A 56,272-nucleotide genomic window follows, 5' to 3' on the forward strand; every position below is an offset into this window, starting at 1 on the left:
AGTTCAGCCCGAATGTCGAGACCATGAAGACCGTTGCCAACAGGACCCTCAGGTCGCCGCGCCCCCAGACATACCGAAAGCCCTCCCGCACCTGCCCTTTGGCGCGTGGGGCGGGTTCGACGCGGAAGAGCTGACCGACGTTCATCGCTACGAGAGCACCGAACACGGCCGCGAACGACACGGCATTGATGAGAAACACCCAGCCGGTGCCGACGAGGGTGATGAGCACTCCGGAGACGGCAGGCCCGACGATGCGGGCCATGTTGAAGGTCATGGAGTTCAACGCAATTGCGTTGGCGAGGGTCTCTTTGCCGACCATCTCGATGGTGAACGATTGCCGCACCGGCGCATCGATCGCCGACGAGCAGCCGAGGATGAAGGCGATGAGGTAGACGTGCCACAGCTCGACCATCCCCCCGACATCGAGCACACCCAGGACAAGGCCACAGACCGCGGCGAAGATCTGGGTGATCATGAGGAGCTTGCGCTTGTCGTACCGGTCCGCCAGTACCCCTCCCCAGACCGACAGGAACAGCGTCGGCCCGAATTGCAGGGCCATGACGATGCCGACGGCAAAGCCGTTGCCGCCGGACAGCGTCAGAACGAGCCAGTCCTGGGCGACCCGCTGCATCCAGGTGCCGACCAACGAGACGATCTGCCCCGAAGCCCACAATCGGTAGTTGCGAGTCTTCAGGGCGGCGAACATCGTCGAGCCGGAAGTACGGGAAGCAGGGGCCACCGTTCAAATAATAAACCTAGGTAACTACTCGGAGTCGCTGACCAATGCGCTGATGATTTTCACCGCGTCTCGAAGCGTGTCGAGCTGCTCGGGTCCGAGCCCTGCCAGCTGCGCGGTCATCCACGCCTCGCGGGCACTGGCCTCGTCGGCGATCAGCTCTCGGCCGGCCGGCGAGAGCGACACGATCACCTGACGTCCGTCGGTCGGATGCGGCGTGCGCACCACCAGACCGAGCTCGGCCAACGATGCGATCACCCGCGTCATCGACGGAGGCTGCACCCTCTCCCGCGCAGCCAACGCACCGGGAGTCATATCGCCCTCCCGGCTCAGCGTGGCCAGAGCCGACAGCTGAGTCAGTGATACTTGCGAGTCCACTCGCCTACCCCGAAGGTGGCGAGTCAGCCTCACCACCGCAAGCGACAGATCGCTTGCCAATTCCCGATTGTCTTTCACAATGTTTCCCGACGTCACAGCGCAGAGGATACGCCTTGGTACCGACCACGCATCATGTAACCGCCTCCGTGATGGGTCCGACGGCGAAATATGCGACGAACAGCAATGCGACGATCCACAGCAGGGGATGTACCGACTTCGCCCGGCCGGACCCGACGGCGAGTATCACCCAGGTGATGAAACCGACGCCGATCCCGTTGGCGATGGAGTACGTGAACGGCATGACCACGATGGTCAGAAAGGCAGGCAGCGCGTAGTCGAAGCGTCGGAAGTCGATGTCGAGTACCTGCCCGATCATCAGCGCACCCACCACGACCAGGGCCGGAGCCGCTGCTTCGATCGGAACGACGGCGGTGAGCGGAGTGAAGAACATGGCCAGCAGAAACAGCAATCCGGTGACGACGTTGGCCAGTCCGGTGCGGGCACCCTCGGCGATGCCGGACGCCGATTCCACGAACACGGTGTTCGACGACGCCGAGGCCCCACCTCCGGCGATCGCTCCCGCTCCCTCGACCACCAGCGCCTTGCCGATGTTCGGCAGTGTCCCGTCCTTGTCCAGCTCGGCTTCCTTACCCAAGCCGGTCATCGTGCCCATCGCGTCGAAGAAGTTCGCGAGCACGAGGGTGAACACCAGCAAGCTCGCGGCCAGCACGCCGATGCGCGTGAATGCTCCGAGGAGATCGACGTTGCCGACCAGCGACAGATCGGGCGACTGCACCAACTGACCCGGCAACTGCGGTACCGACAGATTCCAGCCCTTCGGGTCGACGCCGTTGGACGGACCCACATCGGTGACGGCTTCGACGATCGCCGCCAGCACCGTCGTGACCACGATGCCGATCAGCAGACCGCCGCGCACCTTGCGCACCACCAGCACACCCATCAGCAACAGCCCGAACACGAAGATCACCGTGGGCCACGACGCGATGGACCCGTCGATTCCGAGGCCGACGGGAACCGTCGTGCCTGCGGCATCGGGGATGCGGCGGACGAACCCGGAGTCGACCAGCCCGATGAAGGCGATGAACGCGCCGATGCCGGCCGCGATCGCCGCTTTGAGTTCGGCCGGGATCGCGTTGAACACCGCCGTGCGGAACCCGGTGACGGCCAGGAGCACGATGATGATGCCGTCGATGACGACGAGCCCCATGGCCTCGGGCCACGTCACCTGAGGAGCGATGGTGACGGCGAGCAGGGTGTTGATGCCCAGACCCGCGGCGATGCCGAAAGGGTAGTTCGCGATGATGCCGAAGGCGATGCTCATGAACCCGGCCACCAGCGCCGTGACGGCGGCGACCTGGGCAACCGGCAGGATGTTGCCGAGCACGTCGGTCTTGGCCGCTGCATCGTCGGCCGAGAAGCTGCCCAGAATCAGCGGATTGAGGACGACGATGTAGGCCATGGCCACGAACGTGACCACGCCTCCCCGTACCTCGGATCCGACGGTCGAGCCACGCTCGGTGATCTTGAAGTAGTTGTCGAGTAGCCGCGACGACAATTGCATGAGCGAACGATAAAGCACACCGCGAGACTTGGGGAAATATGGTGGCGTAGCGTGATTTTGTGGCCGACCTCCCCCAGATCCCGCGCAGCCTCACCGATCCCGTGCCGGTGTTGGCGATCGGCATCCTCGGGTGGATCGTGGCACTCGTGGTGTTCACGGCCACCGGAGACCGGGACGGCGACGTCCTCGCAACGTGCTGGTCCGGCATCGCGGTGGGTGCAGTAGGGTTCGGGATCTTCCTGCTGCAGAGAGCGGCGTCACGTCGCGGGAGCAGAACCGCCCAACGCGGGCTCGATTGAGACCAGCATCACGTAAGCGCCATCACCTTATGGCCTCTGACGTGGGCAAACTAACCCGTCAGCCGGTTGAGTAACACAAAGTTAACGTGGACCATGGGTTATGTCAGTTCAGATAACCTCTCGATCCACGAAAGCCAGGCAATGAAGTTCGTCGCTCAGTACCGCAATCGCCGTAACCACGTCCGCTCGCTCCGCGCCCTCTACGCACGCGCCAACGCTGTCTCCAGCCCGGCCATGCGCGACGAGTTGCTCGTCATTGCCCAGCGCTCGGATTTCTCGCGCTGATCAGCGTGACGGCATAGATCCACACCAGCCCCCACAGGGCACCGAACACCCAGCCGGCCAACACATCCGTGGTCCAGTGCGCACCCAGATAGATCCGAGAGAATCCGATCAGCAGGGACGCGACCACAGGTAGCGCAAGCAGTACCGGCCGATGCAGCCGCGGATCCGGCGATCGCAGCAGCACCGCGATCGCCACCGTGGCAAGCAGCATCGACATCGTCGCGTGGCCCGATGGAAACGAATGGCTCGCAATATCCACCAGCCGCTCCGGAACCGGCGGACGCTCCCGCGCGAACGCGAATTTGAGCGCATTCATCAGACCCCAGCCGGTGAGCATCGAACCCGCGACGATAACGGCATCCGATCTGCGTCCGACGCGAAGCAACGCAACGACGACCACCGCGGACAGCAGGAACATCGACACCGTGTTGCCCAGCGTGGTGATGATCCAGAACATCGTCGTGACCCACTCGACTCGATGCTCGACCATCCAGTCCAGGATCACCCCGTCAGGCCCCACGTGGTCGCTCCCAACTCTCCGTGCAGTGAACCGTTCCGTCGGCGGTCACCCACCACGGGACTCTGCGCTCGCCGCTGACTGCACCCGACAACCGCACCACGAGTTCGCGATGCACCACCACCCCACCGGACGGCAGCGGCAATCCCATGACCGCGCAGGCCAACAGAGCCCCGGGTTCGCGATCCCAGGAGCTGACCCGTCCGGTTCCGAGTACCTCGCCACCGATCGCCTCCGACGCCGTCCGGATGTCGAGAACGTCGGCCAGCGCGGCCCCGGAGGCCATGTCCGAGAGCACGGCGATCTCCTGTGGCACCACGCTCGCCAGCCACGGGGAGTCGATCACGAGCGCATCCGACGCGTCCACGACGTCGCCGACAAGGGTGCGGACACGATCCGGTGGATCGATGTCCGAGACCTCGATGCGGCGCTCCGCAACAGCGGTGGCGATCGACGTGTGGGTTCTGGCGATCACCGCAGGCGTCGGACGCCGCTTCGGGTCCGACAGCGCTGCCAACAGCACGCGAGCCGTTTCGGCGCTCTCGCAGACCGACGCGCTGAGCACCGCCTGCAGTTCGTCGGCACGCGGATGATCCAGCGGATCGAGCAACCCGGCGAACGTCTCGTCCGACGGTGCTCGAAACGCGATCGGACGCGAACCATGGACTCGCGCATGACGTCCGATCCACCACGCGGTGTAACCGTCACGGTCGGTCAGTGCCGCACGGGTACTCGGATCGTCCAGCAGGACGGTCAGCGCCTGGGACCAGACGTCCGATCGGACGAGGTCGAGATCCCGCACTGCAAGAAGCGTTTCCGGCTCCTCGGACAGACTCGACCACCACGCCGACTCGTCGTCGAGATCGTGATCCGGCCCGGTCGGCAGCTCGTCGCGCAGCACAGAGAAAGCCCACCCGACGCCCACTGCTCGCAGCGCCCGCTCACCGAACCTGTCCACCACCGCAGTCGAGAGGACGCCGAACGGCGAATCCTCGATCAGCAGATCCGCCAACGGCGCTCCGGGAAGCAACAATTCGTCGGCGCTGCGCAATTCGCCCTCGTCGTCTTCGAGGGGCAGACTGCCGAGCCAACTCGGCAGTTCACCCGCCTGCACCGCCCGCGCCAGCGCCAGCACGGCGGAGACCAGCCCGTCGATGTCCTCGCTCTCGTCCCAGTCGAGATCGTCCAGGGCCGCCTCGAGCGCCGGGTCGGTGAGCAGTTCGGTCGCAGTCGCCTCGCGAGCACCCAGCCGCGTCAACAGCGGGCTCACCGCATCCGGGTGCACCAGCCGGACCCAGGTGACAGGAGCAGCAGCGTCGGAGCCGATCACCGTCGTCCGCGGACCGGTCACCGTACGACCGTCCGCCAGCGGAACAGGCAGCGCGGCAAGCTCTTCCGCAGCCACACCGTCGACCACGAGTGGAGCCAACGCGTCGAACAGCCGCTGCCACCAACTCGGCTCGCGATCGAGCCCACCGACCATCTCCGCCAGCCTCGCCAACCCGATCCGGTGCACCCCCACCGCCGCGAGCGCCGACGCATGCCGCGCACCGGACAGCGATGCCGCGACCAGATCGGGCACGACGCCCGCCAGCACCGAGGTGAGTTCCTCGGTGGCGTCCGCGACGACGTTCGCCCGCTCGGGCACGAGGTCATGTCCGTCAGCGCCAGGAAGCCATGGTGCACAGGACAATCGGTGAAAGACGAGTTCCCGCAGTGCACCGTCGACCGCACTGCGGGCGAATCCGACCTCGGGTACGAATGAAACCCTGAATTCGGCAGGCAGCGAGGCCACGAAGTCCACGTAGCCGTGCGCGACCGCGTCGAGCGAGACACCCGGCAACACGCGTCGCCGATCGGGCTGCATCGGCACATCGGCAATGACCAACGCGGGCAACGACAACAGCTCGTCCGAGCGGGTCGGAGCGCGCAACACATCGGGCGACGCGGGAACGGGCAGACCGTCGACGACCGGAGCGAGCCATCGCGCGGCCGGTGTCGTGAACTGTCTCCAGGTTCGCGATCCGATCGCGATCTCGGCACTGTTTCCTTCGAGTTCCGTTCTTGCGCAATCGATCACGACGCCATCGATCTCGATGGAGTGCAACGCCTCCAGTTCGAGCAGCAGGTCGACCGCCTCGTCCGCAAAGCCTGCGGCGAAAGACTCCACAGCCACGTCGGCTCGCAATGTCAACACGATCTCGGTATCGAACCCATGGGCGGGCGGGGCGTCGACCGGCCACGCGAGCCGCAGCACCGGAACGCCGGTATCGGGCGCGAGCAGGTCTCGCTCACGCAACGCCTCGAGCGTGCGACGCGCACTGAACGCCACGCCGCCGCCGCGCGATCGCACCTCGATCTCGTCGGACACCGATCGCACCGCAGTGAACCCGACACCGAATTGCCCGACGCCCGAATCTGCGGCAGTCTTGCCCGACGCCCTCAACGCGGTCAACGCGTGCACACCGGAGATATCCAGCGCAGCACCGGTATTGGCGACATGTAGCGCACCGTTGCCATCGGTCCACACGGCCAGCCGGCCCGGGACGCCTGCCCGCTGCGCGGCATCGGCTGCGTTCTGTGCCAGCTCGGTCAGCAGACGATCGCGGTAGCCCCCGCGCACCAGATCGGACTCGGACGCGGAGTCCTCCCGAAGCCGGGTGGGCGATGATGCCCACGCCGCGAGAATCGACTCCCGCAGCGATTCGGTATCGAACGGATCGATCAGCTCGGAGATGCCGAATCTTCTTCCTGCGCAGCAGAATCGGTGGTGCTCGACGCGTCATCGGTGACAGGCGGGGCGTCGGCCGAGACAGCTTCGGTGGCCGACGACTCTGCCGACGCGAACGCGTCCGTGGCCGGGAGATCATCCGAGGCCGGGGCCTCGACCTCATCGGGGGCCTGATCCGGGACGGTCGTGTCGACGACATCGGTCGCCTCGGCCGCAGCAGCCGTCTCGACAGCGCTCGTCTCGACAGCGTTCGTCTCGACAGCGTTCGTCTCGACAGCGTCCGTCTCGACAACAGCGTCCGGCGCGGCTGATTCGGCTGATTCGACCGGGGCAACCGGCGAGGCCACCACGTCGAGTGCAGCGTCGTCGTAGGGCTCGAATTGCGGCGATCCGGCTCCGGTGGGGAGTTCGGTGTCGGAGTGCGCTCCGCAGCCGTACTCGGCGTGCACCACGTGTCCGTCGGCGGCGAATTCGTTGCCGCACACTCCGAATGCGGCGGACAGCGAACCGGCGAGAGGAAGGTAGAAGCCGCAGAGCCCACAGGTCGACGGCGCAGCCTTGGCCATCTCGGTATCGGGACCGAAGTCTCCGTCGTGCCAGCGCTGGGCGGCGTCGAGACGTCCTTCGAGGCTGGTGACCTTGGTTCGGCCGAGACCGATCTCGCCTGCCACCTCGTCGATGGCAGGGTCACCGGACGCGACGTACCCCGGCACGAGCCGCGGATCGTCCTGGCGCGGAGACAGCAGGTCACCGGGCCCCAGATCGCCGGGACGGATGCGCTCGTCCCACGGCACCCAGGACGGTGCCACGAGGGCGTCGGGGCCGGGCAGGAGAACGAGCTCACTGACGGTGGCGTGATCCGCGTCCTCCGGGGCGGCGACCACAACGGCCCACTGCCAACCGCGGTACCCCTCGAGATCGCTGGCGAACCGGTGAGTGGCCGCACTGGAGTCTTCGACGGTGACCCCGAGGTACTCGCCGATACCGCCCTCTCCCAGGTCGAGCAGTGCCTGCCGCGCAAGGTCCACGGCATCGGCCAAGACGGGGCGGATGGAATCGAGCTCTGGAGAAGATGTGAAACTCACACATTCAGTTTGCCGCATCGACTCGGTGACGCCCAGTTCGGGCTGCCATCATGGGTGCAATGACCGTCCGTGCTCGCACCTTCGCTGCCGTCGTGACCTCACTGCTGGCCGTGTCCGCATGCTCGTCGACGACGCAACCGGCTCCGGTGACGTCCGACTCGGTTCCGGCACTGACCACCGAGGTCGTCCGCGAATACGACCGCGGCGACGACGCTTTCACCCAGGGATTCGAGATCGACGGCGACGTCCTCTACGAAGGCACCGGACTGGAAGGCTCGTCGTTCGTCCGGCGTACCTCGCTCGAGAACATGACCGAACTGGGGCGGGAGGATCTGCCGTCCGACCTGTTCGGCGAGGGCATCACCGTCGACGGCGACACCCTCTGGCAGATCACCTGGCAGGACGGAGTCGCGATCGAACGGGACCCGGACAGCCTCGCCGAGCGACGCCGAGTGGACTACGACGGCGAAGGATGGGGACTGTGCTCGCAGGACGAGCGCCTCGTCATGAGCGACGGCTCGTCCACCCTCACCTTCCGCGACCCCACCTCGTTCGAGGCCGAATCCGCCGTGGACGTCACGCTCGACGGCAATCCGGTGGAGCGGCTCAACGAACTCGAGTGCGCCGACGACGGATCGGTGTACGCCAACGTGTGGCAGACCTTCGACATCATGCGCATCGACCCCGAGACCGGCGCGGTGACAGCCGTCATCGACGGCACCCCACTGTGGAATTCGATGTCGGCCTCCGAACGAGACGGCGCCGACGTGTTCAACGGCATCGCGCAGATTCCCGGCACCGACCGGTTCCTCGTGACCGGCAAATACTGGCCCAGGATCTTCGAGGTGCGATTCACCGAAACCGCGCCCGTAGGACAGAATTGACACCGTGACCGATCCACGTCTCCCCCACACCCCACCGGGTGCGGACGACCCCCACCAGGATCACTCCGCAGGCTCCGCTCACGACCAACACCAGGATCACTCCGCGGGCTCCGCTCACGACCAACACCAGGACCACTCCGCAGGCACTTCTCCCGACCCACTCGCGCATCCGGGTCTGGCGAACTACCCACCCGCGACTCCTGTCACGCCCACCCATGTCCCGAGCAGGCGTCAGCCCTTGCCGCCGTTGCACCCGCCGCGAACCGAGCAGATCACGGCGGCGCGCGGCAAGTCCGGTGCCCGCAAGCCGCCGCCGATGCCCAAGAAGCTGACCGTCACCCGCGTCGCCGCCATGCGCGGACGCGAACTGACCGGCAAGGGAATCGCGTCGTTCCAGCGAGCCGCGAAAGCCGACGGTGCCGACAAGTCCGGACTGACGGCGCTCACCTACGCGACCATGGCGAACTTCGCGTCGGACGCCGCGCTCGCGATCGCCTTGGCCAACACTCTGTTCTTCTCGGCGGCCACCGGGGAGGACAAGACCAAGGTCGCGCTGTATCTCGTCATCACGATCGCGCCGTTCGCGCTGATCGCGCCGCTCATCGGACCGTTGCTCGACCGGTTGCAACACGGCCGACGCATCGCGCTCGCCACCTCGTTCGGGCTGCGCACCGTGCTGGCGGTGGTGCTGGTGTTCAACTTCGACAGCTGGGTGTTGTATCCGGCCGCGCTCGGCATGCTCGTCCTCAGCAAGTCCTTTGCGGTACTCAAGAGTGCGGTGACGCCGCGAGTACTGCCACCGGACATCGACCTCGTGCGCGTCAACTCTCGACTCACCGTGTTCGGTCTGCTCGGCGGCACCATCGCCGCCGGCGCTGTCGCCGGCGGCATCGCGTTCGTTGCGGACTCCCCAGGGGCTCTGTGGTTCGTCGCCGCGATCACCGTTCTCGGTGCCTACCTGAGCATGCGCATCCCGTCCTGGGTGGAGATCACCGAGGGCGAGGTGCCCGCGACCCTGAGCTACCACGCGGATCAGCACCACGCCGATCGAGACCGCGGCAACGACTATCCCGGCAACGGGGCTCCGACGGAGAACCTCAGGCGCACGCCACGGGCCGACGGACCCGCCAAGAATCGCAGACAACCGTTGGGCCGGGCAGTGATCGTCGGCCTGTGGGGCAACGGCACCATCCGGATTCTCACCGGCTTCCTGACTCTCTACATCGCCTTCGTGGCCAAATCCCGCACCGAACACGAACCGCTGCAGCAGGCCGCCATGCTCGGACTCGTCGGAGCCGCAGCAGGCCTCGGCAACTTCTCGGGCAACGCCCTCGGTGCCAGGATCAAACTCGGCCGGCCATCCCTCGTGGTCCTTCGCTGCACCCTCGCCGTCACGGTGGTGGCCGTCGTCGCCGCAGTGACCGACAGCCTGCTCACCGCGGCGGTGGCCGCGCTCGTGGCGTCGAGCGCCAGCGCGCTGGCCAAGGTCTCGCTCGACGCGTCCTTGCAGGCCGATCTGCCGCCGGAGTCGATCGCGTCGGGATTCGGCCGATCGGAGACCGTCATGCAGCTGTGCTGGGTGCTCGGCGGCACGCTCGGCGTCCTGCTACCCACCGAGTATTGGCTCGGTTTCAGCGTGGTCTCGGTGTTGCTTACGATCGGGCTCGTGCAGACATTCCTCACCTACCGTGGCAGATCGCTTCTGCCCGGCTTCGGCGGCAACCGCCCCGACCACGTCGAACAAGAAGTGTCCGACGGTACCTTCGGCGAAAATGTGACCAAGTGAATCTCGCTCCCCGCACCAAGAAGATCGCGGCCCTGCTCTCCGCGGGTCTGCTCGTCGTCGCCGTCGCGTTCGTCGCGGTGCTCGCCCTGCTGATCGGAAACGCACCGGAGAAGGAACCCGTCATCTCCGCGTACTCCAACGGGCGGACCGTCGAGGTCGAGCCGTACCTGTACTGCGCCATCAGCGACCCGCTGTGCACCAACGTGGGAGAGACCACCGAGATTCGGGTGGGCACTGCACCGACGGTGCAACTCTCACTCCCCGAGGCCGTCTACTCGGCACCGTGGGTACTCGCCCTGGTCTACGGCGACGACAGCGGGAACATCGTCGAGGACAGCCGGTTCAACGAACCGGGAACCAGGTTGAGCGTCACGGTGCCGACGACGGACGACAGCGATCGAACCCTGCTCGGAATCGAGGTTCGCCTGCCCACCGGCATCATCGACACCGACACCAATCAGGAGGGCTTCGTCAGCCACGCCATCTGGTCGATCGGGATGCTGCCCTAGTCGTTCTCCTGGATCAGCTGTCGAGCTCGCGCGCGACGGCCCGGACCACCTCGGAGATGCGCTGCGCGATCTTGCGGTCCGGGTACTTGCCCTTACGCAGTTCGGGCTGCACGGTGGCCTCGAGCAACGTGATCATGTCCTCGACCATCCCGTGCAGTTCGTCGGGAGTGTGCTTGCGCTCGACGGGTTCGCGGCGGGTGCTTCCGGTGTTCTGACGCACCGACGGTGCCGGCTCGAGCACCTTCAGGCTCAGCGCCTGGGGCCCGCGACGGCCTGCGGCCATACCGAATTCGACGCGCTGACCGGCTTTGAGGCCCTCGACGCCCTCGGGCAGCGCCGAGGAACGCACGTAGACGTCCTCGCCTTCCTCCTGCGAGAGGAATCCGAATCCCTTGTCGACGTCGTACCACTTCACCTTGCCGGTCGGCACTGAGCTCACCCGTTCATCTGTTGCTGTCGATGGTTGCGTTGTTCGTGGAACCGATGTTCGGTCCGCACAAGTTTCGCGCCCCACGAGAACGTAGGACGCGAATACGCCAGTCTAGCGCGGTGAGCCCGGATAGAGCATTCGAGTTGTTCGCCTCACCGCGCCCTCACCGCAGCACGCTTCGCACTACCGTGGTGCATGTGGACACATCGACTCGTAAGAGCAGCACCGTACTGCTGCGCATCGCGCTGGCCCTGTTCGCGATCGGCCTCGTCGCCATTGTCGCGATCCTCGTGTTTCCGATCTTCTCCGCCGCCAAGCCCCCACTCGGGCTGTATCTGACGGCCATGTTCTCCGCGCCGACCGGCTTCGTGCTGGCCCTGGTCTACGCGTTGGCATCCGGACGACGGGCGCGCTGATCATGAGATTGATCCTGAACGTCATCTGGCTGGTCTTCGGCGGCCTGTGGCTGGCACTGGGCTACTTCCTCGCCGGACTTCTGCTGTGCATCCTGATCGTGACCATTCCGTTCGGCATCGCGTCGTTCCGCATCGGCGTCTACGCACTGTGGCCGTTCGGCTCGACGATCGTCGACAAGCCGGGGTCCGGATCCGGCGCACTCGTGGGGAACGTGCTGTGGCTGATCCTCGCCGGTTGGTGGCTGGCCCTGACTCACGTGGTCACGGCCGTCGCCATGGCGATCACCATCATCGGTATTCCGTTGGCGATCGCGAACCTGAAGATGATTCCCTTATCGCTGATGCCCCTCGGCAAGGACATCGTTGCCATTCGGTGACCTCTCGGATCGGTTGCCGCCGGTGTGACTTCCATCACATCACGCTCCGGTAACGGACAGGCAACGGACAGGGGTTCAATGCCCGGCACGTCCACTAGCTGGGCGGACGCGAGACACCCGAAAGAGGTACAAAACGCGCTCGCGGCGACGCCCCGAAACCGACAGTTACCAAATAGTGACGTAAGGCGGGAATTTCAGTACGGTCAGCAGCGGCCGGAAAGTTCGGCCGAATTCCGGCCCGCAGCGCCAAACCTCGTCCCGCGGGAACCGGAACACCCTCGACGATCACCCAGGGGACGAGGACGGGGGACCCACGTCCTCCATGGACAACCGGGAAGTTGTAGCGACTCACGAAGCCTCACCGACTTCCCTTGGGGTGAAGCCCAATTGCCCACTTTCAGGAGTGAGCGAAACGGCCGGGCTACCTCTCAGCCCGAACCCGACAGCTGACCTCGCAGGCGCGTGTGGAGAGGATTTCAACTCGTATGAGCGGACGTCATCGCAAGCCGAGCACCACGGGCAAGACCGTCGCAAAGGTCGCAGTCACCGGAGCCATCATGGGCACCGCGAGCATCGCCTTCACCGGCACTGCCAACGCGGCACCGGATTCCGACTGGGATCGCCTGGCTCAGTGTGAAGCCGGCGGCAACTGGGGCATCAACACCGGCAACGGTTACCAGGGCGGGTTGCAGTTCTCCCCCAGCACCTGGAACGCACACGGTGGACAGCAGTACGCGGCCACGGCCAACCAGGCCAGCCGCGAAGAGCAGATCGCAGTTGCAGAGAAGGTCCTCGACTCGCAGGGTTGGGGCGCATGGCCGTCCTGCTCCTCCAGCCTCGGACTGAACAGCGCGCCCACCGAACGCAGCGTTCCGGTCACCCCCAAGGCACCGGAAGTTCCCGCGCTCCCCGACCTGTCGTCCATCCCGGCCGTGGACAGCTCCGCCGAGGTCGTCGAAGGCATCGTCACCGCCGTCCAGAACATCACCAACGATCCGCAGATCGCTGCGTTCGTGCAGAACGCGGCCCAGGGCATCCAGCTCGATCCGCAGGTCGTGAACTTCTACCAGGCCAACAAGGCATTCCTGCCCCAGTAAGCTGCCTGGCTGCTCCAGCTCGTACGAAAAAAGCCCCCGACGATGTCGGGGGCTTTTTCGTGTTCGAGGGCCGCGGTCAGCGATTGACCACGGTCACCGGATGGGCGTAGGGCAGGTCTTCGACGGGCAGCGGGAACTCGGTGTCCTCACCGAAGGGTGACAAGCCACCCGATCGCGCGGACGAGAGTTCGGTCACCGCGTGGTCACCGCGAGCGGTTTCCGGCCAGCCTGGATCGACATAGGGCTTCTTCGACTTGTTCACCATGCGCCCATTTTGACACCTGCCCTGCGGCGAGCACCAGCCCAGGTCTCTAATCTGATAGACGATGACCGACACGACTGCGAACCGACACACCGACACGCCCCCAGATCTGCCTCAGTGGATCGCAGCTCGAACCGACGCCGAGCTGATCAAGGCCATGTCGCTGCGTCCGGATCTGACCGCGCCGCCGCCCGCATCCCTGGCCGTGCTGGCCGGACGGGCCGAGCAGCGCCGGTCGATCCTGCACACCGCAGACACCCTCGACACCCTCGCACTCACGGTCCTCGAAATCCTCGCCGTCGAAGAGGCCTACGAGCGGCCCGTCACCCGCGCAACGTTGCTTGCCGTGGTGGCCAAGCGCGCACTGGCCAAGAGCGTCGACCGGGCGCTGGCCCAACTCCGCGAACGGCTACTGGTGTGGGGAGACGCAGCCGGGTTCCGGATCAGCCCCGCAGCGGCGGATGCCGTGCCGTGGCGCATCGGGCGCGTACTCGACCCGGTCGACAATCTCACCGAGGCATCCATCACCGCTGCACTGGCCGAACTCGGCGACGGTGAACGCAACCTCCTCGACACCCTCGCCAGATCGTCGCCGACCGGGCGCACCAGGGACGCTGCACCCGGTACACCCCCGGATCGGCCCGTCCAGAAGCTGCTCGCCAAGGGCCTGCTGATCTGGTTGGACGAGCAAACCGTCGAGCTTCCCGTCCAGGTCGGGCAGATCCTGCGCGGCGAGCCGATGTCCGACCCACGCTCTCTCGCCGAACCCACGCTCGACACCAGTACGCATTCACTCGCCGACGTGGACGCCGCCGCGGCAGGCGAGGCACTCGAGCTGGGCAGGCACTGCGTAGCGATCATCGAGGCACTCTCGACCGCACCGGCACCCGCCCTCAAAGCCGGGGGCCTGGGAGTGCGCGAGCTCCGCAAGATCACCAAGGCCACCGGACTCGACGACGACCGCGTGAGCGTCCTCGTCGAGCTGCTCGCCGCCGCCCACCTGATCTCCAGCGGAACACCGGACCCGGTTCCCGCGTCGGACAACGGCGACGATTACTGGGCACCCACGCCTGCCGTCGACGCGTGGCTCGCCGCCGCACCGGCGGCCCGCTGGCACACGCTCGCCGCCGCCTGGCTCGAAGTGCCACGGGCACCCTGGGTCATCGGGATGCGTGACCCCAACGACAAGCCCATCGCCGCCCTGTCCGAGGAAGTCCGATCTCCGGCCGCACCGCGGGATCGACGCATGATCCTGGAACTGCTCGCCGAACTCGGCAGTGGGCACGCAGCGCAGCCCGCCGACCTCGCTCGCACCCTGGCGTGGCGTCGACCTCGGTGGTCCGGACGCTTCGGCGTCACCCCTGTCGGCCATGTTCTCGCCGAAGCGACGGCGCTCGGCATCGTCGGTCGTGGAGCGATGTCGACCCCGGGTCGCTCGTTGCTGCACGACGGCAATGCCGAAGCCGATATGCGTGCGGCTCTACCCGAACCCATCGACTACGTCCTGGTGCAAGCCGACCTCACGCTGGTGGCACCCGGCCCGCTCGAGCCGGACCTGCAGGATCGGATCGAACTCGTGGCCGACGTGGAATCCGCGGGCGCAGCCACGATGTACCGGATCAGCGACACGAGCCTGCGCCGCGCGCTCGATGTCGGGTTGAGCGCGTCCGAGTTGCACGCGTTGTTCGCAACCCATTCGCGGACGCCGGTGCCGCAGGCCCTGACCTATCTGATCGACGACGTGGCTCGTCGACACGGCCGCCTCCGAGCAGGCGTCGCCGCGTCGTTCGTTCGGTGCGAGGATCCGGCGTTGCTCGCCGAGGTGATGGCGTCTCCGGCGGCCGAATCGCTGGCGCTGAGGGCGCTGGCCCCCACCGTCGCGATCTCACAGGCCCCGCTCGCCGAGGTGCTCACGGTATTGGCCGGAGCGGGTTTCGCGCCGGCAGGCGAGGACTCGTCCGGCACCATCGTCGATCTGCGTGCCCGCGGGTCGCGAGTCTCGGCACGGCGGCCGCGTCAGGCGTTCCGCACTCCGGCCGTCCCCACCGAGGAACAACTTGGGTCGTTGGTGCGCGGGATGCGCGCTGCCGACCGAGCGGCAGGCAACGGCGGCGCAGTGGTTCGCGCCGACGGATCCCGGGCCAGCAGCACCGCGACGATGACGCTGCTGCAGACCGCAGCGAAGGTCAAGCGGAGTGTGAGCATCGGCTACGTCGATGCCCAGGGGGTTGCCACGCATCGCATCGTCGATCCGATCAGCATCGGCGGCGGTCAACTCGACGCGTTCGACCCCGCCACCGGTGGGGTTCGACGCTTCACCCTGCATCGGATCACCTCGGTCGCGCTGGTCGAGTAGACCGGGCTCACGTGCACGCACGCCCCTACCTGTGGACAATGGAGAAGTTGCGCTCTTTCGGGCGCAGCAGATGTCTCTAGGAGGAACCGTGACCGACGGCCCGCTGATCGTCCAGTCCGACAAAACGTTGTTGCTCGAGGTCGATCACGATCTCGCGGGCGCAGCGCGGGCGGCCATCGCACCGTTCGCGGAGCTCGAACGTGCCCCCGAGCACGTGCACACCTACCGCATCACCCCGCTGGCACTGTGGAACGCACGTGCCGCGGGCCACGACGCCGAGCAGGTGGTCGATGCGCTGGTGAACTTCTCCCGCTACGCGGTGCCGCAGCCGCTGCTGGTCGACATCGTCGACACCATGGCTCGGTACGGCCGACTGCAGTTGGTCAAGAGCCCGGTCCACGGCCTGGTACTGATCAGCCTGGACCGCGCTGTGCTCACAGAGGTGATGCGGCACAAGAAGATTGCGCCCATGCTCGGTGCGATGGTCGACGAGGACACGGTGATCGTGCACCCCAGCGAACGCGGCCACGTGAAGCAGATGTTGCTCAAGATCGGCTGGCCTGCCGAGGACCTCGCCGGCTACGTCGACGGCGAAGCGCACCCCATCGAGCTCGACACCGAGGGCGGCAACTGGACGCTGCGCGACTACCAGGAGATGGCGGCCGATTCGTTCTGGGCAGGCGGCTCGGGCGTCGTCGTACTGCCGTGTGGTGCCGGCAAGACGATGGTCGGTGCCGCCGCGATGGCCAGAGCCAAGGCGACCACGCTGATTCTGGTCACCAACACCGTCGCCGGTCGGCAGTGGAAGCGCGAACTCATCGCACGCACCTCGCTCACCGAGGAGGAGATCGGCGAGTATTCGGGAGAGCGCAAAGAGATTCGCCCTGTGACAATCGCCACGTACCAGGTGATCACGCGTCGTACCAAGGGCGAATACAAGCATCTCGAACTCTTCGATTCCCGGGACTGGGGACTGGTGATCTACGACGAGGTCCACCTGCTGCCCGCGCCGGTGTTCCGCATGACGGCCGATCTGCAGTCGCGTCGACGCCTCGGCCTGACCGCGACGCTCGTCCGCGAGGACGGACGCGAGGGCGACGTCTTCTCGTTGATCGGGCCCAAGCGCTACGACGCGCCGTGGAAGGACATCGAGGCACAGGGCTGGATCGCACCGGCCGAGTGCATCGAGGTCCGCGTCACCCTCACCGATGCCGAGCGTATGTCGTACGCGGTCGCCGAGCCCGAGGAGCGCTACAAGCTCTGTTCGACGGCGCACACGAAGATCGCCGTCGTGAAATCGATCCTCGCCAAACATCAGGACGCCCCGACGTTGGTCATCGGCGCGTACCTCGACCAGTTGAACGAGCTCGGCGAAGCGCTGAACGCTCCGGTCATTCAGGGCTCGACCAAGAACAAGGAACGTGAAGTGCTGTTCGACGCGTTCCGCAAGGGCGAGATCCAGACGCTGGTGGTGAGCAAGGTGGCGAACTTCTCGATCGACCTTCCGGAAGCGTCCGTCGCAGTGCAGGTTTCGGGAACGTTCGGCTCCAGGCAGGAAGAGGCCCAGCGCCTCGGCCGACTGCTCCGACCGAAGCACGACGGCGGTCAGGCGCACTTCTACTCGGTGGTCTCCCGCGACACCCTCGACGCCGAGTACGCGGCCCACCGCCAGCGTTTCCTCGCCGAACAGGGCTACGCCTACCGCATCACCGACGCGGACGATCTGCTCGGCCCGGCGATCTGAGACTTCGGGTCGGCTCGGTGCCGTGCTAGGAATACCTGTGTGCGCAAGTTCGAGTTCCCCGTAGACGTAGCCCACGCGAAGTCGGTCAACGAGACGTTCACCGAGCTTCGTCGGCTGCGCGCCTCCGCGGCGCTCACCGCCGTCTTCCTGATCGCGCTGGGGGCCTGGTTCATCTGGATCGCGGCCCTGTGGTCGTACATCCTCGGCGCGGTGTTCCTGATCGGCGCGGCCACTTCGCTCTGGGTGATGCTGTGGGCACCGCGAAAGATGGGGTCCATCGAATCGCAGTACGCCGCAGGCGATCTCGTGCCGGCGGTGGTGGCCGAGCAGCTACCGAGTGGGGCAATACTGCTGGCGCTGGTCGACATCGCCAAGCCAGGGGTGAACGAGCCGCACTACGTGTTGATCACCCGCGTCGTGCGAGCCCTGCCCGGCCACCCCGTCGAGCGGGGCGCGCAGGTGCCTGCGGTGTCGGTTCTCGCGGACCGGGGCCGAAACACCGGTGGGCGGACGTGGCAGCTGGCCTCGGCGATGCCCATAGCCTGGGGAACCACCGACAAGGCGGTCATCGCACGAGCCGTGGACGAGATCACCGAGGGCGAATGGGCGCTGCTGCACGCGAACATCGGTCTGTCCGAGAAGGTCCGCACGGCCAAGAACCAGCAGCTGCTCATCGACCCGGCGGATCTTCCCGACGACCTGCGCTGATCGGGACGCCTCTCGTACGCTCAGCGTCGAAACAGACATCGCGGGGATGCAATTCGAGAATTGTGGCTCGACTCGATACCTGTCGACAACTGACCTCAGGTCGCACTGTTCGAAACCTCCGACGGAATGCCGTGTGATCATCCGAATTGTGGTCGGTGAGGTCAGTAGTACGTCATTCCATGCTCCTCCAGCGCCGTACTTCAGCGACCACGCTTCGTGCGTCGCCTCGTCCGGCACGATCGGAACGGTGTGAACGTGGTCGTGAGCCCACCGAGACTCCCGCGGGCAGGCTTCGGCGGCGAGCGCGTGATCACGCAGCGAGTTCCAGAGCCGAGCGGGTCGATACCGACCTGATCCAGCCGTTCTGCTCGGTGAACTACGCTGGCTGAATGTCCGAGATGATCCCCTCGCGCACAGTGGCACGGTTGCGCCCGTTCTCCTCGACGATCTTCGCCGAGATGACCGCACTCGCCGTCCAGAAGAATGCCGTCAACCTCGGGCAGGGCTTCCCCGACACCGACGGCCCACCCGCCATGCTCGAGGCAGCGCGCGAGGCCATCGCGAACGGACTCAACCAGTACTCCCCCGGCCCCGGCATGCCGGTGTTGCGCGCTGCCATCGCCGACGACCGAGCGGCCCGATTCGGACTGAGCTACGACCCCGATTCGCAGATACTCGTCACCGTCGGTGCCACCGAGGCGATCTCGGCGTCACTACTCGGTCTGATCGAGCCAGGCGACGACGTCCTGCTGATCGAGCCCTTCTACGACTCCTACGCGGCCGCCATCGCCCTCGCCGGTGCCACCAGGACCGCCGTGCCCCTGGTCTCGGACGGCAACGGGTGGACCGTCGACACCGACGCCCTCGCGCGCGCGATCGGGCCTCGCACGCGCATGCTGATCGTCAATTCCCCGCACAACCCCACCGGCACGGTCTTCGACCGCGACACCATGATCCGCATAGCCGGCATCGCGGTGGCACACGATCTGCTGGTCCTCACCGACGAGGTGTACGAGCATCTAGTCTTCGACGGTGGCGTGCACACCCCGATCGCGACGCTGCCCGGGATGTTCGAGCGCACCGTCACCGTGTCGAGTGCGGCGAAGACCTTCAACGCCACCGGATGGAAGACCGGTTGGGCGCTCGGACCGAAAGAGCTGATCGACGCCGTCCGCGCCGCCAAACAGTTCATGAGCTTCGTCGGCGGCACTCCTTTTCAGCCGGCCGTGGCCTACGCGCTCGAGCACGAACAGACCTGGATAACCGCCATGCGCGACGGGCTGCAACGCAAGCGGGACACCCTCTCGATTGCTCTCGCCGCCGCTGGAGCGGATGTGAAATACAGCGCGGGAACGTACTTCGTCTGTGCCGACATCGCCCCGATCGGGCGGGGCGACGCCTACGAGTTCTGCCGTTCCCTCCCGGATCTGGTGGGTGTCGCGGCCGTTCCGGTCACGGCCTTCGTCGACGAGCCCGCTCCGTGGAAGTCGTTGGTGCGCTTCGCTTTCTGCAAACAGGACGAGGTACTCGCCGACGCGGCCGAGAGGCTGCGGACATTGTGACTCCGCAGCCGACGATCCCGGCGTATTTCGTCAGACAAGCCGTCGACCTCGCGACGAACAGTGGTGTCGACCTGACCTACCCGTTGTCGATGGCGGGCATCGGATCCACCATCCTCGACAACCCGGCCGAGCGTCTGACCACCCAGCAGGTCACCGCGTTCACCCAGGCGGTCTGGACGATGACCGGCGACGAACTGTTCGGCCTCGCCGCAGTACCGGTGCGGCGCGGGAGCTTTCGCGTGGTATGTCAGACGCTCATCCACACCGAGAACCTGTGGGCGGCACTGATTCGGATGTCCGAGACCATGCGGGTGTTGATTCCGGTACGTCCCATGACGTTGGATCGGACCGAGGAGTCCACGGTGTTGACGGTGCACGTCACCCCCACCACGCATCTGAGCCCGGAAGCCAACGAACTCGCCGAACGCTTGCTGACCGATTTTCTGTTGATTCTGCTGCACCGATTCGCGGCCTGGCTCATCGGCAGCCGGGTCAAACTGCTGTCGGTGCAGCTGCCCTACGCGCTACCGGGACCGGAAGCCGGGAAGATGTACGACGCCATCTTCGGCACGCACGTGGAGTTCGGAACCGACCTTGCCACACTGGAATTCGACACTGCTGTGATGCGAGCACCGATCGTGCAGACCGAGGCCACGCTGGCGGAGTATCTCGCGGAATCGCCCAATCTGCTGTTCTCGTCGCGAGATTACGACAGCACGGCCTCGAGCCAGGTCCGCCGCGCTCTGGAAACCGGATTCAAGGGCGGCGCACCGGGGACCGAGGAAATTGCGGCGATGCTCAACATCAGCCCACCGCATCTGCGACGCATCCTCCGGCAGGAGGGCACCTCGATCAACCAACTGCGAGAAGAGGTTCTGCGCGATGCGGCGATCTCCGGGCTCAGCCGCGGCGACAGCGTCGACGACATCTCGACCCGATTGGGCTTCTCCGAGCCCAGCGCCTTTCGCCGAGCCTTCAAGCGGTGGACCGGCCAGACCCCCGGCGCATACCGTCTCAGCTGACGCAGAACTCGTTGCCCTCCGGGTCGGTCATGGTGATCCAGACGCTGGGGCCCTGCTGTCCTCGATGCAGTACCGTCGCGCCCCGCTCTTCGAGTTCCGTCACCACCGATTCGCGGTCGTCGCCGACGCGGATGTCGAGGTGCAACCGATTCTTCACCGTTTTGGCCTCGGGCACCGATTGAAAGAGCACTCGCGGGGTGCCGGGTGAACCGGCGTCGACGATGCCCGCGCCGGCCCGCCACACGAGAACGCCCTCGAACGTGATCGTGTCCTCGTCGCGAGCGTGTCCCGCGGCGACCATCTCACGGATGAAGTCCTCGTCGCTGGGTTCGACCTGCCAACCCAGCGTCTGCGCCCACCACTTCGCCAGCGCATGGGGGTTGACGCTGTCCACGACGACCTGAAATACGTATCCCATGGTGGGACAATACCGCCGGTCACTGGAAATGGGAACACCTGTTCGATACAGTCGAACCATGTCGCTCGCGATGCAAGGCTCGTTGTTCGGTGACGCGGAGGGCGGCGTCGGGTCGCTCGAGTCCGTCACCCGTCGCGAACTCACACTCGGGGCGTGGGTGGACGTTCGCCCGGGTTGGTTGTCCGATACCCATCTCTTCGACTCGCTGGTGACCGACGTCGATTGGCGCGCCGAACGCAGACAGATGTACGACCGCGTGGTCGATGTGCCACGGCTGGTTCGGTTCTACGGCGAGCGCGAGCGTTGGCCCGACGCAACGCTGTACGACGCGCGCGACGCCCTCGACGAGCACTACCGCGCCGAACTCGGCGAGTCCTTCGCCACCGCCGGACTGTGCTACTACCGCGACGGGTCCGACAGCGTCGCCTGGCACGGCGACAACATCGGCCGCAGCGCGACCGAGGACACCATGGTGGCGATCGTATCGCTCGGTGCCACAAGGCAACTCATGCTTCGACCTCGTGGCGGCGGAACGTCGCTGAAATTCACCCTCGGTCACGGAGACCTGGTGGTGATGGGTGGCTCGTGTCAACGGACCTGGGAACATGCCGTACCCAAGTCCACCCGCGCGACCGGCCCACGCATCAGCGTGCAATTCCGACCGCGCGGGGTTCGTTAGCGAGCGGTTCGGGAGTTCCGACGCTCCTCGACCGCCGCAGCCAGCACGTTCAACTGTGTTGCCGTGGTATCCCAGTCGAGGCAGGCATCGGTGATCGACTGCCCGTAGACCAGATCGTCGCGGCGACCGAGTTCGAGATCCTGACGCCCCTCGACCAGGAAACTCTCGAGCATCAGACCGACGATGCCGTGTTCGCCTCCCGCTACCCGGGCGGCCACGTCGGTGACGACGTCCACCTGCTTGTTGTGGTCCTTGCGGCTGTTGCCGTGACTTGCGTCGATGACAACGCGCTCCGGTAGGCCCGACTTACGCAGTCGCGCAACGGTATCGGCGACCGATTCGGCGTCGTAGTTCGGTCCGTCGACGCCCCCGCGGAGAATGACGTGGCAGTCCGGGTTTCCGACGGTACGAATGAGCGCTGCTTGACCGTCCAGATCGGTGCCGGGGAAGACATGACTCGCCGCGGCGGCGCGAGTTCCGTCGACCGCTACCTGGATGTCGCCCTCGGTGGAGTTCTTGATCCCCACCGGCATCGACAGCGCACTGCACAGCTGGCGGTGCACCTGGCTCGCAGCCGTCCGTGCACCGATCGCGCCGTAGCTCACCAGGTCTGCGATGTACTGCGGAGTGATCGGGTCGAGGAATTCGCATCCGACCGGCAGACCGAGCGCCGAAATATCGAGCAGCAGTTGGCGTCCCACCCGTAGTCCGGCGTTGATGTCGAAGCTGCCGTCGAGGTGCGGGTCGTTGATCAGTCCCTTCCAGCCGAGCGTCGTCCGGGGCTTCTCGAAGTAGACCCGCATGACGATGTGCAGTCGGTCGCCCAATTCGGCTGCCGTGGCGGCAAGTCGGCGGGCGTAGTCGAGAGCCGCGTCGGTGTCGTGCACCGAGCACGGGCCGACCACGACGATCAGCCGATCGTCGGTGCCGTCCAGCACGTCGACCACTCCCGCACGTCCGGTTCGGACGGTCGCCGAGATCGCGTCGTCCACAGCATGTTCGCGGCGCAGCACCGACGGGGCAATCAGTGGACTGATGCTGATGGTCCGCTGATCGTCGAGAGGTGGGGTGTCGAGAGAGAGTGTCATGAGAGGGCGTTCCTGTTCCCAGGCCGGCTCATCATGCTCCACACGCACTTCGAGCCGGTCTGTATCCGGCTCGTGGGGTGGAAGTTCAGCGCATGGCGTCGCTGGCTGACCCACCCGGGGCCGGCCTGCTAAACCAGAAATACGTGCGCTGCATGAGAGCACCGTAGCAGACGCGCAGCACCGATCTCGGTCCGTCAAGGTTTAGGCTAGCATTACCTGCCTCTGTCGGACCCGTGAAAGAGAACGAAGTGAAACGTCTACTCCTGGCCACCACGATCGCCGCGGTCACCGCACTGACCACCGTTGCCTGCGGCGACACCGCCGAGCAGACGGCCACTCCGTCCACCAGCACCGAATCCGCTACCGGCGACACCGTGACGGACGCACCGGGACCGACCGGCATTCCCGACGGGATGGGTTCGGGAGCCGCGGACGGAGTGTTTCCCCGCACCGTCGGACACTTCGGTGGCTCCACCGAAATCCCCGCCGAGCCGACGAAGATCGTCGTGATCGCCACCGGTCAGCTCGACGCGGCCCTCACTCTGGGCGTCGTACCCACCGGAGTCGCCTACGGTGACGGTGCCGCTCTGGTCCCGGACTACATCAGCTTCTCGTTCCCGCAGTACGCGGATCGCATGGCGCAGTTCGTCGACGTCGGCAATCGACAGGAAGTCGACATCGAGGCGATCGCCGCCATCGAACCGGACCTCATCCTGGCGAACAAGGCAGGCTCGGAGGACATCTATTCGACTCTCTCGACCATCGCTCCGACCGTGCTCACCGAGGGCACCGGAGTGAACTGGAAGCAGGACTTCCTGCTTCTCGGCGACGCGCTCGGCCGCACCGAGCAGGCCCAGAGCTTCCTCGATACCTTCACGTCCGACGCTGCGGCACTGGGCAATTCGGTTGCCGATGGCGGCACGCCCACGGTCTCCTTCGTTCGCTTCACCGCTGATCGGGCGCGAGTGTTCGGCGTCCCGTCGTTCGCCGGTTACATCGCCTGGGACGCTGGACTGGCGCGACCGGAAAGCCAGCAGTTCGACAAGACCTCCCAGGACTTCAGCGAGGAAGAGATTCAACTGGCGAACGCGGACTGGGTGTTCGTCTCCAGCCAGGACGCCGAAGCCGATTCGAGCGCCGCGTCGTACACCACGAACCCGCTGTGGACCGGAATGAGCGCGGCCACCGAAAACCACATCGTGCGCGTCGACGACGACCCGTGGTACCTCAACGCCGGTCCGACCGCGGCAACCATCGTGCTCGACGGCCTGAAGAACGCCCTGCAGAACTGACCCCCACGTGCGTGGAACTTCGTAGTCCACTACGAAGTTCCATGCACATCGGCCAAATAGGTTGCGCACAACTTAACCGTGCACTACTGTTCTGGACGTGACCAACGAACTCGCACTCGACCGCCAGGTGTGCTTCGCGCTGTACTCCGCTTCGCGGGCTACCACCGCGGTGTATCGCCCGATGCTCGACGAGCTCGGCGTCACGTACCCGCAGTACCTCGTACTGCTGGTGCTGTGGGAGAAGGACGGGCGCGGCGTCAAGGACATCTGCGCCGAACTCGATCTCGACACCGGCACACTGTCGCCGATGCTCAAGCGACTCGAAGGTCTCGGCTTCATCGAGCGTCGACGCCTGAGCACCGACGAACGCCGCGTCGAGATCCACCTGACCGAGACCGGAAGCGCCATGCGCGCACGCGCACTCGACATTCCACGCAAGCTCGCCGAGAAGACCGGCATGAACGTCGACGATCTCGTCAAGCTCAAAGAGTCGCTCGACGCATTGACGAGCGCCTTGCATCACACCGATTCCGGCACGACAAAAGGAGAATCATGAAGACCATCTACACCGCCGAAGCTCTCGCGACCGGTGAAGGCCGCAACGGCCATGCCCGCACCTCCGACGGACGACTCGATCTCGATCTCGCCATCCCGGAGGCCATGGGCGGCAACGGGAACGGCACCAACCCCGAACAGCTCTTCGCCGCCGGCTACGCGGCATGCTTCCACTCCGCACTGCAGATGGTGGCACGTCAGGACAAGGCGGACGTCACCGATTCGGCCGTCGGCGCTCGCGTCGACATCGGCCCCAACGACAACGGCGGCTTCCAGCTCGCCGTCACCCTCGAGGTGACGCTGCCGAACCTGAGCCGCGAGAACGCCCAGGCCCTGGCCGACAAGGCCCACCAGGTCTGCCCGTACTCCAACGCCACCCGCGGCAACATCGACGTCACCGTCACCGTCGCCGAAGACGAGTAAGAGGAAACACCATGAAGGCACACGAAATTCACCTCGCGTCCCGCCCAGAAGGCTGGCCGACCGAAGACAACTTTCGCGCGGAGGACGTCGACCTCCCCGAACTCGCAGACGGGCAGATCCTCGTCCGCAACATCGTGATGTCCGTCGATCCGTACATGCGTGGTCGGATGAACGACGTCAAGTCCTATGTCCCGCCGTTCCAGCTCGACGCCCCACTCGACGGCGGCGCAGTCGGTGAGGTCGTCGAGTCCAAGGCCGACGGATTCGCGGTCGGCGACGCGGTTGTGCACGGCAAGGGCTGGCGCGACCTCGCCATCGTCCCGGGCAACGGCGCAAGCAAGGTCGACCTCTCGGCCGCGAAGGCGTCCGCCTACCTGAGCGCATTGGGAATGACCGGCACGACGGCGTACGCCGGACTGACCGACGTCGCCTCGTTCAAGGAGGGTGACGTCGTGTTCGTCTCCGGCGCTGCCGGGGCAGTCGGGTCGCTCGTCGGCCAGATCGCCAAGGCGCTCGGTGCTTCTCGCGTCATCGGCAGTGCCGGATCGCCCGCCAAGGTCGCCCGCCTGCTCGAGCTCGGTTTCGACGCAGCGTTCGATTACCACGACGGCCCCGTTGCCGAGCAGCTCCGCAAGGCGGCACCGGACGGCATCGACGTGTACTTCGACAACGTCGGCGGCGAGCACCTCGAAGCCGCCATCGGTTCGATGAACAAGCACGGCCGAATTGCCATGTGCGGAGCCATCGCTCAGTACAACTCCACCGAGCCGACTCCCGCTCCACGCAACCTCGTGCTGGCCATCGGCAAGGAGTTGACGCTCAAGGGCTTCATCGTCGGCTCCTACGCGCACCTCACCGAGGAATTCCGCGCGAAGATGACCGAGTGGCTGAAAGACGGTGCCATCGAGTTCGACGAGACGGTCGTCGACGGTCTCGACAACGCTCCCTCGGCGTTCATCGGACTGATGAAGGGCGAGAACACCGGCAAGATGGTCGTCACCATCTAGCTCGGACCCGAAGAGTTCTACCGCAGTCCACACCCCGGTCGGGAATTCCGACCGGGGTGTTTCCATGCGTCGACGATTAGAGTCGACGCATGCCCGCCGCTCCCCTTCCCTTGCGCGACGGTCTCGATCCCACTCGGGTGCGGATGCCCGACGTCGCGACCGGAGCGACGGTGCTCGAGTACCTGTGCGCCCGGTTCCCGCAGGACGCGGCCAGGTTGACCGAGAAGGTCGCCTGCGGCGAGATCGTCGACGCGGCAGGCGTACCCGTCGATTCGGCAACGGTGGCGAGACCACGCGCGGACATCTACCTCTACCGCGACCCACCGGTGGAGCCGACGGTGCCGTTCTCCCTCGACATCCTCCATCGCGACGAGAATCTACTGGTGGTCGACAAGCCCCATTTTCTGGCCACCACCCCGCGCGGCGCGTATATCGCGCGATCGGCCCTGGTCCTGCTTCGGCGCCGGTTCGACCTGCCGGAGCTGAGCCCGGCGCATCGGCTGGATCGACTCACCGCCGGGGTTCTGGTGTTCACCGTCAGGCAGCAGGCCCGCCGGCCGTACCAGGAATTGTTCGCGCAACGCACGATCACCAAGCAGTACGAGGCGATTGCCCCGCTCGCCCAGGACCTCGAACTCCCGCTGACGGTACGCAGCCGAATCATCAAGGAGCGCGGCGTTCTTCAGGCCCGAGAGGTACCCGGCGAGCCCAACGCCGAGACACTCGTGGATCTGGTCGACACCGTCGGATCCCACGGCCTGTATCGATTGCATCCGCGAACCGGGAAGACTCATCAACTTCGGCTTCATCTGTGCTCATTGGGAATTCCGATCGTCGGCGACAACTTCTACCCCACGTTCCGCGACGTCGCCGACGACGACTACTCCGACCCGCTCCGCCTGCTGGCCCGCTCGATCGAGTTCGTCGATCCGCTCAGCGGCCTGGTTCGCCGATTCGAGAGTGATCGGAGACTCGACCCTCCTGCAGCACTGCAGATCCCGAGTTGATCTCGACCGTGCGGACGGTGATTCGATGGGAGATGACCGCGAGCGCGAACAGTCCGATCGCCACGTTCACCAGTGCGGCGAATCCCTCCTGAGCGAAGTCCACGAGAGCGTTGAGCAGAGTGAAGATCAACGCGGAGACACGGAGGATGCGCAGCGGCCAGAGCGCCCCGTCCGAACGCAACCTCAGCATCGCCGGCAGCGCCGTGGCGAAGGTGAGGCAGGCACTGACGAACAGGAGTCCACTGGCGATTCCCATTCCGTCGACGTCGATCGCCAGGTCTCGTCGGTCGATGTGCAGTTCGCCGATGACGAGTTCGACGATTCCGAACACCACGCCGGCCCCGGAAACCAGAACCAATCCCCAACCGACGACGGGAACCCATCGGGCGCTGGTGAAGAACGCCGGAATCAGCCGGGGAACGAACTGACGCAGGGAGTGGGTGCGTGACGTCGAGCGACGACAGGTACCGAGCAACATCCTGATCCCGGCCACGGTGTTCGCATCGGCTCCCTCGGCCTCTGCTCGTGCCACCATCCGTAGCGCCCAGTCGCGTCGATGCTCGGGTAGGCCGTGTGCGACGCCATCGGCGGCGATGGCAGCCGCGTTGGCCAGCGATTCTTCGACCGAGGGGCGCCGGAACTCCCGGACGATCCGGCTGAACACCAACAGCAGGACCACCAGGACGTACATGATCTCTGACGAGGGTCCGTAGAAATAGTCGTTGTCCTTGGTGACGAATTTGCCGACTTCGTCGAGGAACAGTCCGAATCCGATACCGCCGAGCACCACAGTGAACACCCGAACGCCGAAACCGACGAACATCCATCCGACGAGAAGTGCGAACATCATCGCCGCTCCGCCGTAGAGGGCATGAGCGATGTGAAGCGACTTCCCACCCACCTGGGGATAGTTGGTCAACTCGAGATAGGCCCTGGTGATCAGGATGGTCGCGATGGCGACGACCATGAATGCCTCGGACGCAGGACTGCCGTAGACATCACGGATCACGCCGCTGCGAAATGTGGTCCCCGAACGACCGGTCATCGATCGAGTATGTGCCGCCTGCCGTCCTTCACGGGCCGTTTCGGCCGAGTCACCATTTCCGCACTTGACAAATTTGATTGCTGAAACTGCAATAGGGGTATGAAGGAATCGGTCACCAGCCTGAACGAAGTCATTGCGGGCCTCGGTCCCCGCCTCAAGCGCATCAGGATGGAGAAGAACACCACCTTGGCGTCGCTGTCCGAGACCACGGGAATTTCGATCAGCACGCTCTCGAGGCTCGAATCCGGTGACCGCAAGCCCAGCCTCGAACTTCTGTGGCCGATCGCGCGAGCCCACCAGATGGCCCTCGACGATCTGGTGACTGCGCCGCCCGTCGCCGACCCGAGGGTGCGCACCACCGCCACGGTTCGTGAGAACGTCACCATCCTTCCGTTGACGCTGCGTCCCGGCGGCCTGCAGGCGTACAAGCTCGTAGTCCGCCCCGAAGACTCGGAGCCGCGTCCCCGCACGCACGAGGGCTACGAATGGTTCTACGTCCTCGACGGCACCCTGCGCCTGATTCTCGGCGAGCACGATCTGACGATGAAGGCCGGTGAGGCAGCCGAATTCGACACTCGTGTGCCGCACTGGTTCGGTGCCGTCGGCAATCGGCCTGTGGAGCTTCTGAGCTTGTTCGGACCGCAGGGTGAGCGAATGCACGTGCGGGCAAAACCGACGGTATGAAATGTCATGTCCGTATGAGACAGTGAAGCCGCTCGACGCCAGGATCCGCTTCGGTCATCCGCACCGACCACACCATCTCGAGGAAAAAGATGACCGACAGACTGCCCGATTCGCCTGCATCTCGCACCGACGTGGACATCGCAACCGGAGTGCTGATCGGCATCCACGGCGGATCCGTCGCCGACGCCATCGAGGAGCTGTTCACGACCGCGAGAAATCACCGGGTCAGCCTGTTCGAGCTCTCGCGCACGCTCATCACCGTCGCGGAGGGCCGCGATATCGAGCGAACCTCGGCCACCGACGCGGTGTACGAGGTGTGGGGCTCGGCACTCGGCCGTCGTGGCGCAGAGGCGACCTTCGGCTTGGTCACCGACTCCGCAGCCCTCTGATCCCCGAGGTACCTACCCTCGCACGGACGGATCGGTCCGCAGCTCCGGGAAGCGGGCCGTCATTGCATCGATGTGTCGGTACATTTCGTACAGTTCGGTCCTGAGCGTCGACGCCTCGGACTCGAACGCTCGGGCACGAGCTTCGGCGCGTTCCGCGCGAGCTCGAAATGCCCTGGACTGCGCCCGCTCGATGGATGCCGAACACGTCTCGATGTGTTCGGCCAGTCCCCGTGCGAACACCCTCGCCTGTTCGAGGTTGACGGCGTAGTTGTCGTCTCGCGGAGCGGGTGACGCTGCGCCGTTCGCTGTGCCCATGAATACCCGTCACCCTCGATCGTCGGCCAGAAATTCTTTCGCGACTCTACGCTCGGCGTCGAGCGGTTCTTCTCCGAACCGGGTGTCACCCGAACACGAGAGCCAGTACCACCGATGCCGAGGTGGCTGCTATGGCAATGACGATGGTCGCCGCGATCGCACGCTGACGCACCGTTCGGTAACTCGACCCCGTGCGGTCGTACTCCGAGTCGTCCTGATCGCCGTCCGAGCCGTAGAAGTCGTCCGAGTCGAGCCCGTCCTCGTCGAAGTAGACGACGTCTCGCGGTGGCACCCATCGCTGACCGTTGGCTTCGATCGAGGCTCCGAGCCGTTCGAGCCGAAGCCGAGCATGGGTGGGGTACCAGTCGGAGGGCGCGTGGATGGGCAGAGCCTGCGCCAGTGCCAACGGCGACCGGTACTGCCTCTCCAACGCCGCGAAGGCGGCAGACGCCGTCGGGTCGTCGTCGGAGATGTCGGTGAGGAACCAGGCCGCTCCGGCTGCGGCACGATCGCCGAGCACCAGGTGCGTGTACGCGAGCAGTTCGAGAATGCCGGGCGACGCCGGGTTTCGAGCCAGGGCGGAGACCAGGCGATCCCGGGCCGCGATGTTGTCTCCTCGCGCCAGATCCTCTTGCGCTCGCTCGATCACGTCCACGCGTCGACAATAACGCGTGAACACGAAAAAGCCCCTTCCGGATCGGGAGGGGCTTTTCATCGTTCTTGTCGATCCCAGGTGCCTGTCGATCCAACACCTAGAGTGGCCAGGGCCGGGATCGAACCGGCGACCTTCCGCTTTTCAGGCGGACGCTCGTACCAACTGAGCTACCTGGCCGGGCGGCACCGGTGAAACAATGCCATCGCAATGTCGATACTTTCGTACCGATGTTGCGACCCTGACGGGACTCGAACCCGCGACCTCCGCCGTGACAGGGCGGCGCGCTAACCAACTGCGCCACAGGGCCTTGCTGTTGTTGCCGAGCTATTTCTAGCGCAACAACTCTCCGAACTGCAAATCCGCGCCTCGCCAGGAGCGAGATGGAGAATGCTTACTGCAGATTGGATTGTCAATCCGATCTTTCCTACGTACCCCCTACGGGATTCGAACCCGCGCTACCGCCTTGAAAGGGCGGCGTCCTAGGCCGCTAGACGAAGGGGGCCCGCCGAACTGCTTCGACGTTACCCTCAACGGCGTTCCGTTGGGAGCTGGGATAGCTTAGGACACTTTCGCTGTAAATCTCAAACCGGCAGGTCAGAGCTTGTTTTTGCGAAGTTTTCGCCGAAATGCTCCCACCCGTGCAGTTTGAATTCGGAGAGCCAACGCTCCGACGCCATCGCGAGGAGAACGACCTCGACGGACTCCTCGAACCGCTCACGCAGATCGGCGTTGTCGGCGACCAGATCCGACATGTAGCGCTGACCGGCCATCGACGCGGCCAACACTCGGACGAACTTGGCTGCGTCGAACTCCGGCTTGAGATCGCCCATCGCCAGGGCGCGCTCTGCCTGCTTGTGCCCCTGAGCGCCCCAGACGCGACCGCCGCCCGAATGAACCTCCGCGTAGAACTCCGGCTCGACTATGAGCCGGAATTCGGCGCGCACGATCACGTCGTTCTGGAAGTTCTGCGCTATGTCGTCCACGATGCCGCGAATGACGTAGAAGGGATGCGCCGTGTTGTCGGCCCACTTCTCCGTGATGGCGACGTACCGATCCAGCCCGGCCGCGAGCACCGCTCTGGCCAGATCTTCCTTCGACTGGAAATGGAAATACATCGCACCCTTGGTGGCATTGGAGCCCTCCAAGATGGTGTTGACGGATGCCGCTGCGTATCCACGCTTTGCGAACTCCGCCGCCGCCGCCTCTACGATGGCCGCCCGGGTCCGCCGTGCGCGCTCTTGTTGTGCCATTTACTCCGTGCCTCCGAGCCCAAGCGCCCTGCGTATCCACAGGTAGTACAGATAGAGAGTACTTCACCCGAACGACACTCGAGTCGACTCACCTGCGGTTCGCTTCGGCCACCGCAGCCGACAGAAAAATCGGTTAGCGAACAGAAACAAGCCGGGTGGTACGATCTGCGCGGCTCGAGTGCGCTGCAGGGGGTGCGCACTCGAGCCGCTTCACCGCCGTGGCACCGCCCACCGACAACCACCTGCCCCTATCGCGCCTCCACCGCGACTACCCGTGTCGGCACCGGATCCGAAGCCGAGAGCGCGCGCATCGTGCGATCGGCACCCCGAGAACGGGACCCTCGACGCGTTGCCCCACAGCCTCGGGCACGTGCCTCACTTTCAGTTGAAAGCCGAATTACATTTTCCGATAACAAGTCTCGAGATGGATCGATTCGGCAAGCTCGTTAGCAAGTTAAATCTATTGCACAACAATGCCTTACAGTCGCACTCTTGACGAGAGCATCCAAATAGCATGTTGCATAAACGATGTCGAAACGACAAGTAGATAACGTTTTCGATACTTTCGCCGCTTCACGCATCCCTCGCGATCACATCGGCTTACTGTGATATGCATCACACTTACGCCTCTGCCTATCGGAAACGAGTGCATGCCATGAGGGGATCGGTCCGAATATTTCGTTCCATGACAACGCTTTTCGCGGTCTCGCTTCTGATGCTCCCGACAACCGGCACGGCGATCTCAGACCCCATCGGCAACTTCGTGAACCCTGTTCCCGATCCTGCCCTCTACTTGCCCACCCCGCTCGGCGAGCCCTGGTTCGATCCACCCGCCGGCTACGAACAGCAACCACCCGGGTCCGTCCTGGCAACTCGACACGTCACCGTCGGGCCGCTGTTCACCCCCGTCAGGTCGACGCAAATCCTGTTCCGCACCAACGATTCCAAGGATCGGCCGGTTGCGGGTGTCACCACGATCATCGTGCCCACGGCACCGTGGACGGGACCCGGGAGCCGGCCGGTAGTGGCGTACAACATGGCCATCGATTCACTCGGAAACACCTGCGCTCCGTCGTGGACCCTCCCTCGCGGAATCGCACCGGAGATCGTTCCGGTGCAATCGTTCCTGGCGAAGAACTACGCCGTCGTCGTCACCGATCATCAGGGGCCGCGCCAGGGATATGCGTCCGGACCGATGGCGGGCCACGCCATCCTGGACTCCCTCCGCGCGATGGTGAAACTGCCCGAACTGGGCTTGCCTGCAGAGTCTCCGATCGCCGCGACGGGATACTCCGGAGGTGCCATCGCTACCGGATGGGCCGCGCAGCTGGCTCCCAGCTACGCCCCGGACGTGAATCTCGTCGGCGTGGCGTTCGGCGGTGCACCCACCGATTACCGCATTCTGCTGCATTCGCTCAACGGGACGGTCGGCTCCACACTGTTCCTGTCGGCCACACTCGGCGTCGCCCGAGAGTATCCCGAGATGTTCTCGTTGATGAACGCCAACGGCCTGCGCCTGGCCACCATCGCCAAGGACATGTGCATCTATCTCACCGCCCCTGGAGGCCTGGTGGCTCCCATTCCAGCACAAGCCCTTTCGGATATTCCGAACGTCGATCGGACGCCGATCGCCGAGCAGATCATCGCGTCGACACGCATGGGTGGAGACAAGACACCGACCGTCCCGGTCTTCATCTATCACGGACAGCAAGAGTTCTGGATACCCGCGGAAGGGGCCGAGAACCTGTACGACGAGTGGTGCGCCAACGGCGCGAGCGTCCGATTGGAGGAATACGTCGGCGAGCATTTCGTTGTCGCGGTGACCGGAATACCCGGTGCGTACGCCTGGATCGACGACCGTCTGGCCGGCATTCCGGCACCGAACGGCTGCAGCAGCTTCGGACGCTGACCCATCGGTAGCACTGCCGGGGGTACATGCCGTCGGCGCTGCGCGGCCCGTTACACTTTCGAGCCGCGCCCCTATAGCTCAGTTGGTAGAGCTACGGACTTTTAATCCGCAGGTCGTAGGTTCGAGTCCTACTGGGGGCACCACACACCGTCCGGGTAACAGTGGTCACACCTGTTCGGAACGTACACTCGGACGTAACGATCGGACGAGATCGAGCGACGTGCAAGAGGAACTGCAGCGGTCGTCGATTCGCGAGGGCCGGCCGGAAGATCGACGCTCCGGGGGCACTTCGCGTCGATCGACACCGAACACCACGACCGCCGGAACAGCAAGTGAACAGGCGCGACGAGGTTCACACCGAACCTACGGTGCCGTAAGCTGGACCGGTCGTACGCAATCTATGGAGGCGATCTAATGGCGAGGGATCTGACACAGCTCGAGCTTTTGCAAGAGCTGGTGCCCACTGCCGAGGACAATGTGAACCGTCACATTTCGATGGCGCGGGAGTGGCACCCTCACGACTACGTTCCGTGGGACGAGGGCCGGAACTTCGCCGCACTCGGCGGCAAGGACTACGACCCGGAGCAGTCCAAACTCTCCGACGTCGCACAGGCCGCGATGATCACCAACCTGCTCACCGAGGACAACCTGCCGTCCTACCACCGTGAGATCGCCGAGAACTTCTCCCAGGACGGTGCCTGGGGAACCTGGGTCGGTCGCTGGACCGCCGAGGAGAACCGCCACGGCATCGTCATGCGCGACTACCTCGTCGTCACCCGCGGCGTCGATCCCGTCGCCCTCGAAGAGGCCCGGATGATCCACATGACCAACGGGTTCGCCTCACCGGCAGGCTCGCAGACGGGTCTGCTGCACTCGGTCGCCTACGTGACCTTCCAGGAACTCGCCACCCGCGTCTCGCACCGCAACACCGGCAAGGTCTGCGACGATCCGATCGCCGACCGCATGCTCCAGCGCATCGCCGCCGACGAGAACCTGCACATGATCTTCTACCGCAACATCACCGGTGCGGCGATGGACATCGCCCCCGACCAGACCCTCGACGCGGTCTCGGACATCGTGACGAACTTCGTCATGCCCGGTGCCGGAATGCCGAACTTCCGCCGCAACGGTGTTCTCATGGCCAAGCACGGCATCTACGACCTGCGTCAGCACCTCGAGGACGTCGTCTGGCCGGTGCTGCGCAAGTGGAGCGTGTTCGAGCGCAACGACTTCACCGCCCGCGGTGAGAACAAGCGCGAAGAACTCGCCGCGTTCCTCGAAGACCTCGAACGTCAGGCCACCAAGTTCGAGGAAATGCGCGATCGCTCCCTCGCCCGCGAACGCGCGAAGGCCGAAGCACGCGCGTCGTAGTCTTCGATCGACTGGTGTGCCCGGTACCGACTTCGGTGCCGGGCACGCTTTTTTCTCCTGACAGTTCTCCCTCCGTTCCAAAGGCTTGTTTTCCATGACATTGCAGATCGGCTCACTCGAGTTGCGCAGCCCCGTCGTCCTCGCACCGATGGCCGGCGTCACCAACGTGGCCTTCCGCACTCTGTGCCGGGAGCAGGAGCTGGAGCGGGCAGGCAGCACGTCGGGTCTGTACGTCTGCGAGATGGTCACCGCTCGCGCGCTCGTCGAGCGGCAGCCGGCCACGATGCACATGACGACCTTCGCCCCCACCGAGACTCCGCGGTCGCTGCAGCTCTACACCGTCGATCCGGACACCACCTACGCCGCAGCGAAGATGATCGTCGACGACAACCTGGCCGATCACATCGACATGAACTTCGGCTGCCCGGTTCCGAAGGTCACCCGCAAAGGCGGCGGCGCAGCGCTGCCCTACAAGCGAAACCTGTTCGGTCGCATCGTTGCTGCCGCAGTCAAGGCGACCGAGGGCACCGACATCCCCGTCACCGTCAAGTTCCGCGTCGGCATCGACGAGAACCACCACACGCACCTCGACGCGGGCAGAATCGCCGCCGACGAGGGTGCCGCAGCGGTGGCGTTGCACGCCCGAACCGCCTCGCAGCGGTACTCCGGCACAGCCGACTGGAACGAGATCGCTCGACTCAAGGAACATGTCTCCGGCATCCCAGTGCTGGGCAACGGAGACATCTTCTCGGCGTCCGACGCGGTCCGGATGATGGCCGAGACCGGGTGCGACGGCGTCGTCGTGGGGCGAGGTTGTCTGGGCAGGCCGTGGCTGTTCGCTGAACTCAGCGCCCGCTTGAACGGCCGACCCGAGCCCACTCCACCCACCCTCGGCGAGGTGGCCACCATCATCGCTCGGCATGCCGAGTTGCTCGCAGAACATCATGGTGAGAAGAAGGGCCTGCGCGAGCTGCGCAAGCACGTCTCCTGGTACCTCCGCGGCTTCCCCGCAGGTTCGGATCTTCGAGTCTCGATGGCGTTGGTGTCCACACTCGCCGAACTGGACGATCTTCTGGCACAACTCGATCCGACCGTTCCGTTTCCCAAGGACGCCGAGGGCCCCCGTGGTCGGCAGGGTTCACCGGGCGCGGTGTCGCTGCCCGACGGGTGGCTCGACGATCCGGAGGACGTCTGTGTCCCCGCCGGTGCCGAACTGATGCATTCCGGCGGCTGATTCGCAGCTGACCAGCAGCCCACCTCGCACGAGTGGACCATGCCGCTCGAGTCAGTACTATGGCTGGGATTGCCGAGTAGACGGCGCGTGCGTGTGATGGAAGGCCAGGTTCGAATTCGTGGGAGACGATCGAGAGTCGGGCCCGTCTGTGCCCGAGGGTCGCGCCCCATGGGAGCGCCCACTGTCCTCAATCGGACGAAACGGCGCAATCGGACGGTCCGGTCAGCGCCCCTCCCGCTCCGAGCGACCTGCCACTCCCGACTCGGAGTCACCCCCGCAGCCAGGAGACAGCGGCAGGCTCGGCAAACGATCGCCGCGTAACGCGGATACCGTCTCCGTTGCCGAGTTGGTGGACAAGATGTCGCGCTCGGGACCGATGCGAGAGGCGCCGGCCGACCGTCCCGACGTCGAAGAGCCGACCGAGGTCATCGCCCCGGTCACCGATTCCACGCCCTCGCCTACCCGGACGCCGCCAACGCCGCCGCCGCCGCCACATGCGGCACCGGAACCGGTGGGCGCGCATACAGCCGATCGCCCCGCATTGACGCGATTGGCGATGAGCCGGGTACGTCGACGCCGTCGGGTGCGGGTGATCGGCCGAAGCATTGTCTCCCTCGTCGCGATCCTGGCGGTGGCCCTGACCGGAGTGGTGTGGGGATATCTCCGCAACACCGACCAGGGCTTTCTCCAGGTCGCTGCGCTCGATCCCGATTCGGCGGACGTCGTCGACGCCGCAGGCCAGTACGGCGACGAGACCTACCTGATCGTGGGTACCGATACCCGCACCGGTGCCAGCGGCAAGGTGGGTGCGGGCACCGTCGCCGACGCCGAAGGGGCCCGCTCGGACACGATCATGCTCGTCAACATTCCGGCCGATCGCAGTCGCGTCGTCGCCGTGTCGTTCCCGCGAGATCTCGATGTGACCCGCCCCGAGTGCGAGCAGTTCGACAACGACACCAATACCTACACCGGGGAGATGTTCCCGGAGGCATATGGCGACAAGCTCAATGCCACCTATGCCCTCGGTGGCCCGAAGTGCCTGGTCAAGACCATACAGAAGATCTCGGGCCTGCGGATCGGGCATTTCGTCGGGATGGACTTCGCCGGGTTCGAGTCCATGGTCGACGAGGTCGGTGGTGTCGAGGTCTGCACCGCGCAACCCCTGTTCGACTACGAACTCGGAAATATCCTCCCCAACGTCGGAACACAGCGGGTCGACGGCCGGACCGCACTGAACTACGTTCGGGCGCGCAACGTCGAATCCGAGGGCAACGGCGACTACGGCCGGATCAAGAGACAGCAACGTTTCCTGTCGTCGCTGCTCAGATCGGCTCTGTCGAACAACGTGTTGCTCGATCCGGGCAAGCTCAACGGGTTCGTCAATGCCTTCACCTCGGACACCTTCGTGGAGAACGTCAAGACCCAGGATCTGGTGACGCTCGGTCGCTCGCTGCAGAACGTGGACGCGGGTGCGGTCACGTTCCTGACCATCCCCACCACAGGGACCAACGACTACGGCAACGAGATCCCCAACGACGACGCGATCGGTGCGATCTTCCGGGCCATCATCGACGACGCTCCGTTGCCCGGTGAGGAACGCGCGGAACCGGTCACTCCCGAAGAGCCCGCACCTGCCGCCGCTCCCGACGCACCGCTGTTGGCCGTCGATCCGGGAACCGTCTCACTGCAGGTGTCCAACGCTTCCGACATCGCCGGTATGGCTCAGACGGCATCCGACGAACTCGCGGTCTACGGGTTCCAGATCCTGGCAGTCGGCAACTTCTCGGGCACCGCCGCGCAGACCGTGGTGCGCTATTCCCCGGATCAAGAAGCCGCTGCGGCGACGGTCGCATCGGCCATCCCCGGCGCTGCCATCGAGCTGGCACCGAGTTTGAACAATGTCGTCGAGGTCGTGCTCGGCTCGAACTATCCCGGATACACCCAGTACCCGACGGAGTTCGGTACCGAAATCGATCCCACTCAGGTGGAAGGCACCACCCAGAGTGCGCCCCTTCCGGAGGATCTGTCGTACACCAACGCCGCCGACGACACGTGCGCCTGACTTCATTCATGCTCCGTTAACCCTCGGGACAGAGAACTGGTCGGTGTGACCTACTAAACTTCGCTCATGCGCGTCGCCTACAACGAACAGATGAACGAGCTTGCCGATCTCCTCGGAGAAATGGCGAGCCTGGCTGGTGCGGCCATGGAAAAGGCCACTCAGTCTCTCCTTCAAGCAGACCTGGTGCTCGCCGAGCAGGTCATTTCCGAACACGACAGGATCACCGAGCTCAGCGCGGTGTGCGAGGAAAAGGCCTTCACGCTTCTCGCCCTGCAGGCTCCGGTCGCAGGCGATCTCCGTTCGGTGGTGGCCGGCATTCAGATCGTTGCTGACATCGACCGTATGGGCGCACTCGCACTGCACGTCGCCAAGATCACCCGCCGCAGGCACCCGAACCACGCCCTCCCCGAGGTCGTCAACGGGTACTTCGCCGAGATGGGTCGCCTCGCCGTTCAGATCGGTGCTTCGGCCCGCGAGGTCCTCGAGACCCGCGATCCCGAGCGCGCCGCGAAGCTGCAGGAGGAGGACGAGGCAATGGACGATCTGCACCGTCACCTCTTCACGGTGCTGATGGACCGCGAGTGGAGCCACGGCGTCGCTGCGGCAGTGGACGTGACCTTGCTGGGACGCTTCTACGAGCGGTTCGCCGATCATGCCGTCGAGGTCGGGCGTCGAGTGATCTTCCTGGTGACGGGTGAACTGCCCGTCGACCTGAGCCACAACAACATCCCCACCTCGTAGGACCCACTCTCATCGAGACCGAGTAGCGCTGCTGCAGCGCTACTCGGCTTTCGTATCGGAGCACACGAGCGCAGACACGAACGCGAGAACCCCCGGAGAGCTTTCGCTCTGCGGGGGTTCTCGCGTCGGTGTGCGGTTTATCCGAAGCGGCCGGAGATGTAGTCCTCGGTGGCCTTCTGCGTCGGGTTGGAGAAGATCTTCTCGGTGTCGTCGATCTCGATGAGCTTGCCGGGCTTGCCGGTCGCCTCGAGGTTGAAGAAGCCGGTCTGATCGCTGACTCGTGCGGCCTGCTGCATGTTGTGCGTGACGATCACGATCGTGAAGTCCTGCTTGAGTTCCTGGATCAGGTCCTCGATCGCGAGGGTCGAGATGGGGTCGAGGGCCGAGCACGGCTCGTCCATCAGCAGGACGTCGGGCGAGACGGCGATCGCGCGAGCGATGCACAGACGCTGCTGCTGTCCGCCGGAGAGGCCGCCACCGGGCTTGTCGAGGCGATCCTTGACCTCGGTCCAGAGATTGGCACCCTTGAGCGAGCGCTCGGCGATCTCGTCGAGTTCCTTCTTGCCACGGCCGCCCTGCAGCTTCAGGCCTGCGACGACGTTGTCCCTGATCGACATCGTCGGGAACGGGTTGGGGCGCTGGAAGACCATGCCGATGGTGCGACGCACACCCACCGGGTCGACGCCACCGCCGTAGATGTCCTCGCCGTCGAGCAGCACCGAACCTTCGACGCGGGCACCGGGGGTGACCTCGTGCATGCGGTTGAGCGAACGCAGGACGGTCGACTTACCGCAGCCGGACGGTCCGATGAACGCGGTGACGCTGCGCGGCGGTACGGCCAGAGTGACGTCGGAGACGGCATGGAACTTGCCGTAGTAGATGTTGACGTCCTTGAGATCGAGACGCTTTGCCATGTTCTTCGTTCCTTAGAATTCGCTGGAGTCGGGTGGGTCAGAAGTTCTTGGGCGAGAAGAACTTCGAGACCAACTTCGCGCCGATGTTGAGTATTGCGACGATCAGGATCAGCGTCAGGGCTGCTCCCCACATGCGCTCAGCGGTGAGCACGCCGGTTCCTGCTTTCTGCAGGTCGACCATCATGAGCGGCAGAGACGTCTGCGGCCCCTCGAAGATGTTGAAGTTGATGGCGGTGGCCGATCCCACCAGGATCAGCACCGGTGCCGTCTCACCCATCACGCGGGCCAGGGCGAGCATGATGCCGGTGACGATGCCGGACAGGGCGGTGGGGATGACGATCTTGGCGATCGTCTTCCACTTCGGCACACCGAGCGCGTAGGACGCCTCGCGCAGATCCTGAGGGACGATGCGCAGCATTTCCTCGGCCGAACGCACGATCACGGGGATCATCAGCAGAACCAGAGCGAATGCGACGGCCAGACCGGATCGCTGGAATCCGAAGGTGGCGATCCACAGCGCATAGATGAACAGGGCCGCGACGATGGACGGCACACCGGTGAGGATGTCGACCATGAACGTGGTGACCTTGGCCAGTTTGGTGCCCACGCCGTATTCGACGAGGTAGATGGCGACGAAGATGCCGATCGGAATGGAGATGGCGGCGCAGAAGAGTCCTTGCAGGAGCGTTCCGACGATGGCGTGGTAAGCACCGCCACCTGCGATGAACTGGGTGATTCCGGCCTGCGAGTTCTGCCACCAGGTGGGTGAGACCACCGCGGACAGTCCGCGAGAGATGACCGTGAAGAGCACCCAGATCAGCGGGACGAGTGCCACCAGCACCGAGAGGGTGACGAGGATCGTCGCCGAGAGGTTCGACGCCTTGCGCCGAGCGCTGACGCCCTGGAACGTGGGTTCCTTGACGGGCTTGTCCATGGTTGCGGTCATGGGTCAGTCCTTCTTTCCGGCGATGGCGGCGCGGGCACCGGCGTTGACGACGAACGTCAGAATGAAGAGCACCAGACCTGCGGCGATGTAGGCACCGGCTTGGAGCGGGTTGTTGAACTCGCCCGCGGCCAGAGCGATCTTGGTCGCGAAGGTGGAACCTCCGTCGAACAGCGTTCCGCCGAAGGTCTCCTGGGTGCTGCGGATGATGATGTACAGCGCGATGGTCTCACCGAGTGCGCGACCGAGACCGAGCATGGAACCGCTGACGTAACCGGACTTGCCGAACGGAATAACCGTGGTCCGCACGACCTCCCAACGAGTGGCCCCGAGTGCGAGAGCGGCTTCGATCTGCCCCTTCGGGGTCTGCATGAACACTTCGCGAGTGACGGCGGCGATGATCGGCAGGATCATCACGGCGAGCACGATGCCACCGGTGAAGATGGTGCCGCCACCGGCGATGGAGACCGACCCGGTACCGAAGAGGGGAAACCACCCCAGGTTGGTGTTGAGCCACTCGGCGAACGGGCTGATCACCGGAGCCAGAACGTACAGGCCCCAGAGGCCGAAGACGATCGACGGGACGGCGGCGAGTAGGTCGATGACGTAACCGAGCGGGCCGGCGATTCGCTTGGGCGCGTAGTTCGTCAAGTAGATGGCGATGCCGAGTGCGACGGGCATCGCGAGGACGAGCGCGAACAGCGACACCGTGATGGTCACCAGGAACAGATCGAGAACACCGAACACCATGGCCGAGGTGTTGGACGTGTCCCAGGCACCGTTGTAGGTCAGGAAGTTGACCGTGTTGTTCGACAGTGAGGGGATCGCGCGCCAGACCAGGAAGATACCCACGGCGGCGATCAGGGCGATGATGAAGATACCCGAGCCCGTGGCGAGGCCGGAGAAGATCCTGTCACCGGGGCGGGTGACGGTCCCCGATTTTTTCTTGTCGGACAATTGTGGTTCTTCCGGTTTGTGCGCGGCACCCGCAGTCGGCACGCTAGCCGCGGAGGGGACGCCGGTCATCGAGTGGGTGTCGCTCATACCGCTCACTGTCTCGTGTGGAGGTCGAGGACGGTCTTGCTTCGGCTCGCATTTTCGCGAGCCGAAGCAAGGTTACGTCTCATTGAATCAGGCGATTGCTTCGATGGCGGTGATCAGGCGCTCCTTGAAGCGGTCCGGCAGCGGCACGTAGCCAGCTGCTTCGAGGCCTTCCTGGCCTTCGTTCGCGGCGCTGAGCAGGAACGACTTGACTGCTGCCGAGGTGTCGGCGTCGTAGCCGGCCGAGCAGACGATCTCGTAGGTCGCGAGCACCAACGGGTAGCTGTCGGCCTCGTTGCTGGCGTAGAGCGTGTCGAGGTCGAGCACGAGGTCGTTGCCCTCACCGGAGAAGGTCACGGCGTCGATGGCTGCCGCGGCGGTCTCGGTGCTCAACTCGACCGGTCCGTTGCCGAAGTCGATGTTCGCGGCGCTCAGGCCTTCCTGCTCCACGAAACCGAACTCGACGTACGTAACCGAGCCCGGAGTTCCGGACACGGCCTGGGCGACGCCCGAGGATCCGTTGGCACCTTCGCCGACGCCGCCGGCCCAATCGGAGCTGTGATCGAGGGTCCATGCCTCCGGAGCTGCATCACTGAGGAAGCGCTGGAAGTTGTCGCTGGTGCCCGAGGAGTCGGAGCGATAGACCGGGGTGATCGGGGTGGCCGGCAGGTCGACGCCTTCGTTGAGGGCGGCGATCGCGGGATCGTTCCAGGTGGTGATCTGACCGGTGAACATCCGTGCGGTCACATCGGGCGTGAGCACCAGGTTGTCGACACCGTCGAGGTTGTACGCCACTGCGACCGGGCCGAAGACCAGTGGCAGGTTCCAGGCAGGGTTGCTGTCGCAGCGAGTGGCCGCGTCGGCTGCCTGCTCGTCCTTGATCGCGGAGTCGGAGCCGGCGAAGTCGACCAGACCGGCGACGAACTGCGTACGACCGTTGCCCGAGCCGCTGGTGGTGTACTCGACGGACTTGCCGGAGCAGACGCTCGAGTAGACCGAGGTGAAGTTGGACATCGCGTTCTGCTGAGCAGAAGATCCTTCGCCCGTGAGCGGAGACTTGCCCTCGCACGAGGCGGAAGAATCTTCCGCGCCGACGGTCTCGACGTTCGCGTCGCTACCGCATGCGGTCAGCAACATGGCACTGATGGCCACTGCGCTCATGAGAGCACCGTTGCGCTTGAGGTTCACCTGTTTCCTCCGAGGAATCTTGGGCCGTGTCCACGGCTCGGACCTGATCGGCCGCGCTGTGGCTGTGTGGGTGCCGGCTCGACAAGAGAACCTCGCACCAGGCGACGTAGTTGCCGCCCATGGAGAAAGGTAGGGGCAGGTGGTAGACGTTTACCCCCGCGCGGGTGAACGGAAGATGAACACCCCAGTGGTTATGTCCGTTTCAGACGTTGCGCGCGTATGCGGCGTCCACGTGGAAGTTCTCGAAGCCCAGCTTGGTGTACGTGTGGACGGCAGCGGTGTTGTCGGCCTCGACGTAGAGCATGATCTGGCCCAGTTCGCGGTTGCGCAGGTAATGCAGGCCGGCCAGCGTGAGAACTCGACCGAGACCACGACCCTGCGACTGCGGGTCGATGCCGACCACGTAGACCTCACCGATGGCCGGTTCGACACCCTCGGCCGGGTGGACCTTCGTCCAGTGGAACCCGAGCAGGCGGTCACTGCCCTCCTCGAAGGCCAAGAAAAGGCCCGCCGGATCGAACCACGATTCGTCGCGGCGCGAGGCGATGTCGCGATCGGTCCAGCCACCCTGCTCGGGGTGCCACGAAAATGCCGCATTGTTCACCCGCAGCAGCTCGGCATCGTCTTGATGGCCTCGATAGGTCCGCAGCGTAATGCTCTCCGGCACAACGACATCCGGCAGATCAGGGTGTGCGGCTGCCCGACGCATCTGCAGCAGCTCACGAACCACCGTCAACCCGAGCCGCGCCGCGACGGCCTGCGCCGCGGGCAGGTTGCCGTGCGCCCACACCCGAGTTCCGGACGCGACATCGAGTGCGCGAGAGACCAATTCGCTCCCGACTCCGCGACCGCGAGAAGGAGGATCGACGACGGCCTCGGCCATTCCGTCGGCGATTCCGACGTAGCCGACGACACGATCGCCCTCGGTGGCGACGAGACGAACGACCTCGTCACCGTCGTCGACCGCCTTCACCGCCTGCTCGGACAAGGGTGCAGTGCCATCGACTTCGGTTGCGCGGGAAAGGATTCGATGTATCTCCTGGGATACGCGCGAAGACGGTGCGCCGTCGTCGATCGAATGGACGCCGTACGCAAAATCCGAACTCATCTACGAGAGAGTACTCTCTTGCTCGAACTCGAATTCCGCATCGTCGGAATCCCTGCCCGCAGGATCCGAGGCCGCCGGTCCACCCTTGGAGTTGCGCGCCGGTCGGACAGCCTTGTATCCCACGTTGCGCACCGTACCGATGAGGGACTCGTACTCGGTACCGAGCTTGGCGCGGAGGCGTCGAACATGGACGTCGACGGTGCGCGTGCCACCGAAGAAGTCGTAGCCCCACACTTCCTGAAGGAGCTGGGCGCGGGTGAACACCCGCCCCGCGTGCTGAGCCAGATACTTGAGCAGCTCGAATTCCTTGTACGTGAGGTCGAGTGGACGACCTCGCAGTCGCGCGGTGTAGGTGCCCTCGTCGATGACCAGTTCACCGAGCGTGATCTTGCCGGAGGTCTCGGGGCTGGCAACTCCGCCGCTACGGCCGACGAGCAACCGCAGTCGAGCGTCCAGTTCCGCCGGACCGGTGCCGGGCAGCAGGATGTCGTCCAGGCCCCAGTCGGAGTTGACCGCGACGAGGCCGCCTTCGGTGAGGACCGCGACGACGGGGATGGCCGATCCGGTACTTCCGAGCAGCCGACACAGGCCACGGGCCGCAGCCAGATCGGTACGGGCGTCGACGAGCGCGATGTCTGCCGAACCGGCTTCGAGAAGCGAGGACACCTCGGTGGGTACCGGACGTACGTGGTGCGCCAGAAGAGCGAGGGACGGCAGAACGCCCTCCGGATCGGGATCGGAGGTCAGTAGTAGGAGCTCCACTGCGTCTCCGTTCTTGCTGCTTGCCGGTCCAGCCCAGACTGGACTCGAGTGATCGTCAAGGACACAGACTAGCTTGTCCGTACAACCGGCCGAAGGGGGCAGTGCGCGATTCGTCGGTCACAATGGTCCGGTGCGCACACTTCTCATCGGACTCGCCAGCCTGCTGGCCCTCGCGCTCGTGGTGGATTTCGGCGCTGCGGCCTACTCGGAGTACCGAGTCTCTCGCGCGATCCGCGCCGGCGGTGAGCTCACCTCCGATCCTCAGGTGATCGTGCACGGCTTTCCGTTCCTCACCCAGACGGCGGACGGCCGCTACCAGAACATCGAGATCCGAGCGCAGGACGTGCCCACCGAGTACGTCGGCTCGACGACCATCGAGGCCAATCTTCGCGGCGTACACATCGAGCTGTCCGACTTGATCGACAACAACGTGCGGGCGATCCCGGTGGACGAGCTCGACGGCCGCGTCCGCATCGAGGCGACGGACCTCGGCCGGTTCCTCGGCATCGTCGACCTGCAGGTTTCCGCGCCACCGGCCGACAAGTCCGACGGCACCGGCGGCTCCGGCGGGTCGGGCATGACCACCACCGGTGGCGTCGTGCTGACCGGAACGGTTCCGATCGGTCCGCTCGAGACGACGGTGAGCGTCAAGGCCGACCTCGTGCTCGAGGGTGACAGCGTCGCCATCGTGGCGTCGGACTTGTACTTCGGTCCGGAGGGTCAGGCGGATTTCTCGATCCCCGATTTCGCCGTGCCCGCGGTCCTCGGAATGTTCACCAAGACCATCGAACGCCAGAGCCTGCCCTTCGGACTCCAGCCGACCGACGTCTACGCAGAGGGCTCGCAGATCGTCGTCGAAGGGTCGGGCGACAACGTGACGATCGACCTCAACGAAATCGAAAAGCCGTGACAGGGATCACAGTTCTTGTCGTCGTGGTGATCCTTGCCGTTGCTGTCGGTTTGATTCTGCGTCGTCGTTCCGGTGCCGTACGCACCATCGCGTCCACCGATTCAGACGACCTTCTCCCGCTGCTCGTCGATGCGGGCGTCACCTCGGGAACTTCGACGATTTTGCACTTCTCGGCGGACTGGTGTGGTCCGTGCGCTGCCGTGCGGCGTGTGGTGCATCAGGTTCTCGCCGACCGCACCGAAGCACGCGAAGTCGAACTCGACATCGACGCCCACCCAAATCTCGCCCGCGAACTGGGAGTGCTGTCGCTACCCACGACGTTCGTCCTCGACACCGAGTTGCGTCGGCGCTCCAGAATTGCGGGCGTGCCGTCTGCGGCGGACCTGCGGTCGGCGCTCGACGCGCTGTGACCGGACCTGCCGGGACCGGCGGTAGGACGCGCTGCTGGTAGAAGGTAGGATGCTCTTCGTGTTCTCCCGCCGCGAGCTGATGCTCACCAGTCGACGCACAGTTGATCTGTGCCGACTGGGCGGTTGTTGCTGTCGCTGCTGCTGATTTCCTTCTGCCGCCACGCCCATGCGTGCTGTCCGGCCCGATGATCGAAATCCATGTCCGAGCACTGCCGATGCGGCGTGCCCGGCCTCGCACAGGAGTACCACTCGATGTCGACACCCGACACCAGAACCACCACCCCCACCACGATCGATCAGGTCGACGTTCGCGGTCCGCGCTTCGCAGCGTGGATCACCACCGCCGTCCTGGTCGTCGTTCTGCTCCTGACCACGTTCTCGGTCCCCGCGGCGGCAATCCTGCTCGGGCTACAGGCGATCGTGTTCGGAATCGGAGCCGTCCGCGGACCCAAGCACAGTCCGTACGGCACGATCTTTGCGACATTCGTCGCACCGCGTCTCTCCCCCACCAGTGAACGCGAACCGGTGGCACCGTTGAAGTTCGCTCAATTGGTGGGCTTCGTGTTCGCCGCCGTGGGAGTTCTCGGCTTCGCGCTCGGCGCTCCCGTCGTCGGCACCGTGGCGGCAGGCTTCGCACTGTTCGCGGCCTTCCTCAACGCCGCATTCGCGGTCTGCCTCGGTTGCATGATCTACCCCCTCGCTGCGCGGCTGCGCACCACTGCTTGACCCTCACCGATCCACAGAGAAAGACCGAAAGGAACACCATGGCTCGCTCCGACGTCCTGGTCTCGGCCGACTGGGCCGAGCAGAACCTGAACGCACCGAAGACCGTCTTCGTCGAGGTCGACGAAGACGCAAGCGCCTACGACGGCGGACACATCGACGGTGCGGTCAAGCTCGACTGGCGCAAGGACCTGCAGGACCCGGTTCGCCGCGACTTCCTCAACCAGGAACAGTTCTCGGACCTGTTGTCGGCCAAGGGCATCAGCAACGACGACACCATCGTCCTGTACGGCGGAAACAACAACTGGTTCGCCGCCTACGCGTACTGGTACTTCAAGCTGTACGGCCACCAGGACGTCAAGCTCATCGACGGCGGACGCAAGAAGTGGGAACTCGACGGCCGTGCGCTGTCCAAGGACGTCGTCAGCCGCGAGACCACCCAGTACCGCGCCGAGGCCCCCGACCTGTCGATCCGCGCGTTCCGCGACGAGGTCATCGACGCCATCGGAAACAAGAACCTGATCGACGTCCGTTCGCCCGACGAGTTCTCGGGCAAGATCCTCGCCCCGGCGCACCTGCCGCAGGAACAGGCGCAGCAGCGTGGCCACGTGCCGTCCGCGATCAACATCCCGTGGAGCACCACCGCCAACGAGGACGGCACCTTCAAGTCCGACGAAGCGCTCGAAGAGCTGTACAAGACCAAGGGCTACGACGACAGCAAGGCCACCATCGCCTACTGCCGCATCGGTGAGCGTTCGAGCCACACCTGGTTCGTCCTCAAGGAGCTCCTGGGCAAGGAAGACGTCAAGAACTACGACGGCAGCTGGGTCGAGTACGGCTCCCTCGTCGGAGCACCCATCGAGTTGGAGGTTCACTGATATGTGTGGAGCACCCGTACAGGGCCAGACCATCCCCGCAGGCGTCGACGTCGAGAAGGAAACGGTCATCACCGGCCGCGTCCTCGCAGGCGACGGTGAGCCCGTAGCAGGCGCGTTCGTGCGTCTGCTCGACGGCAGCGGTGAGTTCACCGCAGAGGTCGTCGCGTCGGGCACCGGAGATTTCCGATTCTTCGCCGCACCCGGACAGTGGACGCTGCGTGCGCTGTCGGCATCGGGCAACGGAGACACCGTCATCGCCCCCGAGAGCGCAGGCGTGCACTCGGCGAATGTGACCGTCGGAGTCTGATTCGACCCGCTCGCATCGAACGAGAAGAGAACCCCGCACCTGCTCGCAGGTGCGGGGTTCTTTCGGTCCAGCGGAGGTTCTAGTTGGGAACGGGTGCCGAGGCTGCCGGATCGGGCACCGTCGAGTACTGGGGCGGGAACATCCCTTCCGGTACCGGGATGCCCTGGGACTCGAGGAACGCTCCGAGATCGCTGACCCTCGTCTGCGTTCCGGGCACCGGGAGCAGTCGGGCTTCGGGTGCGGTCTCGGGGGCTTCCGGGGTGACGACCTCGGGCGCGTTCTCCTTCTCCCGTTCGGTGCGGGCAAGATCGGTGACCCAGGCCACGACCTTCTCGCTCTCCCACTCGTAGCCGTCGTTCGGGTCGTTGTACCAGTACGACAGATGCTGCAGGAATCCGATGAGCAGGTACGGCCCGAGCACGACGTCGACGATGCCCTTGTTGTTGTCCACCAGCCCTTCGCCCTCGGCACGCAGCTTCGCTTCCACGGTCTCGGCTCCCGGCCCCAGTGCCCAGTTGAGATCTGCCAGGAGTTGGTCCGGGGTGAGTGCGTCCGCCGCCTGCTGATCGGCGACCGTGTAGTCCACGTCCGCCACCTTCACCAGAACCTGCAGAAGGGTCTCGTCGGATTCGAGCCAGGTCTTGTTCGTTGCGATGTCGACGATCGCGCGGGTGGCGATGGTCGTCACTGCACGCGCGAAGTCGGACACGGTCTGCACCGGGTTGAGCAGCGTCATCCGCATCTGCGAGATGATCTCCAGCGCCAGCTGCAGGAACTCGATGTCGGCCGGTGCGTCACACGCCAGATCGTAGGGCCGGCACGACCACGTGACCTTGTCGGTCAGCGTTCCGTAGTCCCGGGGCGACTGGTCCATGAACCCGCCGCGTGATTGCCCGGGCTCGTCCTCGAAGTTCGGCACACCGGCCGGACGGTAGGGCGAGCCGATCATCATCACGCCTGCGATGTCGTCGCCGGTGACCAAGGCACCGGGGTCGCGTCGGCCGATCTCGACGGCCAACCGATCGAGTACCTCTCCGCCGACGCTGTAGCCGACGAGAACGAACTTCGTCCTGTCACCGCACTTGGTCTTGTACTCGTCCAGGAGACGATTGGTCGAGGCAATACCGTCGTCGATCGTCTGCTGGTAGGTCAACACGTCGTCCAGGAAACCGACGCCGTACGTCGATGCATAGGGGACGTAGAGCCAGCCGACCGTGCCGGGGCTGCCTGCGTTGACCTCACCGGTGGGCACCGTGACGTTCCCGACCCAGTTGGACGCGATGGTCTGCGACTCCTCGTTGAGGGGATTGCGATCCGCGTCCGAGTCGGTGGCCCCGGACACGGCCAGCATCAACACGTCCGGGCAGTCCTGCGCGTAGTTGTTCGGGTCGATGTTCGGGCCCTGCGAGGACCCGAAGTCGGACGATCCGGAGTCTGCCGATCCCGAGTCCGGAGCGGCGAGCGCAACTGCGGGAGCGGCAAGCGCCAACGCCACGGTCACCGCCGCCGACCTGAGAAACACGGATGTCAGAGCCAGTTTACGACGCAGCATTGGTGCGGAGACCTCCCCAGTCTTCGTGGCGAAACACAGTGAACAACATCGGGAATTGATCCTGTACCACCCGACGCCCCTCGAAGAAGGTACCTGCTCGCCGGGAATTCTCCACCACGACGGGTGATCCAGCCCACTCGTATCCTCGAATCCGGTTATATGTCACCAAAGACACAGGCCGGATTCGGGCCGCTGTTCTCCACGACGATCGCCGCGGGTTAAACTCGCTCTCGTGGTCATCTTCTTCGAGGTATTGCTGGCGCTTGCGGCAGTAGCCATCATCGCGTTCTCGCTCTATGTCGTCTACCGACTGGTCAACGACGAGTCGTGACAGAACCGGTCGCGGGGCAACCAAGCAATGGTGACGAGGGCCTCGACACCCCCATCACCAGCGGTGACGAAGCGATAGCGGCAGCCGAACAGAAGTTCGCCGAGGCGTCGACGCGCAATGTTCCGGTCCTGCCGGACATTCCGCATCCCGACGACACCGCCAATGTCCGCCTCGGCCCCGATCTGCATCCCTCCATGCTCGCCCTGCTGCCGCTCGTCGGTGTGTGGCGCGGCGAGGGTGAGGGGCACGACCCGGAGTTCGGCACCGACTACCCGTTCGGTCAGCAGATCATCGTCACCCACGACGGCGGTAGCTACCTGAGCTGGGAATCGCGGTCGTGGCGTCTCGATTCCGACGGCAACTTCGCACATCCGGACCTCCGCGAGACCGGATTCTGGCGCATGAGTGGGGGCCACGGCGAAAAGGGCTCCGAGAACGAAGAGGTCGTCGAACTGCTGCTGACTCACAGCACCGGCGTCGTCGAGCTGTATTACGGCCACGCACTCACCCAGTCGTCCTGGGAGCTCGCCACCGACGTCGTCATTCGCAGCACATCGGGCGCTCTGGTGGGCGGGGCCCGACGGCTCTACGGCATCGTCGAGGGCGGAGATCTCGCGTACGTCGAGGAACGCGTCGTCGCCGACGGCCCACTGGCACCGCGGTTGTCCGCTCGCCTGTCACGCTACATCGGCTGACTCTCACCTACCCACTGCACGCGAACGGCCCCCGAGCCATACCTGCTTTCAGGTCCCGACCGGACAGGTCGGGGGCTCGGGGGCCGGGTAGCTGCCTGGGATTCGCCTGCCGCTCGCGCGGTCTTCCGAGTGAATCCGTCAGCGGTTGCGGCTAGCTGACAGCCACCTCACGCGTCCTAGAGTTCATCAACTTCAGACCACCTCCTCTCTCGTGTACTCCCAACGTACGCCGGAGATTCCGAGTCGGCAAAGGGTTTTTTCTCCGGGTCTGCGCCGAGATCGATCACCTGGTCCGCGTCGGTGTTCTCCGGCAATTGATGGGTGACGACCACCACGGTTCGGTCGGCACCGAACAGGCCACCGTCGGTGGTGAGCAGCTCTCGAAGTATCCGTTCGCCGGAGACTCTGTCGAGATGTTCCGTCGGCTCGTCCAGCAGCACGATCGGCGCCGTACTGAGCAGAGCGCGCGCCAACAGCAGTCTGCGTCGCTCTCCCCCGGAGACCGCCTGCGCGCCGCCGACCAGCGTGGTGTGCACTCCCAGCGGCAGAGCGTCGAGCCACGGGCCGAGGCCGACGCGTCGCAGTGCGTCCGTTGCCTGTTCTTCGTCGACGTCGCCGCGTACCACCCTCAGGTTCTCCAGAATCGAGGTGTCGAACAGATGCGCGTCCTCGGCGAACAGTGCTGCCTCCGAACCGTATTCCTCGGCCAGCGCGCGCAGCATCGTGGTCTTCCCGGATCCGCTGGGCCCGACGAGAGCGCTGCGCGCATGTGCGCGGAAATTCGTAGCAGGGGTCGAAGTTCCGTGCACATGCGGCGGAGCCGCATCGAGCATCGCCATGATTCGAGTTGCCGCGATTCGTCCACGCATCAGGGCGATCGCCGCGCCCGGCAGTGCCGCGGTCGCTTCGAAGGCGGCCAGCGGAACCAACACGATGATCGCCAAGGCCATCGGGGTCATGCCGCCTGGGGTGCCTCCGGTCGGTCCGTACAGCCCGATGCCGACGAGCAAGGACCCGATCACCGACGCCCCGATGGACAGCGGCCCGGCCGCATCGGCCAGCGCCGACGGCCGCGCCGCACGGTCGCGGGCGATCACGGAATCCTGTGCTGCCCCTGCGGCTTCGGCGAGCGTCGCGTCGAGCCGTCCGGCCACTCGCAGTTCTGCGGCATGGTCGAGTGCTCGGACGGCGGTCTCGGCGAACCGGGCGTCGGCGTCGGCTCCGGCTTCTTCGGCGATCCGTGCCGACCGCGCGGCCAGGATCGGTGCGCCCACGCCCGCGATCAGCAACGCCACCGCCAGGATCGACGCGGCAGCCGGCGCGATACCTGCGAGCAGTCCCACGGCCGCGAGCATCATCACGACGCTGACGCAGATGGGGACGATCGCCCGTACGACCACGTCGCCGAGCACGTCGACGTCCGCCCCGGTGCGAGCGAGGACGTCACCGCGCCGCAGAGCGGTTGTGCCGTGTCCGTTCGCCAGACGCTCGTAGATCCTCGTGCGCGCTGCCGTCGTACCGCGCAGTGCCGCGTCGTGGGTGGTCAACCGTTCGAGGTAGCGGAACACACCGCGCGAAATACCCAGTGCTCGAACGGCTACCACTGCCACGGTCAGGTCCATCACCGGAGGCATCTGCCACGCTCGGGTGATCAACCATGCAGACAGCGCAGCGAGAGCCAGTGCGCTGCCGAGCGTTGCCACCCCGGCCGCCGACGCCAGCGCCACCCGCCGCGGTGACAGCTCGAACAGGGCCAGAGCTCGTCGTAGGTCAGACATGATCGAACTCCCGTACCGTCGGCGAGCTGCTTCGCGCCTCGACGACACGATCCGCTGCCTGCAGCACCGACCGCCGGTGGCCGACCATCACCACGGTGACGCCTCGGTCCGCTGCATCCCGAATGGCCTGCAGCACAGCGTGTTCACTCGTCGCGTCCAAGTGCGCCGTCGGCTCGTCCAACACCATCACCGGAGCGTCGGCCACGAAGGTTCGCGTCAGGGCCAGGCGTTGCAGCTCACCGAGGGAGAGTCCAACTCCGCCCTGTCCGACGCGAGTGTTCCAGCCGTTCGGGTGATCTCGCAGTACGGCATCGAAACCCGAAGCGCGGCAGGCTGCGTCCAACGCATCGGCGTCGGGCACCCCGTGCAGGACGACATTCTCGTAGAGCGTGCCGGGAAGCAGTACCGGCCGCTGCGGAAGCCACGCGACCTGCGCCCACCACCGGTCGAGATCGAGATCGACCACGGGCACTCCGCCGACGAGAACCGCACCGCTCGTCGGGATCGTCAGCCCCAGAACGGCATGCAGTGCAGTCGATTTACCCGAGCCGTTCGGGCCGGTGAGTACCGTGATGGTGCCCGCCCGACACAGCGCACTCAGCCCTGCCGGAGCATCGCCGTCCCGACTCTCGACGGTGAGCCCGACGAGTTCGATGTCCGCGGCCGTAGCGTCGACGGTGCGCCCACCGGTCGGCTGCGTCGTTCGCCGATCCAGTACTCGGAATGCGCGGTCGGCGGCCTCGGCGCCGTCCTCCGCTGCGTGGAACTGGGTACCGACGGCACGCAGCGGGAAGTACACCTCGGGCGCGAGGATCAACGCGATGATTCCTGCTTCGAGGGTCATCTCCCCGAACACCAAGCGCAATCCGATACCGACGGCCACCAGCGCGACACACAGGGTCGCGAGCAACTCGAGCACCATCGACGACAGGAAGGCAACCTTCAACGCGCGCATCGTCGTTCGTCGATGGGCGTCGCCGAGTGCTCGGATGCGGGCGGCCGGTCCGTGTTCACGGCGCAGTGCGCGCAAGGTCGGTAGACCGGCCAGGAGATCGAGCATCTGCGCAGACAACCGGGTCATCGTGGCGAGCGTCGCCGCGGCCCGGCCCTTGGTCAACAAGCCGATCAGGATCATGAAGATGGGGATGAGCGGCAAGGTGACCGCGATGACCACCGCCGAGGTCACGTCCTGGGTGACGATGACGACCAGTACCAGTGGCGTGACGATGGCGGCCAGCACCAACGCCGGCAGGTACCCGGTCAGATACGCCCGCAGTCCCCCGATGGCTCGGGTCACGACGACGGCCAACTCTTCCCGTTCGGCGTCGAGCTCGCGAGGATCGAATCGCGTTGCTGCGGTGAGCACGTCGACTTCGAGTTCGGCCACCACCCGCGACGCCGACCGGTGCGCGTACCGGGACTGGGCTCCGGTCGCGAGCACTCGAACAGCTGTTGCTCCCGCCAGCACCGCCAGTTCCGTCGTCCAGACCGACAGCGATCTGGCTGTCGGGTCGGTGATGACACCGGCCAGTACGCGGCCGAGGGTCAACGCACTCACGACGATGCAGAGCGTGACGACGGTGGACAGCGCGACCGTGACCATCATGTAGCCACGCGCGGGCCGAGAGTACTTCCAGAGTCTGGGATCGATCGGCCCCCGCGAGCGAGCGGGAGTGGTCACGACTTCACCGTCAATCCGATCGAGTCCGGGATCCGATCACTCGAAATGCGTTGGCGGAAGACCCAGTACGTCCACGCCTGATACCCGAGGACAACCGGTGCTGCGAATGCCGCGGCCCAGGTCATCACCTTCAGCGTGTACGGACTGGACGACGCGTTCGCGATCGTGAGATCGAAGGCGGCATCGGTACTCGACGGCATGACGTTGGGGAACAGGGATGCGAACAGCAGCACGACGACGGCCACGATGGCGATGCTGGTGAAGACGAAGGCCCAGCCTTCCCGTACTTTCGCGGTCAGTGCGACGACGAGAAGCAGGGCGACCGAGGCCACGCCGACGAGTAGCCACGTCCAGGTCTTCCCGTGCGCGAGTTGGGTCCACAGAGCGAATGTCCCGCCGACGAGAACGGCCGGAACCGACAGGCGTGCTGCGATTTTCACCGAATCCTCGTGCACGTCGCCGGAGGTCTTGAGTGCGATGAACACTGCACCGTGCAGGGCGAACACCAGTGCCATGGTGGCTCCGCCGAGCAGGGCGTAGGGATTGAGCAGGTCGAAGAAGCCGGCGGTGACCTTCTTGTTCTCGTCGATCGCGACCCCGCGCACGATGTTCGCGAAGGCGACACCCCACAGCACCGCCGGAACCCAGGAGCCGATGCCGATGCCGATATCGCAGCGTCGACGCCATAGCGGGTCGTCGATCTTGCCGCGCCACTCGATGGCGCAGATCCGCAGGATCAGGGCCACCAGGATGAGCAGCAGCGGGAGATAGAAGCCGGAGAACAGTGTGGCGTACCACTCGGGGAAGGCGGCGAACAGGGCTCCGCCCGCAGTGATGAGCCACACCTCGTTGCCGTCCCAGACGGGTCCGATGGTGTTGAGCACGGTACGGCGACGCTTCTCCCCGGTCGCGGCGTCGGAGTGCCGTCCCAGAATGGGCATGAGCATGCCGACGCCGAAGTCGAAGCCTTCGAGCACGAAGTAGCCGACGAAGAAGAACGCGATGACGAAGAACCAGAATTCGGGCAGTGACATTGCTATCCCCTAGTACGCGAACGAGAGCTGTTTGGGCTCTTCGTCTTCCGAGTCCGGCGGGTCGACGTGCGGATGCGCGTCGTGGTCGAGAGGTCCTTCGATGACGTACCGGCGGAGCAGGTAGAACCACACGCCGCCCAGTGCCGCGTAGAGCAGGGTGAAGGTGACCAGCGAGGCGACGACCAGGCCGACGGGATGGTCCGAGACACCTTGGTCGACGGTGAGCCGGATTTGATCGACACCCGACAGGTTGGGTGCGACAACCCATGGCTGCCGGCCCATTTCGGTGAAGATCCAGCCGGCACTGTTGGCCAGGAACGGCGTCGGGATCGCCGCGAGGCTCAGCCACGAGAACCACTTCTGATCGGGCACTCGACCCCCTCGGGTGACCCACAGTCCCGCGATGGCGAGCAAGGCCGATCCGGCGGCCAGTCCGATCATCATTCGGAAGGCCCAGTAGGTGACGAACAGGTTCGGCTTGTAGTTGCCCGGTCCGAATTGCTGCTCGTACTGCTCCTGCAACTGGTTGACGCCCTGCACGGTGGCCCCGAAGTCGTTCTCCGCCAGGAACGAGGTGAGGCCGGGTATCGCGATGAGGTGCACCACGGATTCACAGTTGTTGTGGGTTCCGACGGTCAGCAGCGAGAAGCTGGCTCCGGTCTCTGTGTCGCACAGCGATTCCGCCGAGGCCATTTTCATCGGCTGCTGCTCGAACATCAGCTTGCCCTGAATGTCGCCGGTGATGGCCAGCGCGCCACCTGCGACGATCATGATGACGAAGGACATGCGAGCTGCGGGACGAAACATACTCCGCGAGTTGGATTCCCGAAGCGGATCCTGCGGTCCGACGCCACCCTTGTTCTTGCGGGCCTCGCGGACCATCCACCAGCCGGAGATTCCGGCGACGAAGGTCGCCGCGGTGAGGAACGCTCCTGCCACGGCGTGCGGAAATGCCGCCAGCGCGGTGTTGTTGGTGAGCAGGGCCCAGATGTCGGTCAGTTCCGCGCGGCCGGTCTCCTCGTTGTAGATCGCGCCGACGGGATGCTGCATCCAGGAATTGGCCGCAATAATGAAGTAGGCCGAGGCGTTGACGCCGATGGCGACGAGCCAAATTGTCGCCAGGTGAA

Annotated in this window: 57 protein-coding genes, 4 tRNA genes and 1 riboswitch (2 of these 62 running past the window's edge); of the genes, 33 read left to right on the plus strand and 28 right to left on the minus strand. The window is 65.2% G+C overall.

The window, feature by feature from the left end:
- The 3 genes in view from AABD04_RS18580 to AABD04_RS18590 are tightly spaced (at most 57 nt apart) and all read right to left on the minus strand, a layout consistent with a single transcriptional unit that may run on beyond the window.
- On the minus strand, positions 1-706 hold the 5' portion of the coding sequence (locus AABD04_RS18580) for an MFS transporter (RefSeq protein ID WP_243593966.1). It extends 566 nt beyond the left edge of the window; the window shows 706 of its 1,272 coding nt (coding positions 1-706); its start codon is at positions 704-706; its stop codon lies off the left edge, out of view.
- Between the two features lie 57 nt (positions 707-763).
- A complete protein-coding gene (locus tag AABD04_RS18585) occupies positions 764-1,192 on the minus strand; it encodes an Rv0880 family HTH-type transcriptional regulator (RefSeq protein ID WP_243593967.1) in 429 nt (142 codons plus the stop codon).
- Between the two features lie 52 nt (positions 1,193-1,244).
- The gene (locus AABD04_RS18590) at positions 1,245-2,696 is read right to left on the minus strand and encodes an NCS2 family permease (protein WP_341442059.1); all 1,452 of its coding nucleotides are present in this window, start codon (positions 2,694-2,696) and stop codon (positions 1,245-1,247) included.
- A gap of 59 nt (positions 2,697-2,755) precedes the next feature.
- Between AABD04_RS18590 and AABD04_RS18595 the strand changes: the two genes are divergently transcribed.
- Both AABD04_RS18595 and AABD04_RS18600 read left to right on the plus strand, forming a co-directional pair.
- The gene (locus AABD04_RS18595; RefSeq protein ID WP_243593794.1) at positions 2,756-2,995 is read left to right on the plus strand and encodes a DUF2530 domain-containing protein; all 240 of its coding nucleotides are present in this window, start codon (positions 2,756-2,758) and stop codon (positions 2,993-2,995) included.
- Between the two features lie 141 nt (positions 2,996-3,136).
- Entirely contained in the window at positions 3,137-3,280 is a 144-nt protein-coding gene (locus AABD04_RS18600) for a hypothetical protein (RefSeq protein ID WP_167327272.1), read from the plus strand.
- Here the strand turns inward: AABD04_RS18600 and AABD04_RS18605 are convergent.
- From AABD04_RS18605 to AABD04_RS18615, 3 genes are read right to left on the minus strand one after another with little or no spacing between them, the layout of a single operon-like run.
- Positions 3,249-3,800, minus strand: a complete 552-nt coding sequence (locus AABD04_RS18605) for a phosphatase PAP2 family protein (RefSeq protein WP_341442061.1) — start codon at positions 3,798-3,800, stop codon at positions 3,249-3,251. The two genes, AABD04_RS18600 and AABD04_RS18605, sit on opposite strands and share 32 nt — an antisense overlap.
- Positions 3,790-6,525 (minus strand): sacsin N-terminal ATP-binding-like domain-containing protein, encoded by a 2,736-nt coding sequence (locus AABD04_RS18610; protein WP_341443098.1) that lies wholly within the window; start codon positions 6,523-6,525, stop codon positions 3,790-3,792. Before AABD04_RS18610 ends, AABD04_RS18605 begins: the two co-directional genes overlap by 11 nt.
- Positions 6,522-7,613: a DUF3027 domain-containing protein gene (locus tag AABD04_RS18615; protein WP_423228166.1), complete on the minus strand. Its 1,092-nt coding sequence runs from the start codon at positions 7,611-7,613 to the stop codon at positions 6,522-6,524. The genes AABD04_RS18610 and AABD04_RS18615 overlap by 4 nt, the downstream gene beginning before the upstream one ends.
- A 59-nt stretch (positions 7,614-7,672) precedes the next feature.
- On the opposite strand from AABD04_RS18615, the gene AABD04_RS18620 reads away from it, so the two are divergent.
- The 3 genes from AABD04_RS18620 (at position 7,673) to AABD04_RS18630 (ending at position 10,792) form a co-directional block, all read left to right on the plus strand.
- On the plus strand, positions 7,673-8,497 hold the full coding sequence (locus AABD04_RS18620) for a glutaminyl-peptide cyclotransferase (protein ID WP_423228167.1): 825 nt from the start codon (positions 7,673-7,675) through the stop codon (positions 8,495-8,497).
- A gap of 175 nt (positions 8,498-8,672) precedes the next feature.
- Positions 8,673-10,283: an MFS transporter gene (locus tag AABD04_RS18625; RefSeq protein WP_423228241.1), complete on the plus strand. Its 1,611-nt coding sequence runs from the start codon at positions 8,673-8,675 to the stop codon at positions 10,281-10,283.
- Positions 10,280-10,792: a DUF2771 domain-containing protein gene (locus tag AABD04_RS18630; RefSeq protein ID WP_341442065.1), complete on the plus strand. Its 513-nt coding sequence runs from the start codon at positions 10,280-10,282 to the stop codon at positions 10,790-10,792. Before AABD04_RS18625 ends, AABD04_RS18630 begins: the two co-directional genes overlap by 4 nt.
- Before the next feature lie 13 nt (positions 10,793-10,805).
- Here the strand turns inward: AABD04_RS18630 and AABD04_RS18635 are convergent, their stop codons facing one another.
- Positions 10,806-11,222 (minus strand): cold-shock protein, encoded by a 417-nt coding sequence (locus AABD04_RS18635; protein WP_008719325.1) that lies wholly within the window; start codon positions 11,220-11,222, stop codon positions 10,806-10,808.
- 197 nt (positions 11,223-11,419) lie between these two features.
- Here AABD04_RS18635 and AABD04_RS18640 point away from each other — a divergent pair, with 197 nt between their 5' ends.
- From AABD04_RS18640 to AABD04_RS18650, 3 genes are all read left to right on the plus strand, one after another.
- Positions 11,420-11,638 carry a hypothetical protein gene (locus AABD04_RS18640; protein WP_243593800.1) on the plus strand — a complete coding sequence of 73 codons (219 nt, stop codon included), beginning with the start codon at positions 11,420-11,422 and terminating at the stop codon, positions 11,636-11,638.
- A gap of 2 nt (positions 11,639-11,640) precedes the next feature.
- Positions 11,641-12,015 carry a YccF domain-containing protein gene (locus tag AABD04_RS18645; protein ID WP_341442066.1) on the plus strand — a complete coding sequence of 125 codons (375 nt, stop codon included), beginning with the start codon at positions 11,641-11,643 and terminating at the stop codon, positions 12,013-12,015.
- A 276-nt stretch (positions 12,016-12,291) separates the two neighbouring features.
- A riboswitch (cyclic di-AMP (ydaO/yuaA leader) is annotated at positions 12,292-12,492 on the plus strand.
- An 8-nt stretch (positions 12,493-12,500) separates the two neighbouring features.
- Positions 12,501-13,112, plus strand: coding sequence for a resuscitation-promoting factor Rpf1 domain-containing protein (locus tag AABD04_RS18650; protein ID WP_243593801.1), 612 nt, complete (start codon positions 12,501-12,503; stop codon positions 13,110-13,112).
- A 76-nt stretch (positions 13,113-13,188) separates the two neighbouring features.
- Here the strand turns inward: AABD04_RS18650 and AABD04_RS18655 are convergent, their stop codons facing one another.
- The gene (locus tag AABD04_RS18655) at positions 13,189-13,377 is read right to left on the minus strand and encodes a hypothetical protein (RefSeq protein WP_008719333.1); all 189 of its coding nucleotides are present in this window, start codon (positions 13,375-13,377) and stop codon (positions 13,189-13,191) included.
- A 61-nt stretch (positions 13,378-13,438) separates the two neighbouring features.
- Here AABD04_RS18655 and AABD04_RS18660 point away from each other — a divergent pair, with 61 nt between their 5' ends.
- The 5 genes from AABD04_RS18660 to AABD04_RS18680 all read left to right on the plus strand — a co-directional run bounded on the left by AABD04_RS18660 (position 13,439) and on the right by AABD04_RS18680 (position 20,766).
- Positions 13,439-15,730, plus strand: coding sequence for a helicase-associated domain-containing protein (locus tag AABD04_RS18660; RefSeq protein ID WP_341442067.1), 2,292 nt, complete (start codon positions 13,439-13,441; stop codon positions 15,728-15,730).
- An 88-nt stretch (positions 15,731-15,818) separates the two neighbouring features.
- Positions 15,819-17,474: a DNA repair helicase XPB gene (locus AABD04_RS18665; protein WP_243593803.1), complete on the plus strand. Its 1,656-nt coding sequence runs from the start codon at positions 15,819-15,821 to the stop codon at positions 17,472-17,474.
- Between the two features lie 39 nt (positions 17,475-17,513).
- On the plus strand, positions 17,514-18,182 hold the full coding sequence (locus AABD04_RS18670; protein ID WP_341442068.1) for a DUF3239 domain-containing protein: 669 nt from the start codon (positions 17,514-17,516) through the stop codon (positions 18,180-18,182).
- 389 nt (positions 18,183-18,571) lie between these two features.
- Positions 18,572-19,744 (plus strand): pyridoxal phosphate-dependent aminotransferase, encoded by a 1,173-nt coding sequence (locus AABD04_RS18675; RefSeq protein ID WP_341442069.1) that lies wholly within the window; start codon positions 18,572-18,574, stop codon positions 19,742-19,744.
- Positions 19,741-20,766, plus strand: coding sequence for an AraC family transcriptional regulator (locus AABD04_RS18680; RefSeq protein WP_341442070.1), 1,026 nt, complete (start codon positions 19,741-19,743; stop codon positions 20,764-20,766). The genes AABD04_RS18675 and AABD04_RS18680 overlap by 4 nt, the downstream gene beginning before the upstream one ends.
- Here AABD04_RS18680 and AABD04_RS18685 read toward each other — a convergent pair.
- Positions 20,759-21,184, minus strand: coding sequence for a VOC family protein (locus tag AABD04_RS18685; RefSeq protein WP_341442071.1), 426 nt, complete (start codon positions 21,182-21,184; stop codon positions 20,759-20,761). The genes AABD04_RS18680 and AABD04_RS18685 overlap by 8 nt on opposite strands.
- A 58-nt stretch (positions 21,185-21,242) precedes the next feature.
- On the opposite strand from AABD04_RS18685, the gene AABD04_RS18690 reads away from it, so the two are divergent.
- A complete protein-coding gene (locus AABD04_RS18690; RefSeq protein ID WP_341442072.1) occupies positions 21,243-21,863 on the plus strand; it encodes an alpha-ketoglutarate-dependent dioxygenase AlkB in 621 nt (206 codons plus the stop codon).
- On the opposite strand, the gene AABD04_RS18695 is transcribed toward AABD04_RS18690, so the two are convergent.
- Positions 21,860-22,951, minus strand: coding sequence for a 3-deoxy-7-phosphoheptulonate synthase (locus tag AABD04_RS18695; RefSeq protein WP_341442073.1), 1,092 nt, complete (start codon positions 22,949-22,951; stop codon positions 21,860-21,862). The two genes, AABD04_RS18690 and AABD04_RS18695, sit on opposite strands and share 4 nt — an antisense overlap.
- Positions 22,952-23,199: 248 nt before the next feature.
- Between AABD04_RS18695 and AABD04_RS18700 the strand changes: the two genes are divergently transcribed.
- The 5 genes from AABD04_RS18700 (at position 23,200) to AABD04_RS18720 (ending at position 27,235) form a co-directional block, all read left to right on the plus strand.
- Entirely contained in the window at positions 23,200-24,243 is a 1,044-nt protein-coding gene (locus AABD04_RS18700) for an iron-siderophore ABC transporter substrate-binding protein (protein WP_341442074.1), read from the plus strand.
- Between the two features lie 97 nt (positions 24,244-24,340).
- A complete protein-coding gene (locus AABD04_RS18705; protein ID WP_341442075.1) occupies positions 24,341-24,799 on the plus strand; it encodes a MarR family winged helix-turn-helix transcriptional regulator in 459 nt (152 codons plus the stop codon).
- Complete coding sequence (locus AABD04_RS18710; protein ID WP_341442076.1) at positions 24,796-25,221, plus strand: organic hydroperoxide resistance protein; 426 nt, start codon at positions 24,796-24,798, stop codon at positions 25,219-25,221. Before AABD04_RS18705 ends, AABD04_RS18710 begins: the two co-directional genes overlap by 4 nt.
- An 11-nt stretch (positions 25,222-25,232) precedes the next feature.
- The gene (locus tag AABD04_RS18715; RefSeq protein WP_341442077.1) at positions 25,233-26,228 is read left to right on the plus strand and encodes an NADP-dependent oxidoreductase; all 996 of its coding nucleotides are present in this window, start codon (positions 25,233-25,235) and stop codon (positions 26,226-26,228) included.
- Positions 26,229-26,317: 89 nt separating this feature from the next.
- Positions 26,318-27,235 (plus strand): pseudouridine synthase, encoded by a 918-nt coding sequence (locus tag AABD04_RS18720; RefSeq protein WP_341442078.1) that lies wholly within the window; start codon positions 26,318-26,320, stop codon positions 27,233-27,235.
- Here the strand turns inward: AABD04_RS18720 and AABD04_RS18725 are convergent.
- Positions 27,162-28,280, minus strand: coding sequence for a hypothetical protein (locus tag AABD04_RS18725; RefSeq protein WP_341442079.1), 1,119 nt, complete (start codon positions 28,278-28,280; stop codon positions 27,162-27,164). The two genes, AABD04_RS18720 and AABD04_RS18725, sit on opposite strands and share 74 nt — an antisense overlap.
- Before the next feature lie 99 nt (positions 28,281-28,379).
- On the opposite strand from AABD04_RS18725, the gene AABD04_RS18730 reads away from it, so the two are divergent.
- Positions 28,380-28,964, plus strand: a complete 585-nt coding sequence (locus AABD04_RS18730; RefSeq protein WP_341442080.1) for a helix-turn-helix domain-containing protein — start codon at positions 28,380-28,382, stop codon at positions 28,962-28,964.
- A gap of 89 nt (positions 28,965-29,053) precedes the next feature.
- The gene (locus AABD04_RS18735; protein ID WP_243593815.1) at positions 29,054-29,353 is read left to right on the plus strand and encodes an ANTAR domain-containing protein; all 300 of its coding nucleotides are present in this window, start codon (positions 29,054-29,056) and stop codon (positions 29,351-29,353) included.
- 12 nt (positions 29,354-29,365) lie between these two features.
- Here AABD04_RS18735 and AABD04_RS18740 read toward each other — a convergent pair whose 3' ends face one another.
- From AABD04_RS18740 to AABD04_RS18765, 6 genes are all read right to left on the minus strand, one after another.
- Positions 29,366-29,668 (minus strand): hypothetical protein, encoded by a 303-nt coding sequence (locus AABD04_RS18740; RefSeq protein WP_243593816.1) that lies wholly within the window; start codon positions 29,666-29,668, stop codon positions 29,366-29,368.
- Positions 29,669-29,753: 85 nt separating this feature from the next.
- The gene (locus AABD04_RS18745; protein WP_243593817.1) at positions 29,754-30,323 is read right to left on the minus strand and encodes a DUF6584 family protein; all 570 of its coding nucleotides are present in this window, start codon (positions 30,321-30,323) and stop codon (positions 29,754-29,756) included.
- A 103-nt stretch (positions 30,324-30,426) separates the two neighbouring features.
- Positions 30,427-30,500: transfer RNA gene (locus AABD04_RS18750), tRNA-Phe, on the minus strand.
- Positions 30,501-30,556: 56 nt separating this feature from the next.
- Positions 30,557-30,630: transfer RNA gene (locus tag AABD04_RS18755), tRNA-Asp, on the minus strand.
- Positions 30,631-30,752: 122 nt separating this feature from the next.
- Positions 30,753-30,825: transfer RNA gene (locus tag AABD04_RS18760), tRNA-Glu, on the minus strand.
- 79 nt (positions 30,826-30,904) lie between these two features.
- Positions 30,905-31,573: a TetR/AcrR family transcriptional regulator gene (locus tag AABD04_RS18765; RefSeq protein ID WP_341442081.1), complete on the minus strand. Its 669-nt coding sequence runs from the start codon at positions 31,571-31,573 to the stop codon at positions 30,905-30,907.
- A 655-nt stretch (positions 31,574-32,228) separates the two neighbouring features.
- On the opposite strand from AABD04_RS18765, the gene AABD04_RS18770 reads away from it, so the two are divergent.
- The 6 genes from AABD04_RS18770 (at position 32,229) to phoU (ending at position 38,890) form a co-directional block, all read left to right on the plus strand.
- A complete protein-coding gene (locus AABD04_RS18770) occupies positions 32,229-33,482 on the plus strand; it encodes a lipase family protein (RefSeq protein ID WP_423228168.1) in 1,254 nt (417 codons plus the stop codon).
- A 67-nt stretch (positions 33,483-33,549) separates the two neighbouring features.
- Positions 33,550-33,625 (plus strand) — tRNA-Lys (locus tag AABD04_RS18775).
- 271 nt (positions 33,626-33,896) lie between these two features.
- Complete coding sequence (locus AABD04_RS18780; protein WP_032381649.1) at positions 33,897-34,853, plus strand: acyl-ACP desaturase; 957 nt, start codon at positions 33,897-33,899, stop codon at positions 34,851-34,853.
- Positions 34,854-34,947: 94 nt separating this feature from the next.
- Complete coding sequence (gene dusB, locus AABD04_RS18785) at positions 34,948-36,087, plus strand: tRNA dihydrouridine synthase DusB (RefSeq protein ID WP_341442083.1); 1,140 nt, start codon at positions 34,948-34,950, stop codon at positions 36,085-36,087.
- 118 nt (positions 36,088-36,205) lie between these two features.
- On the plus strand, positions 36,206-38,149 hold the full coding sequence (locus AABD04_RS18790; protein ID WP_341442084.1) for an LCP family protein: 1,944 nt from the start codon (positions 36,206-36,208) through the stop codon (positions 38,147-38,149).
- Between the two features lie 66 nt (positions 38,150-38,215).
- The gene (gene phoU / locus AABD04_RS18795; RefSeq protein ID WP_094639310.1) at positions 38,216-38,890 is read left to right on the plus strand and encodes a phosphate signaling complex protein PhoU; all 675 of its coding nucleotides are present in this window, start codon (positions 38,216-38,218) and stop codon (positions 38,888-38,890) included.
- Between the two features lie 137 nt (positions 38,891-39,027).
- Here the strand turns inward: phoU and pstB are convergent, their stop codons facing one another.
- From pstB to AABD04_RS18825, 6 genes are all read right to left on the minus strand, one after another.
- Positions 39,028-39,804 (minus strand): phosphate ABC transporter ATP-binding protein PstB, encoded by a 777-nt coding sequence (gene pstB, locus AABD04_RS18800; protein WP_121870781.1) that lies wholly within the window; start codon positions 39,802-39,804, stop codon positions 39,028-39,030.
- Positions 39,805-39,841: 37 nt separating this feature from the next.
- Entirely contained in the window at positions 39,842-40,750 is a 909-nt protein-coding gene (pstA, locus tag AABD04_RS18805) for a phosphate ABC transporter permease PstA (RefSeq protein ID WP_341442085.1), read from the minus strand.
- 3 nt (positions 40,751-40,753) lie between these two features.
- On the minus strand, positions 40,754-41,791 hold the full coding sequence (gene pstC / locus AABD04_RS18810; protein WP_341442086.1) for a phosphate ABC transporter permease subunit PstC: 1,038 nt from the start codon (positions 41,789-41,791) through the stop codon (positions 40,754-40,756).
- 87 nt (positions 41,792-41,878) lie between these two features.
- Entirely contained in the window at positions 41,879-42,976 is a 1,098-nt protein-coding gene (gene pstS, locus AABD04_RS18815) for a phosphate ABC transporter substrate-binding protein PstS (RefSeq protein ID WP_341442087.1), read from the minus strand.
- Positions 42,977-43,178: 202 nt separating this feature from the next.
- On the minus strand, positions 43,179-44,084 hold the full coding sequence (gene mshD, locus AABD04_RS18820; protein ID WP_341442088.1) for a mycothiol synthase: 906 nt from the start codon (positions 44,082-44,084) through the stop codon (positions 43,179-43,181).
- Positions 44,085-44,846 (minus strand): winged helix-turn-helix transcriptional regulator, encoded by a 762-nt coding sequence (locus tag AABD04_RS18825; RefSeq protein ID WP_243593826.1) that lies wholly within the window; start codon positions 44,844-44,846, stop codon positions 44,085-44,087.
- Positions 44,847-44,976: 130 nt separating this feature from the next.
- Here AABD04_RS18825 and AABD04_RS18830 point away from each other — a divergent pair, with 130 nt between their 5' ends.
- The 5 genes from AABD04_RS18830 to AABD04_RS18850 all read left to right on the plus strand — a co-directional run bounded on the left by AABD04_RS18830 (position 44,977) and on the right by AABD04_RS18850 (position 48,074).
- Entirely contained in the window at positions 44,977-45,756 is a 780-nt protein-coding gene (locus AABD04_RS18830) for an LmeA family phospholipid-binding protein (RefSeq protein ID WP_341442089.1), read from the plus strand.
- The gene (locus AABD04_RS18835; protein ID WP_341442090.1) at positions 45,753-46,166 is read left to right on the plus strand and encodes a thioredoxin family protein; all 414 of its coding nucleotides are present in this window, start codon (positions 45,753-45,755) and stop codon (positions 46,164-46,166) included. The genes AABD04_RS18830 and AABD04_RS18835 overlap by 4 nt, the downstream gene beginning before the upstream one ends.
- 252 nt (positions 46,167-46,418) lie before the next feature.
- Complete coding sequence (locus AABD04_RS18840) at positions 46,419-46,892, plus strand: DUF4395 domain-containing protein (protein ID WP_243593829.1); 474 nt, start codon at positions 46,419-46,421, stop codon at positions 46,890-46,892.
- 38 nt (positions 46,893-46,930) lie between these two features.
- A complete protein-coding gene (locus tag AABD04_RS18845) occupies positions 46,931-47,767 on the plus strand; it encodes a sulfurtransferase (RefSeq protein ID WP_243593830.1) in 837 nt (278 codons plus the stop codon).
- Between the two features lies 1 nt (position 47,768).
- Positions 47,769-48,074 carry a DUF1416 domain-containing protein gene (locus AABD04_RS18850; protein WP_243593831.1) on the plus strand — a complete coding sequence of 102 codons (306 nt, stop codon included), beginning with the start codon at positions 47,769-47,771 and terminating at the stop codon, positions 48,072-48,074.
- A 79-nt stretch (positions 48,075-48,153) separates the two neighbouring features.
- Here the strand turns inward: AABD04_RS18850 and AABD04_RS18855 are convergent, their stop codons facing one another.
- Entirely contained in the window at positions 48,154-49,626 is a 1,473-nt protein-coding gene (locus AABD04_RS18855) for a cutinase family protein (RefSeq protein ID WP_341442091.1), read from the minus strand.
- Positions 49,627-50,010: 384 nt separating this feature from the next.
- Here AABD04_RS18855 and AABD04_RS18860 point away from each other — a divergent pair, with 384 nt between their 5' ends.
- On the plus strand, positions 50,011-50,652 hold the full coding sequence (locus tag AABD04_RS18860; RefSeq protein WP_341443099.1) for a heme-binding beta-barrel domain-containing protein: 642 nt from the start codon (positions 50,011-50,013) through the stop codon (positions 50,650-50,652).
- A 176-nt stretch (positions 50,653-50,828) separates the two neighbouring features.
- Here the strand turns inward: AABD04_RS18860 and AABD04_RS18865 are convergent, their stop codons facing one another.
- The 4 genes in view from AABD04_RS18865 to AABD04_RS18880 are tightly spaced (at most 9 nt apart) and all read right to left on the minus strand, a layout consistent with a single transcriptional unit that may run on beyond the window.
- Positions 50,829-52,430 carry an amino acid ABC transporter ATP-binding/permease protein gene (locus AABD04_RS18865; RefSeq protein ID WP_341442092.1) on the minus strand — a complete coding sequence of 534 codons (1,602 nt, stop codon included), beginning with the start codon at positions 52,428-52,430 and terminating at the stop codon, positions 50,829-50,831.
- On the minus strand, positions 52,423-54,111 hold the full coding sequence (gene cydD, locus AABD04_RS18870) for a thiol reductant ABC exporter subunit CydD (protein WP_341442093.1): 1,689 nt from the start codon (positions 54,109-54,111) through the stop codon (positions 52,423-52,425). The genes AABD04_RS18865 and cydD overlap by 8 nt, the downstream gene beginning before the upstream one ends.
- Positions 54,108-55,145 (minus strand): cytochrome d ubiquinol oxidase subunit II, encoded by a 1,038-nt coding sequence (gene cydB, locus AABD04_RS18875; protein ID WP_341442094.1) that lies wholly within the window; start codon positions 55,143-55,145, stop codon positions 54,108-54,110. Before cydB ends, cydD begins: the two co-directional genes overlap by 4 nt.
- A gap of 9 nt (positions 55,146-55,154) precedes the next feature.
- A protein-coding gene (locus AABD04_RS18880) for a cytochrome ubiquinol oxidase subunit I (RefSeq protein ID WP_243593836.1) crosses the window boundary here: on the minus strand, positions 55,155-56,272 show its 3' portion. 370 nt of this gene lie beyond the right edge of the window; 1,118 of the gene's 1,488 nt are visible here — the last part of the coding sequence; the start codon falls outside the window, past its right edge; its stop codon occupies positions 55,155-55,157.

The organism is Rhodococcoides navarretei (assembly GCF_038069675.1).
Taxonomy (GTDB): Bacteria; Actinomycetota; Actinomycetes; order Mycobacteriales; family Mycobacteriaceae; genus Rhodococcoides; species Rhodococcoides navarretei.

What these genes read in the sequence shown, in the direction of transcription:
- AABD04_RS18590 (WP_341442059.1), bottom strand. Translation starts at nt 2,696, where the DNA reads ATGCAATTGTCGTCGCGGCTACTCGACAACTACTTCAAGATCACCGAG.
- AABD04_RS18600 (WP_167327272.1), top strand. Translation starts at nt 3,137, where the DNA reads ATGAAGTTCGTCGCTCAGTACCGCAATCGCCGTAACCACGTCCGCTCG.
- AABD04_RS18620 (WP_423228167.1), top strand. Translation starts at nt 7,673, where the DNA reads ATGACCGTCCGTGCTCGCACCTTCGCTGCCGTCGTGACCTCACTGCTG.
- AABD04_RS18645 (WP_341442066.1), top strand. Translation starts at nt 11,641, where the DNA reads ATGAGATTGATCCTGAACGTCATCTGGCTGGTCTTCGGCGGCCTGTGG.
- AABD04_RS18650 (WP_243593801.1), top strand. Translation starts at nt 12,501, where the DNA reads ATGAGCGGACGTCATCGCAAGCCGAGCACCACGGGCAAGACCGTCGCA.
- AABD04_RS18655 (WP_008719333.1), bottom strand. Translation starts at nt 13,377, where the DNA reads ATGGTGAACAAGTCGAAGAAGCCCTATGTCGATCCAGGCTGGCCGGAA.
- AABD04_RS18660 (WP_341442067.1), top strand. Translation starts at nt 13,439, where the DNA reads ATGACCGACACGACTGCGAACCGACACACCGACACGCCCCCAGATCTG.
- AABD04_RS18675 (WP_341442069.1), top strand. Translation starts at nt 18,572, where the DNA reads ATGTCCGAGATGATCCCCTCGCGCACAGTGGCACGGTTGCGCCCGTTC.
- AABD04_RS18685 (WP_341442071.1), bottom strand. Translation starts at nt 21,184, where the DNA reads ATGGGATACGTATTTCAGGTCGTCGTGGACAGCGTCAACCCCCATGCG.
- AABD04_RS18690 (WP_341442072.1), top strand. Translation starts at nt 21,243, where the DNA reads ATGTCGCTCGCGATGCAAGGCTCGTTGTTCGGTGACGCGGAGGGCGGC.
- AABD04_RS18695 (WP_341442073.1), bottom strand. Translation starts at nt 22,951, where the DNA reads ATGACACTCTCTCTCGACACCCCACCTCTCGACGATCAGCGGACCATC.
- AABD04_RS18710 (WP_341442076.1), top strand. Translation starts at nt 24,796, where the DNA reads ATGAAGACCATCTACACCGCCGAAGCTCTCGCGACCGGTGAAGGCCGC.
- AABD04_RS18715 (WP_341442077.1), top strand. Translation starts at nt 25,233, where the DNA reads ATGAAGGCACACGAAATTCACCTCGCGTCCCGCCCAGAAGGCTGGCCG.
- AABD04_RS18720 (WP_341442078.1), top strand. Translation starts at nt 26,318, where the DNA reads ATGCCCGCCGCTCCCCTTCCCTTGCGCGACGGTCTCGATCCCACTCGG.
- AABD04_RS18725 (WP_341442079.1), bottom strand. Translation starts at nt 28,280, where the DNA reads ATGACCGGTCGTTCGGGGACCACATTTCGCAGCGGCGTGATCCGTGAT.
- AABD04_RS18730 (WP_341442080.1), top strand. Translation starts at nt 28,380, where the DNA reads ATGAAGGAATCGGTCACCAGCCTGAACGAAGTCATTGCGGGCCTCGGT.
- AABD04_RS18735 (WP_243593815.1), top strand. Translation starts at nt 29,054, where the DNA reads ATGACCGACAGACTGCCCGATTCGCCTGCATCTCGCACCGACGTGGAC.
- AABD04_RS18740 (WP_243593816.1), bottom strand. Translation starts at nt 29,668, where the DNA reads ATGGGCACAGCGAACGGCGCAGCGTCACCCGCTCCGCGAGACGACAAC.
- AABD04_RS18765 (WP_341442081.1), bottom strand. Translation starts at nt 31,573, where the DNA reads ATGGCACAACAAGAGCGCGCACGGCGGACCCGGGCGGCCATCGTAGAG.
- AABD04_RS18770 (WP_423228168.1), top strand. Translation starts at nt 32,229, where the DNA reads ATGAGGGGATCGGTCCGAATATTTCGTTCCATGACAACGCTTTTCGCG.
- AABD04_RS18780 (WP_032381649.1), top strand. Translation starts at nt 33,897, where the DNA reads ATGGCGAGGGATCTGACACAGCTCGAGCTTTTGCAAGAGCTGGTGCCC.
- dusB (WP_341442083.1), top strand. Translation starts at nt 34,948, where the DNA reads ATGACATTGCAGATCGGCTCACTCGAGTTGCGCAGCCCCGTCGTCCTC.
- phoU (WP_094639310.1), top strand. Translation starts at nt 38,216, where the DNA reads ATGCGCGTCGCCTACAACGAACAGATGAACGAGCTTGCCGATCTCCTC.
- pstB (WP_121870781.1), bottom strand. Translation starts at nt 39,804, where the DNA reads ATGGCAAAGCGTCTCGATCTCAAGGACGTCAACATCTACTACGGCAAG.
- pstA (WP_341442085.1), bottom strand. Translation starts at nt 40,750, where the DNA reads ATGACCGCAACCATGGACAAGCCCGTCAAGGAACCCACGTTCCAGGGC.
- pstC (WP_341442086.1), bottom strand. Translation starts at nt 41,791, where the DNA reads ATGAGCGACACCCACTCGATGACCGGCGTCCCCTCCGCGGCTAGCGTG.
- mshD (WP_341442088.1), bottom strand. Translation starts at nt 44,084, where the DNA reads ATGAGTTCGGATTTTGCGTACGGCGTCCATTCGATCGACGACGGCGCA.
- AABD04_RS18840 (WP_243593829.1), top strand. Translation starts at nt 46,419, where the DNA reads ATGTCGACACCCGACACCAGAACCACCACCCCCACCACGATCGATCAG.
- AABD04_RS18845 (WP_243593830.1), top strand. Translation starts at nt 46,931, where the DNA reads ATGGCTCGCTCCGACGTCCTGGTCTCGGCCGACTGGGCCGAGCAGAAC.
- AABD04_RS18850 (WP_243593831.1), top strand. Translation starts at nt 47,769, where the DNA reads ATGTGTGGAGCACCCGTACAGGGCCAGACCATCCCCGCAGGCGTCGAC.
- AABD04_RS18855 (WP_341442091.1), bottom strand. Translation starts at nt 49,626, where the DNA reads ATGCTGCGTCGTAAACTGGCTCTGACATCCGTGTTTCTCAGGTCGGCG.
- AABD04_RS18865 (WP_341442092.1), bottom strand. Translation starts at nt 52,430, where the DNA reads ATGTCTGACCTACGACGAGCTCTGGCCCTGTTCGAGCTGTCACCGCGG.
- cydB (WP_341442094.1), bottom strand. Translation starts at nt 55,145, where the DNA reads ATGTCACTGCCCGAATTCTGGTTCTTCGTCATCGCGTTCTTCTTCGTC.